General features: G+C 72.3%; 54 protein-coding genes (1 of these 54 only partly in view). 26 read left to right on the top strand and 28 right to left on the bottom strand.

All coding sequences use genetic code 11. From position 1 onward, the window contains the following. The 6 genes in view from IE136_RS21360 to IE136_RS21335 are tightly spaced (at most 38 nt apart) and all read right to left on the bottom strand, a layout consistent with a single transcriptional unit that may run on beyond the window. Positions 1 to 520: the 5' portion of a glycosyltransferase gene (locus IE136_RS21360; RefSeq protein ID WP_158984888.1), read on the bottom strand. It extends 446 nt beyond the left edge of the window; 520 of the gene's 966 nt are visible here — the first part of the coding sequence; the start codon lies at positions 518 to 520; its stop codon lies beyond the left edge, outside the window. Then, positions 517 to 1593: a glycosyltransferase family 9 protein gene (locus IE136_RS21355; RefSeq protein ID WP_189601134.1), complete on the bottom strand. Its 1077-nt coding sequence runs from the start codon at positions 1591 to 1593 to the stop codon at positions 517 to 519. Before IE136_RS21355 ends, IE136_RS21360 begins: the two co-directional genes overlap by 4 nt. Beyond that, complete coding sequence (locus tag IE136_RS21350) at positions 1590 to 2276, bottom strand: D-glycero-alpha-D-manno-heptose-1,7-bisphosphate 7-phosphatase (protein WP_158984884.1); 687 nt, start codon at positions 2274 to 2276, stop codon at positions 1590 to 1592. Before IE136_RS21350 ends, IE136_RS21355 begins: the two co-directional genes overlap by 4 nt. Further along, entirely contained in the window at positions 2273 to 3349 is a 1077-nt protein-coding gene (locus IE136_RS21345) for a glycosyltransferase family 2 protein (protein WP_158984882.1), read from the bottom strand. The genes IE136_RS21350 and IE136_RS21345 overlap by 4 nt, the downstream gene beginning before the upstream one ends. Continuing rightward, positions 3337 to 5001 carry a carbamoyltransferase family protein gene (locus tag IE136_RS21340; RefSeq protein ID WP_158984880.1) on the bottom strand — a complete coding sequence of 555 codons (1665 nt, stop codon included), beginning with the start codon at positions 4999 to 5001 and terminating at the stop codon, positions 3337 to 3339. Before IE136_RS21340 ends, IE136_RS21345 begins: the two co-directional genes overlap by 13 nt. Before the next feature lie 38 nt (positions 5002 to 5039). Then, positions 5040 to 6029 carry an NAD-dependent epimerase/dehydratase family protein gene (locus IE136_RS21335; RefSeq protein ID WP_158984878.1) on the bottom strand — a complete coding sequence of 330 codons (990 nt, stop codon included), beginning with the start codon at positions 6027 to 6029 and terminating at the stop codon, positions 5040 to 5042. Positions 6030 to 6665: 636 nt separating this feature from the next. Between IE136_RS21335 and IE136_RS21330 the strand changes: the two genes are divergently transcribed. From IE136_RS21330 to IE136_RS21320, 3 genes are all read left to right on the top strand, one after another. Then, positions 6666 to 7808 carry a hypothetical protein gene (locus tag IE136_RS21330; RefSeq protein WP_229819007.1) on the top strand — a complete coding sequence of 381 codons (1143 nt, stop codon included), beginning with the start codon at positions 6666 to 6668 and terminating at the stop codon, positions 7806 to 7808. Positions 7809 to 7875: 67 nt separating this feature from the next. Further along, positions 7876 to 8352, top strand: a complete 477-nt coding sequence (locus tag IE136_RS21325; RefSeq protein ID WP_189601133.1) for a hypothetical protein — start codon at positions 7876 to 7878, stop codon at positions 8350 to 8352. 376 nt (positions 8353 to 8728) lie between these two features. Further along, entirely contained in the window at positions 8729 to 10504 is a 1776-nt protein-coding gene (locus IE136_RS21320; protein WP_189601132.1) for an endonuclease/exonuclease/phosphatase family protein, read from the top strand. 302 nt (positions 10505 to 10806) lie between these two features. Here IE136_RS21320 and IE136_RS21315 read toward each other — a convergent pair whose 3' ends face one another. Next, complete coding sequence (locus tag IE136_RS21315) at positions 10807 to 11892, bottom strand: WD40/YVTN/BNR-like repeat-containing protein (protein ID WP_189601131.1); 1086 nt, start codon at positions 11890 to 11892, stop codon at positions 10807 to 10809. 193 nt (positions 11893 to 12085) lie between these two features. Further along, positions 12086 to 13171: an NADH:flavin oxidoreductase/NADH oxidase gene (locus IE136_RS21310; protein WP_158984870.1), complete on the bottom strand. Its 1086-nt coding sequence runs from the start codon at positions 13169 to 13171 to the stop codon at positions 12086 to 12088. A 125-nt stretch (positions 13172 to 13296) separates the two neighbouring features. Here IE136_RS21310 and IE136_RS21305 point away from each other — a divergent pair, with 125 nt between their 5' ends. After that, positions 13297 to 13656: an ArsR/SmtB family transcription factor gene (locus IE136_RS21305; RefSeq protein ID WP_158984867.1), complete on the top strand. Its 360-nt coding sequence runs from the start codon at positions 13297 to 13299 to the stop codon at positions 13654 to 13656. A 117-nt stretch (positions 13657 to 13773) separates the two neighbouring features. Here the strand turns inward: IE136_RS21305 and IE136_RS21300 are convergent, their stop codons facing one another. Next, positions 13774 to 15183, bottom strand: a complete 1410-nt coding sequence (locus tag IE136_RS21300; RefSeq protein ID WP_189601130.1) for an FAD-dependent oxidoreductase — start codon at positions 15181 to 15183, stop codon at positions 13774 to 13776. Positions 15184 to 15271: 88 nt separating this feature from the next. Beyond that, positions 15272 to 15931 carry a DUF305 domain-containing protein gene (locus tag IE136_RS21295; RefSeq protein ID WP_373309103.1) on the bottom strand — a complete coding sequence of 220 codons (660 nt, stop codon included), beginning with the start codon at positions 15929 to 15931 and terminating at the stop codon, positions 15272 to 15274. Between the two features lie 99 nt (positions 15932 to 16030). Between IE136_RS21295 and IE136_RS21290 the strand changes: the two genes are divergently transcribed. Beyond that, complete coding sequence (locus IE136_RS21290) at positions 16031 to 17581, top strand: LVIVD repeat-containing protein (protein ID WP_189601129.1); 1551 nt, start codon at positions 16031 to 16033, stop codon at positions 17579 to 17581. Here the strand turns inward: IE136_RS21290 and IE136_RS21285 are convergent. The 4 genes from IE136_RS21285 to IE136_RS21270 all read right to left on the bottom strand — a co-directional run bounded on the left by IE136_RS21285 (position 17560) and on the right by IE136_RS21270 (position 20775). After that, a complete protein-coding gene (locus IE136_RS21285) occupies positions 17560 to 18258 on the bottom strand; it encodes a TetR/AcrR family transcriptional regulator (protein WP_158984861.1) in 699 nt (232 codons plus the stop codon). The two genes, IE136_RS21290 and IE136_RS21285, sit on opposite strands and share 22 nt — an antisense overlap. 177 nt (positions 18259 to 18435) lie before the next feature. Continuing rightward, on the bottom strand, positions 18436 to 19098 hold the full coding sequence (locus IE136_RS21280; RefSeq protein WP_158984859.1) for a phosphatase PAP2 family protein: 663 nt from the start codon (positions 19096 to 19098) through the stop codon (positions 18436 to 18438). Between the two features lie 56 nt (positions 19099 to 19154). Next, positions 19155 to 20090: a M56 family metallopeptidase gene (locus IE136_RS21275; RefSeq protein ID WP_158984857.1), complete on the bottom strand. Its 936-nt coding sequence runs from the start codon at positions 20088 to 20090 to the stop codon at positions 19155 to 19157. A gap of 109 nt (positions 20091 to 20199) precedes the next feature. Continuing rightward, positions 20200 to 20775, bottom strand: coding sequence for a DUF5134 domain-containing protein (locus IE136_RS21270; RefSeq protein WP_189601128.1), 576 nt, complete (start codon positions 20773 to 20775; stop codon positions 20200 to 20202). Positions 20776 to 20930: 155 nt separating this feature from the next. Here IE136_RS21270 and IE136_RS21265 point away from each other — a divergent pair, with 155 nt between their 5' ends. After that, positions 20931 to 21482: a GNAT family N-acetyltransferase gene (locus IE136_RS21265; RefSeq protein ID WP_158984852.1), complete on the top strand. Its 552-nt coding sequence runs from the start codon at positions 20931 to 20933 to the stop codon at positions 21480 to 21482. Positions 21483 to 21491: 9 nt separating this feature from the next. Here the strand turns inward: IE136_RS21265 and IE136_RS21260 are convergent, their stop codons facing one another. Further along, entirely contained in the window at positions 21492 to 22175 is a 684-nt protein-coding gene (locus IE136_RS21260) for a glycerophosphodiester phosphodiesterase (RefSeq protein ID WP_189601127.1), read from the bottom strand. A gap of 560 nt (positions 22176 to 22735) precedes the next feature. Here IE136_RS21260 and IE136_RS21255 point away from each other — a divergent pair. From IE136_RS21255 to IE136_RS21230, 6 genes are all read left to right on the top strand, one after another. Further along, entirely contained in the window at positions 22736 to 22903 is a 168-nt protein-coding gene (locus IE136_RS21255) for an alpha/beta hydrolase fold domain-containing protein (RefSeq protein WP_229819006.1), read from the top strand. 419 nt (positions 22904 to 23322) lie between these two features. Beyond that, positions 23323 to 24729, top strand: coding sequence for a DUF6421 family protein (locus tag IE136_RS21250; protein ID WP_158984846.1), 1407 nt, complete (start codon positions 23323 to 23325; stop codon positions 24727 to 24729). 26 nt (positions 24730 to 24755) lie between these two features. Beyond that, the gene (locus tag IE136_RS21245; RefSeq protein ID WP_189601126.1) at positions 24756 to 25514 is read left to right on the top strand and encodes an SDR family NAD(P)-dependent oxidoreductase; all 759 of its coding nucleotides are present in this window, start codon (positions 24756 to 24758) and stop codon (positions 25512 to 25514) included. Further along, positions 25511 to 26590: a threonine aldolase family protein gene (locus tag IE136_RS21240; protein ID WP_189601213.1), complete on the top strand. Its 1080-nt coding sequence runs from the start codon at positions 25511 to 25513 to the stop codon at positions 26588 to 26590. The genes IE136_RS21245 and IE136_RS21240 overlap by 4 nt, the downstream gene beginning before the upstream one ends. 74 nt (positions 26591 to 26664) lie before the next feature. After that, a complete protein-coding gene (locus IE136_RS21235) occupies positions 26665 to 27264 on the top strand; it encodes a transglutaminase-like domain-containing protein (RefSeq protein WP_189601125.1) in 600 nt (199 codons plus the stop codon). A gap of 13 nt (positions 27265 to 27277) precedes the next feature. Next, positions 27278 to 27970 (top strand): B3/B4 domain-containing protein, encoded by a 693-nt coding sequence (locus IE136_RS21230; RefSeq protein WP_189601124.1) that lies wholly within the window; start codon positions 27278 to 27280, stop codon positions 27968 to 27970. Positions 27971 to 28012: 42 nt separating this feature from the next. On the opposite strand, the gene IE136_RS21225 is transcribed toward IE136_RS21230, so the two are convergent. Continuing rightward, positions 28013 to 28735: a lysophospholipid acyltransferase family protein gene (locus IE136_RS21225; RefSeq protein ID WP_158984840.1), complete on the bottom strand. Its 723-nt coding sequence runs from the start codon at positions 28733 to 28735 to the stop codon at positions 28013 to 28015. Between the two features lie 232 nt (positions 28736 to 28967). On the opposite strand from IE136_RS21225, the gene IE136_RS21220 reads away from it, so the two are divergent. The 6 genes from IE136_RS21220 (at position 28968) to IE136_RS21195 (ending at position 35448) form a co-directional block, all read left to right on the top strand. Next, positions 28968 to 29285 carry a TlpA family protein disulfide reductase gene (locus IE136_RS21220; RefSeq protein WP_189601123.1) on the top strand — a complete coding sequence of 106 codons (318 nt, stop codon included), beginning with the start codon at positions 28968 to 28970 and terminating at the stop codon, positions 29283 to 29285. Positions 29286 to 29482: 197 nt separating this feature from the next. Continuing rightward, the gene (locus tag IE136_RS21215; protein ID WP_158984836.1) at positions 29483 to 29998 is read left to right on the top strand and encodes a flavin reductase family protein; all 516 of its coding nucleotides are present in this window, start codon (positions 29483 to 29485) and stop codon (positions 29996 to 29998) included. Positions 29999 to 30188: 190 nt separating this feature from the next. After that, complete coding sequence (locus tag IE136_RS21210; protein WP_189601122.1) at positions 30189 to 30974, top strand: electron transfer flavoprotein subunit beta/FixA family protein; 786 nt, start codon at positions 30189 to 30191, stop codon at positions 30972 to 30974. Positions 30975 to 31033: 59 nt separating this feature from the next. Next, a complete protein-coding gene (locus IE136_RS21205) occupies positions 31034 to 31996 on the top strand; it encodes an electron transfer flavoprotein subunit alpha/FixB family protein (RefSeq protein ID WP_158984832.1) in 963 nt (320 codons plus the stop codon). 156 nt (positions 31997 to 32152) lie between these two features. Beyond that, entirely contained in the window at positions 32153 to 33442 is a 1290-nt protein-coding gene (locus tag IE136_RS21200) for a DUF6986 family protein (protein WP_158984829.1), read from the top strand. Positions 33443 to 33525: 83 nt separating this feature from the next. After that, a complete protein-coding gene (locus tag IE136_RS21195; RefSeq protein ID WP_189601121.1) occupies positions 33526 to 35448 on the top strand; it encodes a serine/threonine-protein kinase in 1923 nt (640 codons plus the stop codon). 73 nt (positions 35449 to 35521) lie between these two features. Here IE136_RS21195 and IE136_RS21190 read toward each other — a convergent pair whose 3' ends face one another. Then, a complete protein-coding gene (locus IE136_RS21190; protein ID WP_158984825.1) occupies positions 35522 to 36559 on the bottom strand; it encodes a LacI family DNA-binding transcriptional regulator in 1038 nt (345 codons plus the stop codon). Positions 36560 to 36718: 159 nt separating this feature from the next. Here IE136_RS21190 and IE136_RS21185 point away from each other — a divergent pair, with 159 nt between their 5' ends. Continuing rightward, a complete protein-coding gene (locus IE136_RS21185) occupies positions 36719 to 37690 on the top strand; it encodes an ROK family protein (RefSeq protein ID WP_189601119.1) in 972 nt (323 codons plus the stop codon). Positions 37691 to 38302: 612 nt separating this feature from the next. Here IE136_RS21185 and IE136_RS21180 read toward each other — a convergent pair. Beyond that, entirely contained in the window at positions 38303 to 38482 is a 180-nt protein-coding gene (locus IE136_RS21180) for a DUF8839 family protein (protein WP_158984821.1), read from the bottom strand. A 202-nt stretch (positions 38483 to 38684) separates the two neighbouring features. Here IE136_RS21180 and IE136_RS21175 point away from each other — a divergent pair, with 202 nt between their 5' ends. After that, positions 38685 to 39728 (top strand): NUDIX hydrolase, encoded by a 1044-nt coding sequence (locus IE136_RS21175; protein ID WP_189601212.1) that lies wholly within the window; start codon positions 38685 to 38687, stop codon positions 39726 to 39728. Between the two features lie 25 nt (positions 39729 to 39753). On the opposite strand, the gene IE136_RS21170 is transcribed toward IE136_RS21175, so the two are convergent. Together IE136_RS21170 and IE136_RS21165 are read right to left on the bottom strand one after the other, a co-directional pair. Next, on the bottom strand, positions 39754 to 40431 hold the full coding sequence (locus tag IE136_RS21170) for an MBL fold metallo-hydrolase (protein WP_189601118.1): 678 nt from the start codon (positions 40429 to 40431) through the stop codon (positions 39754 to 39756). A gap of 69 nt (positions 40432 to 40500) precedes the next feature. After that, positions 40501 to 41865, bottom strand: coding sequence for a dipeptidase (locus IE136_RS21165; protein ID WP_158984817.1), 1365 nt, complete (start codon positions 41863 to 41865; stop codon positions 40501 to 40503). A 168-nt stretch (positions 41866 to 42033) separates the two neighbouring features. On the opposite strand from IE136_RS21165, the gene IE136_RS21160 reads away from it, so the two are divergent. After that, positions 42034 to 43419, top strand: a complete 1386-nt coding sequence (locus IE136_RS21160; RefSeq protein ID WP_373309102.1) for a geranylgeranyl reductase family protein — start codon at positions 42034 to 42036, stop codon at positions 43417 to 43419. A gap of 130 nt (positions 43420 to 43549) precedes the next feature. Here the strand turns inward: IE136_RS21160 and IE136_RS21155 are convergent, their stop codons facing one another. Further along, positions 43550 to 44002, bottom strand: a complete 453-nt coding sequence (locus tag IE136_RS21155) for a nitroreductase family deazaflavin-dependent oxidoreductase (protein WP_158984815.1) — start codon at positions 44000 to 44002, stop codon at positions 43550 to 43552. A 140-nt stretch (positions 44003 to 44142) separates the two neighbouring features. Here IE136_RS21155 and IE136_RS21150 point away from each other — a divergent pair, with 140 nt between their 5' ends. Then, positions 44143 to 44847 carry a TetR/AcrR family transcriptional regulator gene (locus IE136_RS21150; protein WP_158984813.1) on the top strand — a complete coding sequence of 235 codons (705 nt, stop codon included), beginning with the start codon at positions 44143 to 44145 and terminating at the stop codon, positions 44845 to 44847. A gap of 267 nt (positions 44848 to 45114) precedes the next feature. Here IE136_RS21150 and IE136_RS21145 read toward each other — a convergent pair whose 3' ends face one another. Both IE136_RS21145 and IE136_RS21140 read right to left on the bottom strand, forming a co-directional pair. Continuing rightward, positions 45115 to 46338 carry an MFS transporter gene (locus IE136_RS21145; protein ID WP_189601117.1) on the bottom strand — a complete coding sequence of 408 codons (1224 nt, stop codon included), beginning with the start codon at positions 46336 to 46338 and terminating at the stop codon, positions 45115 to 45117. Positions 46339 to 46608: 270 nt separating this feature from the next. Further along, a complete protein-coding gene (locus IE136_RS21140; protein WP_158984811.1) occupies positions 46609 to 47301 on the bottom strand; it encodes an HhH-GDP family DNA glycosylase in 693 nt (230 codons plus the stop codon). 108 nt (positions 47302 to 47409) lie between these two features. Between IE136_RS21140 and IE136_RS21135 the strand changes: the two genes are divergently transcribed. Further along, positions 47410 to 48636, top strand: coding sequence for an ROK family protein (locus IE136_RS21135; RefSeq protein WP_158984809.1), 1227 nt, complete (start codon positions 47410 to 47412; stop codon positions 48634 to 48636). Between the two features lie 74 nt (positions 48637 to 48710). Continuing rightward, a complete protein-coding gene (locus IE136_RS21130) occupies positions 48711 to 49481 on the top strand; it encodes an SAM-dependent methyltransferase (RefSeq protein WP_158984807.1) in 771 nt (256 codons plus the stop codon). A 174-nt stretch (positions 49482 to 49655) separates the two neighbouring features. Here IE136_RS21130 and IE136_RS21125 read toward each other — a convergent pair whose 3' ends face one another. Together IE136_RS21125 and IE136_RS21120 are read right to left on the bottom strand one after the other, a co-directional pair. Further along, positions 49656 to 50258: an ATP-binding protein gene (locus tag IE136_RS21125; RefSeq protein WP_158984805.1), complete on the bottom strand. Its 603-nt coding sequence runs from the start codon at positions 50256 to 50258 to the stop codon at positions 49656 to 49658. Between the two features lie 194 nt (positions 50259 to 50452). After that, positions 50453 to 50758 (bottom strand): hypothetical protein, encoded by a 306-nt coding sequence (locus IE136_RS21120; RefSeq protein WP_158984803.1) that lies wholly within the window; start codon positions 50756 to 50758, stop codon positions 50453 to 50455. A 183-nt stretch (positions 50759 to 50941) separates the two neighbouring features. On the opposite strand from IE136_RS21120, the gene cds1 reads away from it, so the two are divergent. After that, on the top strand, positions 50942 to 52084 hold the full coding sequence (gene cds1, locus IE136_RS21115; protein ID WP_189601116.1) for an L-cysteine desulfhydrase Cds1: 1143 nt from the start codon (positions 50942 to 50944) through the stop codon (positions 52082 to 52084). On the opposite strand, the gene IE136_RS21110 is transcribed toward cds1, so the two are convergent. The 3 genes from IE136_RS21110 to IE136_RS21100 all read right to left on the bottom strand — a co-directional run bounded on the left by IE136_RS21110 (position 52044) and on the right by IE136_RS21100 (position 53957). Further along, positions 52044 to 52580 (bottom strand): SRPBCC family protein, encoded by a 537-nt coding sequence (locus tag IE136_RS21110; protein WP_189601115.1) that lies wholly within the window; start codon positions 52578 to 52580, stop codon positions 52044 to 52046. The two genes, cds1 and IE136_RS21110, sit on opposite strands and share 41 nt — an antisense overlap. Positions 52581 to 52677: 97 nt before the next feature. Then, the gene (locus tag IE136_RS21105; protein ID WP_189601211.1) at positions 52678 to 53118 is read right to left on the bottom strand and encodes an SRPBCC family protein; all 441 of its coding nucleotides are present in this window, start codon (positions 53116 to 53118) and stop codon (positions 52678 to 52680) included. An 8-nt stretch (positions 53119 to 53126) separates the two neighbouring features. Next, entirely contained in the window at positions 53127 to 53957 is an 831-nt protein-coding gene (locus tag IE136_RS21100; protein ID WP_158984795.1) for a DeoR/GlpR family DNA-binding transcription regulator, read from the bottom strand. Positions 53958 to 54092: 135 nt separating this feature from the next. Between IE136_RS21100 and IE136_RS21095 the strand changes: the two genes are divergently transcribed. After that, on the top strand, positions 54093 to 56502 hold a 2410-nt coding region (locus IE136_RS21095; RefSeq protein ID WP_189601114.1), incomplete at its 3' end, for a hypothetical protein.

Below are 56502 nucleotides of genomic sequence, written 5' to 3'. Positions count from 1 at the left end.
GGTCCGTACCGACGAACCGGCGCCGTCTGACAGGCTCGTTGACCACCACGGCGGCCCTCGGGAGGCGGCCGGTGTAGAGATGGCCCGGGTCGACGATGCCGTGCTCGATCACCGCGGTGCGGGTGGCGCCGTTGTCCCAGAACAGCCGGTTGAAGTGGGTGACGTGGACGAGCGTCAGGTCCGTGCGGTCGGCCGTCGGGTGCCGGGTGTCGGGAACGTCGCCGCGTGGCGTGTTGTGCTCCACGTAGACGGCGGGGACGTCCTTGCCGGGACGCCGGCCGCCGAGCCAGCGGGTGGCGAGCTCCTCCTCGTGCGGGCGTTGCAGGACGACCAGATCCACCGGTGCCTCGGCCAGCCCGGCGGGGGAGATCTCGCGTACCGACGACGGCCAGGTGAAGGTGTCGGCCCGTCCCCGCCCGTCGGCTCCCCGGTCCGGCGTCACCGGAACCAGATACGTGTGGGGTCCCTGGACGAACGCGGTCGTCCAGGAACCGTGCACATGCCACAGGAGGATGTTCATACGGTCGCTCCTTCCGTCCCGTACGCGTCCTCCGGGTGTGCCGGAGCAGCGCCGGGAGCTTCCCGGCCGAGGAGCGCGGACACCGCCGCGACGACCTCGGCATCGCTCACCCCGTCGAGGCAGGGATGACCCTCGACCGGGCAGATCCGTGCCCGGCTCAGGGCGCACGGGGCGTCCTGGTCGCCGAGCAGCACATGGGCGACGCCGTGGGGCCGCCACCGCTCGGCGGGCACCACCGGCGCGAAGAGAGAGACCACGGGGGTGCCCACGGCGGCGGCCAGGTGCGCGGGCCCGCTGTTCCCGGCCACGACGACCCGGGCGCGGGCCAGGACTCCGGCGAGCGCCGCCAGACCGGCGGTCGCCCCGCCGAGATCGAGGCCGTGCCGGCCGGCGACGCGCGCCGTCAGAGGCTTCTCCGCCGGGCCACCCGTCACGACCACCCGGTGGCCGGCCCGGTGCAGGGCGGCCGCCGCCCGCTCCGCCCGCGCGGGGCTCCAGGCGCGGGCCGGCACCGCCGCACCCGGGTGCAGCACGACGTACGGCTCCGGGCCGGTCAGCGCGGTGGTGTCCGGCGGCTCGCAGACCCGCAGCGCCCCGTCGTCCCCCGGCGGCAGCCCGAAACCACCGGCGCGCGCCAGGTCCAGCGCGGCCTCGGCCTCGTGCCGGCCCGGCAGGCGGCGGTGCCGCAGGTCGAGCAGCGCCCCGGGATAGTCCTCGCTGTCGGCGGCGATCCACGGCACGCCGGCGAGCCGCAGCAGAAGCGCCGCGGGCAGCGGACTCTGGTGGTACGAGACGAGGACGAGGGCCCGGTCGAAGTGGTGGGCGGCGACGGCGTCGATCAGCCTCGCGCAGTCGCGCGGCGAGACCGGCGGCGGTTCCAGGCCGACCCAGGGCGCCTCGTGCACGAGGACGTCGTCCACGCCGGGCAGCAGTTCTGCGGCGGGGGCGCCGAGCGGCCCGCACAGCATGACGGTCCTGGAGGAGTCCGCCGCGACGGCTCGTACGGCCGGGCCCGCGAGCAGCACGTCCCCGGCGCTGTCCAGGCGGACGACGAGCGTGCGGGGCGCGGTCATCGCGCACCGCCCCGGGGCACCGGGCCGCCGTGGGCGCCGGCGCCCATCAGGATCATGCGGACCATGGCCGGCAGGTCGGGCGCGGTCTCGGGCGCCGCGTCGACCTCGGCCGGCAGCGTCGCACGGGTCGGTACGAGGACACCCCGGGCACCCGCAGCACGGGCCGCCTCGACGTCGGAGCCGATGTCGCCGACGACCACCGTGCGCGAGGGCCGCACCCCGAGCCGCGCACACGCGGCGAGGACCAGGCCGGGCGCCGGCTTGCGGCACGGGCAGCCGTCCCCCGCTCCGTGCGGGCACACCGCCCACACCGAGAAGGGGCCGACGAGTTCGTCCACGCGCCGCCGCATCGCTTCGACGTTCCGGCGGCTGATCAGGCCACGGGCGACACCGGACTGGTTGCTCACCACCCCCACGGGTATCCCGAGGCTGCGCAGGGCCGCGACGGCGGCGGCCGCGCCCGGCATGGGGACCACCAGGCGGGGGTCGCCGTTGTAGGGCACATCGGCTATGAGCGTGTCGTCCCGGTCGAAGAGGACCGCCTCCGGCAGCCGGGCGTACGGGCCCCGCGCCCATGCCGGTCTCGGCGGGAGCGGAGCGGTGGGGTTCTCACCGTCCAGCAGCCAGGGCCCGCCGGCGCGGACGCCGACGGGACGGAGCCGGGCGGGGGAAGGGCCCCTCATGACGCCGCCTCCGCGCGGCGTGGGACGTCCGCCGGGGCCGGGCCCGCGGCCGGCGAACGGGCCGGTCCACGCGGCAGGGCGTTGCGGTGGACGATCTGCCCGCGCAGCCGGTGCCAGACGGCGGCGGTGGGGATGACGGCACTCGTCAGGACCATGCGGGTGATCTCCTCCCGTGTGCGCGGGCCCGGAGCGACGCGGGCGAGGGCGAACTCGGCCGTCCCCGCGAGCCAGAGCGCGGCGCACCCCGCCGCGGCCCGGGGGAGCCCGGCGGCCGCACAGCCGAGGGAGCCCACTCCGGCGGCCACGACGGCCAGATGACGGGCGAAGCGGCCGCGAGGGGCGCCGGCCCGGTCCCGCCAGTCCGGCCCGTGCAGCCGCGCCATCAGCACGTCGTCGGCGTTGCCGGCCTGCTGACGGACGGAGACCCAGGGGTCGGCGGGCCGTACGGGGTGGGTGGTCCTGCGGGTGCCCGCCGCGAGCGTCCAGCCCCCGCCCAGCAGCCGCAGGGCCAGGTCGGCGTCCTCCCGGTACGCGCGCCGGAAACGTTCGTCGAAGCCGCCGGAGGCGTCGAGCGCCGCCCGGCGGAAGGCCATGTCGGCGGTGATCCAGCGGGCCGTGGCCAGGCCGGCCGTGCAGCGCTCCCAGTCGGTGGGGCGACGGTCCTGTGGCAGCGGTACGTCGATGCGCGCGGTCACCGCCGCGGTGTCCTCCGACGCCGAGGCCAGGTCCCGGGCGAGGTCCTCGGCCCAGGTGTCCGACGGCACCACGTCGTCGTCCAGGAAGACGATCCACCGCGCCGGTCCGGCCAGCCGTGCTCCTGCGTTGCGGGCCGCGGCCGGGCCGCGCGCCCGGCCGGGCACCACGGTGGTGTACGGCCGGAGGGCCTCCGGGACGGAGAGGTGCGGCACCGTACCGTCCTCGCCGGGCCGGTCGTGCACGATGACCACCCGCGTCGGCCTCGGCCCGCCGGACGCGGCCAGCGCGTCCAGGCAGGCGCGAAGGCTCGGGCGGCCGAGGGTCGGCACCACCACCGCGTACGACGGCGCCCCGCCGGTGCCCGTCACCGGGACCATCCGTTGGCGCCGGGGCGGAACGCCTCGCCGCGCCGGATCGCGTACGGGCCGATGGCCAGCAGATCGACCGGTGACGATCCGAAGCACTCCAGCGCGTCGCGCGGGTCGTCCACCATCGGCCGTCCCGCCGTGTTCAGGCTGGTGTTGACGACGACGGGGAGGCCGGTGCGGCGCTCGAACTCGTCGAGCATCCGGGCCACGAGCGGTTCCTCCGCCCGGTCCACGGTCTGGATCCGCGCCGTGCCGTCGACGTGCACGACGGCCGGGATCCGCTCGCGCCACTCGGCCGCGACCTCGTGCACGAAGAGCATGTACGGGCTGGGCAGCGGGCCGTCGAACATCTCGGCCGCCCGGTCGGCCAGCACCATCGGTGCCACCGGCCGGAACTGCTCGCGGCCCTTGACGTCGTTCAGCCGCTCCAGGTTTCCCGCGTGGCCGGGATGGGCGAGCAGCGAGCGGTGCCCCAGCGCGCGCGGGCCGTACTCCGAACGTCCTTGGAACCAGGCGACGATGGCGTTGTCGGCCAGCGCCTCGGCGACGGTGGCGGCGATGTCGGGCGGCCGCTCGAACGGGACCGCCGCGGTCTTGAGCCAGCCCCCGAGCTCCGCGTCCGACCACTCCCGGCCCAGGTCCGCGCCCCGCATCGGCTCCGGCTCGTCGCCCGCGCCCGCCGACAGGAGCAGGGCCGCGCCGAGCGCGGTCCCCGCGTCACCGGCCGCAGGCTGGACCCACACCCGGGCGAAGGGGCCTTCACGCGCGATCCGCGAGTTGGCCACGCAGTTGAGCGCCACGCCCCCGGCGAGTGTCAGCACCCGGTCGTGGGTGCGCCCGTGCAGCCAGCGCACCAGGTCCAGCATCGTCTCCTCCAGAACGGCCTGCGCGCTGGCCGCGACATCGGCGTGGTCCTGGGTCCACTGCTCGTCGGGGGCGCGTGGCGGACAGAGCTCGTGCCACGGCACACCGCACGCCTGGAAGCCGCCCTCGCCGGTCGGGTGCACGTACCGGCGCAGCTCTCCCAGCATGCGCGGGGTGCCGTGCGAGGCGAGTGCCATCACCTTGAACTCGTCGGAGGAGCGCAGGAACCCGAGATGCTCGGTCAGCTCCTCGTAGACCAGGCCGAGGGAATGCGGCAGGTCCTGCGCGTACAGCGGCTCGATGCGGTCGCCGGTCCGCCGCGCGGCCAGGTGCGAGCCGCGCTCCCCGCGCCCGTCGAGGACGAGGACCGAGGACGTCTCGGCGTCGTGCGCGGCGAACGCGCTCGACGCGGCGTGCGCCATGTGGTGGCCCACGAAACGGACGATGCCGGGGTCGAGCCCCGGGAGCGCCGTCCTCAGGAATCCGGGGGCCTCGCGGGCGTAGGTCTGGCGCAGGTGGTCCCACGGATCGTGCAGCCCCATGGCCTCGGCCGGCAGCGCCTGCGCCGGGTCGTAGGAGTACGCGACGGCGTCGAGGTCCTGCGGCTGCAGCCCGGCGCGCTCCAGGCACCAGCGGGCCGCCTGCTCCGGCAGCTCCCAGGCCGAGAACGGCACCGGACGCTTGCCGTGCTTGCGCCGTGAGAAGCGTTCCTCCTCCGCGGCGGCGACGGTCCTGCCGTCGACGACGAGGGCGGCGGCGGGGTCGTGGAACAGCGCGTTGATTCCGAGAACTCGCATGATGGCGGGGGCCTTTCCGCTGTCGTGCCACAAACGGCTCAACTGGCGAGACGGGGGGCGGGGGACTCGGCGGCGCCGTGCTCGCGGAACCACGCGATGGTGCGGCGCAGCCCCTCCTCGGCCTGGACCACCGGTTCCCACTGGAGCTTGTCGCGCGCCAGGGTGATGTCCGGGCAGCGGACGGCCGGATCGTCGGTGGGCCGCTCGATGAAGCGGATCTCCGAGCGGGAACCGGTGAGTTCGACGATCCAGCGCGCGAGGTCGAGCATGGTGATCTCGGTCGGGTTGCCGAGGTTGACCGGGCCGCGCATCGTATGGGCGGCGGTCGCGAGGATGCCCCGGACCGTGTCGTCCACGTAGCACAGGGACCGCGTCTGCAGCCCGTCACCGGTCACCGTCAGCGGTTCGCCGGCCAGCGCCTGCCGGATGAAGGTCGGCACCGCACGCCCGTCGTACCCCCGCATCCGCGGCCCGTACGTGTTGAAGAGCCGCACGATCGCGGTGTCGGTGCCGTGCGCCGAGGCCTCGGCCGTGGTGAGAGCCTCCCCGAAGCGTTTCGCCTCGTCGTAGACGCTGCGCGGCCCCACCGGATTGACGTTGCCCCAGTACCGCTCGTTCTGCGGATGCTCCTGAGGATCGCCGTACACCTCGGACGTGGAGGCGAGCACGAAACGCGCTCCCGAGCCGTGCGCGACCCCCAGGGCGTTCCGCGTTCCCAGACTGCCGACCTCCAGGGTGTGCAGGGGGAGGCGCAGATAGTCCGCCGGGGAGGCGGGCGACGCGAAGTGGAGGACGAGGTCGGGCCGCCGGTCGACGCGGAAGGGCTCGGAGACGTTGGCCTCCAGCAGGGCGAAATCCGGGCGGCCGAGCAAGGCGGAGACGTTCTCGCGCCGGCCCGTGCTGAAGTCGTCCACACAGGTCACGGCCACGCCCTCGTCGAGCAGCGCGGCGCACAGATGGGAACCGACGAAACCGGCGCCACCGGTGACGACGGCGTGCTCCCAGCGGGGCCCGGATGAAGTTGCCATGGTGAGTTCCTCCAGCGGAGAGGGAGGGGAGAGGAACCGCGGCCTCGAAGACGGCTGGAAAGCGGACAACGCCCCCGCGCGCCGGGTGGATGGCGCCGACCGGGGGTGCTCATGCGTCCCGTTCATCGTCCGCCGGAAGGGCATGGCTCGCCACGCGACTGCTCTGTCCGGGTGATCCGGCGGCACGCCGTTTGCGGACGGAACCGCAGCTCAGCACGCGGAGCGGGACGAAGGAGACGGTCGTGGGCGGTCCGCAGGCACTGGGACGGTGGTCTTGACACCGCGTCTGCGCAGGTATCAGCGGTTTCCGCGGATGCCGTAAGCCGCGCGCCGCGGCCCCTGCATCGTGATGCCACGCGTTCCGGCTCGGTGGCCACCCCTGCTGCGACCTGTGCTTTCGCTTCATGTGATGATCCACCGGACGTGGGTCCGCAGGTGGATCCACGGGGGGAGAGCAACATGACGAACACGGACGCGAACGGCATCGACCTGGCCGGAGTGACCGGCAGGCTGATCCAAACGGTCAACCTCGTGTAGAACCCGGCGCCGCAGGCCATCGCTACCGACGCGGTCAACGGGCATATCTGCGTCCTGCAGCTGGAGTCCCAGTCGACCGCGGAGCGGGACTCCGGCAACTTGATCGTCAACCGTATCGACCGGCGGACCGGCGCCCACACGGGCACGATGCAGCTCGTCGGCTTCGGTCACGGTCTGTCCCTGGGCGCCGTGCCGGTCGGCACGGACACCTACCTCTGGACCGAGTGCGGCCCGCTGCAGGTCTCCGTACCGCCGGCGAAGCCCATCGCGTTCGGCAAGGCCGTCACGCGCTTCAAGTTCGACCTGGACATGCCCGTACTCAAGGCCGACGACGCCCGTCTGCGGAAGTTCATGCCGCCAGGCAGCGAGGGCACCGGCCCGTCGTACGACCCGACGACCGACATGCTGACCCTCATGCACGTCAAGGGCGACATGCGGTACTTCACCCGCTACGACGCGACCCGGGCCGCCGAGGGCGACTGGACGCCGGTCGGGGCGACCCTCAGCATGCCCAAAAAGCTGGACACCCCGCCTGTCGTCCCGCCGCCGAAGTCGCCGCTGAACGAGAAGCTCACCTTCCAGGGTTTTCAGACCCTGGGCGACATCCTGTACGTGTACGAGTGGGCTCCTTACGCCGTAGTGGACCACGAGTACCCGGGCTACACGTTCCTGACCTCGTACACCTGGTCGACCGGCGTGCGAGCCGAACCGGTGGTGGTCACCAGCGCCCCTGGCCTGCAGCACCGCGAACCGGAGGGTCTCGCGGTCGAGATCGACCCCGCGACGCAGGAGCCTCGCCTGCTGTTCGGCTTCAGCAACACGGTCCCCGGCACGACGAGCGAACGCGACGTCACCATCTGCTGGTACCCGACCGAGCCTGCCGTCGACGGTGTCAAGGTCCTCGCCGACTGGGAGGAACTCGACCTCGCTCCCGGGCTCACCGCCGGTGCCGAGCGTCCGCGCGGCCGCCTCATCGCCCTCGCCGGCACCACGTACCTCCAGCTCCGCGGCACCCTCAGCTCCATGCGTGGACTGAGCGCGGACAGCCAGATCGCGACGCTGCCGCACCGGCTGCGTCCGACGGTGCAGGTCCGCCACAACGTGCCGCGCAACAACAACGCGGGGCGCTACATCTGCCGCGTCGAGGCGAACATCCGTGGCGAGCTGTGGGTGTTCGGCGCGTATCCCGACAACGCCATCACCTGGATCGACCTCGACAGTTTCTCCGCCGTCTGGCGATGACGGACCCCGGTCCGCAGCACTCGGTCCCCGAGGCTGTTCACTTCTTCCCGATCCCGGAGGATCGCGCATGACCCAGCACTCGACCAGCCGCCGTTCCCTGCTCACCGCGGCGCTCGCCGTCCCCGTCGCCGCTGTCGGCGTCCCGCTTGTCACCGCAGCCCCCGCCGGGGCCGTGGACCCCGTCGACGGCTGTCAGACAGTCGTCCCCTGGACCGCCATCGTCCCGATCCCGGACAGCGGTGTCACCCCCGACCCCAGCTCCCCGCTCCAGGCCCGCGTCATACGGCTCGCGGGTACCGAGTTCCTCCAGCTGCGTGGCCTGCTGACCTGTACCTTCACCGGCGAGAGCCCGATCGGTACGCTGCCGGGCACGATCCGCCCGCCCAAGCTGACCCGTGGCACCGCCACCCGGAACAACAACCAGGGCATCAATGCCATTCGCGTCGAGGCGAACACGGCCGGCCTCATCAAGGTCCACGGCCCGCAGCCGTCCAACCCCGTGACCTGGGTCCAGCTGGACTCCTTCTCGGCCGTCATGCGCTGACCGTGTGACGACAGCGGAACCGCCGGGCCATGACGAGCTGTATGTTCCGCGGCCGCGCCACAGCATTCGTGTGCGCGGCCTTCGCCACCCGTTCCTGTGCGCGATCGTCGACCTCGCCATCACCGGCCCAGTCCCGGTGTGAGCATCCCGACGGCCCCGGCTCAGGACAGGCCCCCGTTTCGCCTGCTCCAACTCCCAGCACGGGACTCGGAGGTTGAAGCGGGAGCGCTGGGGCCGCCGTCGCGGACGGCAGGCGTGCCGTACGGACCCGATTGCGCGTGAAATCCGGTACTTTGTGGATCTTTCACTCACAATCCATGGGGCTTCTATGCAAAGATTCAGATGTTTGCGGACCTTGACGGCCTCCCTTGCCGTCGTGCTGACCGCGTTGATGCTGACGGCCCCTCAGGCGCAGGCGGACGTGGTGGGTCCCTCCGCAGCCCCGCAGGTCAGAGTCGTGACGTACAACCTGTGCGGCAGCGGGGGAACCTACGGCTGCGACCCGTCCGAAGAAGCCAACGACGTGCGATACCAGAAGATCATGGACGAGACTTCGGTCACGGGCTGGGGCGCCGATTACGTTTCTCTCGTCGAGGTCTGCAAGTACCAGTTCGACCAGCTGCAAGCGCGGCTCGGGTCGACCTTTGCCGGGCACTACGTGTCCACGGCGCAGACCAAGACGGGTCTGTGTACAGACCCGACGAATGCCGGCAACCCCGCCAACAGGGATTACGGCATGGCCGTCTTCGTCCGAGGCGCTGAGTCCGAACGCACCGTCATCGAGCTGGACACTGCCGAGGCGATCAACGCACAGCTGGGCATCACCGACCCGGCAAAGTTGGTGACCGAGGACATCCGGGTCCCGTGCTTGAAGACCCTCACCAGCAGTGGATCCACATGGGCGTGCTCCGTCCATCTCTACTGGGGAACACCTGGGAGCCTGGGCAAGTACGTGATGGACGAAGAAGCCGCCCTGCTCGCCCGGCAGGCCAGGCTGTGGGAGGACGAGGGGACGCCCGTGATCCTCGCCGGCGACTTCAACACCTCGCCCTGGACGACGGTGATGAGCCACCTGTACGAGCCGGCCCTCGGCGAGAACGCGGCAGGTGGGTTCATCGAGGCCGACGAGACCGACGCCGACTACTTCAACGGCCACCTGCCCGGCGCCGGCGACTGCCCGTCCAGCACCCTGCGCTGCCGGCGAGGAGAGATCACGTTCCTCGCCAAGGGGAAGCCCGCGTCCGAGCAGAAGAAGATCGACTACGTCTTCTTCAGCTCGAAGTTCTTCCGCAATGCCGTCGGTGACGCACTCCCCGACGTTCCGAACCCCCATGCCGGCAAGTGGGTGTCTGACCACGTGCCCGTCCGGGGAGCGGCCGAGTGGATCTGCGGGCCCTCGGACGTGACCGACAGCTCGGTGCTGCGACGAGGCGCCAAGGGTGTCTTGTTCAGCCACGCGCTCCAGTCCGCCGAGGCCCCCGGAACCACGGACTTCACCCTCGGCAAGGAGTGCAGAGTGGGTGTCGGCTGGAACGGGATCCAGCTCGTCGCACGCCAGGGTTCGAATCTCATGGCCATCGACACCGAGGGAGCCCTTTGGCGCTACCGGCGCGCGGTGGACGGGACGTATTCCGGAGGCAACCGTGATGATCTCGGCAAGGGTTTCACCGGCCTCAACCTTCTACTCGCCCCGGGCAACTTCGACGGCGACGCAAACTCCACGCCGGATCTGATCGGGCGCGACAACAACGGCGTTCTCTGGCTCTACAAGGGGGTCGGTACCGACTATCCTTCGCGTGAACAAATCGGTACCAACTGGGACATCTACAGCATCCTCATCGCTCCCGGCGACTTCACCGGTGACAACAAGCCCGACCTTCTCGGCATCGATGCCACAGGCAACCTGTTCCTCTACAGGGGTACCGGAACCCCCGGCTACTACATCCAGCGCGCCGACATCGGCGACAAGTGGAACGTCTACAACACGCTTACCGCCCCCGGCGACATCAACGGCGATGACAAGCCTGACGTCGTCGGACGCGACACCGCAGGCGCGCTGTGGTTCTACGCCGGGACCGGCACCAGCCCCTATTACGCCCCGCGCAGACCGATCGCCGATGGCAACCTCCCCACGGGACAGCTTCTTCTGTAGCTCCACCTCCCCAAGCATGCGGCGGTGCCGCGAGCACTTCGAAGGCGCTGTTCCCGATCGCGAGGGCGACGTGGGGTGGCTTGAGGCCGGACAGCGCTCCGCGGGCCGGCTGGGCGCCCTGTGGCGACGGCTGTGGAGTTCGTGCATGCCGGCGCGGGCGGCTGGTCGTACCGCTCGATCAGCCGCGGCTTCGGCGCCGAACCGCGGGGCCTCCGCCGCGATGTTTGGCTCCGCACCGTCCTGAACGAGCACCCTGCACGCCAAAGGGGCGCCGGCCGCGGGTCGGCGCCCTGCAACAGGCCCTAGTCGATCACCGCCGCGCGGACGCAGAGGACGTCCGGCAGGTGCTGGGCGAGGAGCTGCCAGCTGTCGCCGTCGTCCGCGCTCGCGTACACCTCACCGTTGCGGTTGCCGAAGTAGACGCCCGTCGGGTCGGAGCCGTCCACGCACATCGCGTCCCGGAGCACCGTGCCGTAGTGGTCGCCCTCCGGCAGCCCGGCCGTGAGCGGCTCCCAGCTCTCCCCGGCGTCGGTCGTGCGGTAGACACGGCAGCGCCTCTCCGCGGGCACCCGGTCGGTGTCGGCGTTGATGGGGAAGACGTAGGCCACGTCGGCCCGATGGGGATGGGCGACGACGGCGAAGCCGAAGTCGGACGGGAGCCCGGACCCGATGTCGGTCCACTTCGCCCCCGCGTCGTCGCTGCGGAACACCCCCCAGTGGTTCTGCAGATACAGCCGGTCCAGGTCGCCGGCGTCCTGCGCGATCTTGTGCACGCACTGGCCGAACTCAGGGTCCGGGTCGGGCAGGAAGACCGCGGACACGCCCCGGTTGGACGGGGCCCAGCTCTGCCCGCCGTCCTTGGTGCGGAACACACCGGCCGCCGACACCGCCACCGTCACCGCGTCCGGATCACGCCGGTCGGTCACGATCGTGTGCACGGCCTCGCCGCCGCCGCCCGGCTCCCACCGGGAGCGGGTCGGGTGCTCCCACAGCGGCCGCACCAGCTCGAAGGAGACGCCGCCGTCCTCGGATCTGAACAGAGCGGCGGGCTCCGTTCCCGCGTAGACGACGTCGGGGGAGTGCGCGGGCGCCGGGTGCAGCTGCCAGACCCGCTCCAGCGAAGCGCCGGTGCCCTGCGGGAATCTGACCGCGGGTTTCGGCGGCTCGGTCCAGCTCGTGCCGAGGTCGTCGGAGTGGAACACCGAGGGCCCCCAGTGCTCGCTGACCCCACCCACGAGGAGCCGCGGGGTGGCGCGGCGGGTGTCGATGCCGATCGAATAGACGGCCTGCGCGTTGAAGTGGGGCTCGCCGAACTCCCACCGGCCGTTGCGCCTGCGGCCGATGAACAGACCCTTGCGGGTGCCTACGGTCAGTACTACGTCGGGCATGGCCGACACCTCCAGGACGCCGTTGTCGCGGATACGGGCCAGTCTGCACCCGACCACTGACAATGGCCCCCAGAACATGCCTCTCCCCAGGTCGGAGGCGTGTTCGGCATCCGGCCCGGGGAGCGGCGGAGGGGCGATGGAGGCGAGCGGTGGAAGGGCGACGAAGGCGAGCGGTGGAGGAAGGGGCGAGCGGTCAGATCGCCCAGGCGTACGGGCTCGGGGCGTGGGGCGCCTCGGCACCCAGCTCGCGCGCGGCCCGACGGGCCCAGGAGGCGTCCCGGAGGAGCTCCCGCCCGAGCAGGACGGCGTCCGCCTCCCCGTTGGCGAGGATCTTCTCCGCCTGCTGGCTCTCCGTGATCAGCCCGAGGGCCGCGACCGGCAGGCCGGTCTCGGCCTTCACCCGGGCCGCGAAGGGCACCTGGTAGCCGGGGCCGACCGGAATCTCGGCCGGGCCTCCGTTGCCGCCGCTGGACACGTCGAGAAGGTCGACCCCGTGCTCCCGCAGCAGGGCGGCGAAGCGGACGGTCTCGTCCGGGGTCCAGCCCTGATCGCCCAGCCAGTCGGTGGCCGAGATCTTGAAGAAGACGGGCAGGTCCTCCGGCCACACCGCCCGCACGGCGTCCACGACTTCGAGGGCCAGGCGGGTGCGGTTCTCGAAGGAACCGCCGTACGCGTCGGCGCGGTGGTTGGCGTGCGGGGAGAGGAACGAGCTGATGAGGTAGCCGTGGGCGCCGTGCACCTCGATCACCTCGAAGCCGGCCGCGAGGGCGCGGCGCGCGGCGTCGGCGAACTGCCCGACGATCTCCTGGATCGCCTCGGTCGTCAGCTCGGTCGGGACGGGGTGGCCCTCGGCGAACGGGACGGGGCTCGGCCCGACCGGCTGCCAGCCCTGATGGTCGGCCGTGACCGGACCTCGGCCCTCCCAGGGGCGCTTGGTGGAGGCCTTGCGGCCGGCGTGACCGATCTGGATGCCGGGCACGGTGCCGTGCTCCTTCAGGAACGCGGCGATGCGGCGGAGTGACTCCACCTGGGTGTCGTTCCAGATGCCGAGGTCGGCCGGGCTGATCCGGCCGTCGGCGGAGACGGCGGTCGCCTCGACGAGGATGAGGCCGGTTCCGCCGGTGGCGCGGGAGGCGTAGTGGGCGAAGTGCCAGTCGTTGGCGGCGCCCGCGTTCGGGCCGGACACCTCTGCCGAGTACTGGTCCATGGGTGCCATCCACACACGGTTCGGGATGGTCAGCGACCGCAGGGTGTAGGGCTCGAACAGGGCGACGCTCATGACGGACTCCGTTTCGGGATGCCTCGGTGGACGCTCGTACGATACTCATCGTAGTACGCCATCTGTCAAACTACGAGATCTCTCGTACAATGGGCGGATACCCCGGATGAAGTGGAGCCGCCGCTGTGACGACCGCGACCAACCCTCGGGTCCTGGACCACCCGGCGCGGGAGGAGATCCGCCTGGAAGGGGTGCTGCACGCGCTGTCGGACGCGGTCCGACTGCGGATCGTGAGCGAGATGGCCCGCGCGGACACCGAGCTGAGCTGCTCCTTCTTCGACCTTCCGGTGACCAAGTCGACGACGACGCACCACTTCCGGGTGCTGCGCGAGAGCGGCGTCATCCAGCAGATCTACCGGGGCACGGCCAAACTGAACGCCTTGCGCCGGGAGGACCTGGACGTCCTGTTCCCGGGCCTCCTCGACAGCGTCCTCGACGCGGCAACCGCCCAGGCGCGCCGCCTGGGGAACCCGGACACGCTCTGACGCACTGCTTCATGGGCACCTGGGTCACGCCTTGAGCCGTACGCCCCGTTTCGTGCAGGCCGTTTCGTGCATGCCGTTTCCGCGCTCCCGGAAGCGCCCCGGCCTCCGCCGCGCCCCCTACGCCCCCTGCGCCCCGCCGTCCCTCGATGCCGCCCGCAGCCCCGCCCAGTCCGGGATCTTCACCGGGCCCCGCCCCAGCGAACGGCCCAGCGCGGCCTCCGCGCGCTCGATGGAGAGCCAGCCGGGCCAGGCGACCGGCTCCAGGCCGAGGTCGCGCAGCGCGGCCTGCGGGTCGGCCGCGACCGTACGCCCGGCCAGTTCCGCCGCGTCGGAGAGCAGGGAGGTCACCGTCTCCTTGGCGCACGGCCGGTTCGTCCCGATGACGCCCGTGGGCCCGCGCTTGATCCAGCCGGCGACGTACTCGCCCAAGGCCGGAGCGCCGTCCCGCAGGACGCGGCCCGCCGCGTTGGGGACCGTCCCGGTCGCCTCGTCGAAGGGCAGCCCGGGCAGCGCAACCCCCTTGTAGCCGACCGCCCGCAGGACGAGTTGGGCCTCGATCTCCTCGTACCGTCCCGTCCCCCGCACGCCCCCCGCACCGTCCGGCTCCGTCCGCTCGAAGCGGACCGCGGCGACCCGGCCGTCCTCGCCGAGGATCTCCGCCGGACGCAGGAAGAACCGCAGCCGGATGCTGCGCGCCGCCTCGGACCCGTTCAGGCCGTCTGCGTCGTCCGCGTCGCCTGAGAGGTCTGCGTCGCCGTCCGCCGCCCAGGCCCGCACGACCTCCAGGTTCCGCCGGTTCACGGCCGGAAGCCCCGAAGGGTCGGCGAACGCCGGGTCGAGGGCCAGATCGGCCGGCTCCACCCGCACCCGGGCGCCCGGCAGCCCGCCCAGCTCCCGCAGCTCCTTCGTCGTGAACTTGGCCTGGCCCGGGCCGCGCCGCCCCACCATGTGCACCGTGCGGATCCGGCTGGACTCCAGCGCCGTGAGAGCCGGGTGCGGCACGTCCGTCGGCCGCAGTTCGTCCGCGCCCCTGGCCAGGATCCGGGTGACGTCCACCGCCACGTTGCCGACCCCGATCACGACCGCCGAGCGGCCGCCGAGGCCGACGCCGAAGCCGTTGCCCGCGGCGTCGGGGTGCGCGCTGTACCAGGAGACGAAGTCGGTCGCCGAGAAGCTGCCGGCGAGATCCTCGCCCGGCACCCCGAGCCGGCGGTCCCGCGCGGCACCCACGCAGTACACGACGGCGTGGTAGAGCTCCAGGAGGCGGGCCGGGGTCAAGCCCCCCGCACCGACCTCGACGTTGCCGATGAAGCCGATGCGCTCGTCCTCCAGGACCGCCCGCAGATTCTGCTGCAGCGACTTGATCTTCTCGTGGTCCGGGGCGACCCCGTAACGGACCAGTCCGTACGGGCACGGCAGCCGGTCCAGGACGTCGACCCGCACCCCGGGCACGAGCGACTGCTGGACCAGCGACTGGGCGGTGTAGACCCCGCTGGGCCCGGAACCGACGACAGCGACACGAAGCACGGCCGTACTCCTTCCCGCCGCGGGGCGTTCCCCGCCGGGCTTCCAGCATGGCACCGGAAGCCCGCCCACGGGAGGCGCGCCACCCCCGCTACATCGACCGCATCCGGTTGATCTCCGCCGTCTGCTGCGCGATCACGTCGTTCGCCATCTCTTCCACCAGCACGTTGTTGCCCTGCCCCAGGACCTCGGCCGCCATGGTCACCGCCCCCTCGTGGTGCGCGATCATCAGCTTCAGGAACAGCGTGTCGAACGCCCGGCCCTTCGCCTTCCCCAGCGCGGCCAGCTGCTCCTCGCTCGCCATCCCCGGCATCGGGTGGTGGTCGTGACCGCTCTGCTCGCGCGGGCCGCCGTTGCTCTTCAGCCACCCCTCCATCGCGTCGATCTCCGGCTGCTGCGCCGCGGCGATCCGCTCCGCCAGCTTCTTCACCTGCGCCGAACCGGCCCCTTGCGGGACGAGCGCGGCCATGGTCAGGGCCTGCTCGTGGTGCACGATCATCATCTGGGCGTAGGTGAAGTCCGCCGCGTTGGGCCTGTCGTCGGGCAGCAGCCCGGACGCCTCCGCGGGGGAGATCCTCCGCGCGGGTTCGCCGGGCTTGCCCGGCGCGACCACCGCGGGCCCCGTGGAACTTCGGCTCTGCGGCGTGTCCTCGTCCGGCCCCGGGTCGCAGGCGGCCAGCGCCCCTACGGCGGTGGCGGCCAGCGCCAGTGCGACAGCTCCACGGATACGGCGGTTCAACCAGTTCGACAAAGCGACCTCCAGGGGTACTTCGATGACGTCCCGTCGCCCTCTGTTGAGATGTACACGCAAAGGACGATACTGCCGGAGTCCATCAACCGTTCACCACGAATGGACACAAGGGAGGACGGAGTGACTTCGTCGAGAACCACTCGTACCCCGCGCGCACGGATCAGAGGTCTCGGTGTGGCTACCGCCGCCGCCGGACTGCTGGTCGGTCTGCTCGCGGCAGGCCCCGCGGCCGCCGTACCCGATCCGGGCGACACCCCCGCCCACGGCAGCGTCTCCGCGCAAGAGGCGGCCGACGCCCGGGCCGCCGTCCGGAGCGGCGCGATACCCGGCGTGGACGAGATCGTCCACAGCGACAACATCAAGCACCTGGCGAACATCCCCAAGGATGCGCTCCGGGGCACCAATTCCGACCTGGCCTTCCAGGGGCGGTACGCCTTCGCGGGCAACTACGACGGCTTCCGGATCTTCGACATCGGCGATCCGACGGCCCCGAAGACCGTCGCCCAGGTGCTCTGCCCCGGATCCCAGAACGACATCTCCGTCTCCGGCAACCTGCTCTTCCTCTCCACCGACTCCTCCCGCAGCGACAACTCCTGTGCGAGCGTCAGCCAGCCGGCCACGGAGAAGTCCTCCTGGGAGGGCATGAAGATCTTCGACATCAGCGACATCACCAACCCGAAGTACGTCGCCGCCGTCGAGACCGCGTGCGGCTCCCACACCCACACGCTGGTGCCGGAGCGCCGGGACGTCTACGTCTACGTCTCCTGGTACTCGCCCAACGCCGCGTTCCCCGACTGCCGGCCCCCGCACGACGGCATCTCGGTCATCAAGGTGCCCCGCAAGGCGCCGGAGAAGGCCGCGATCGTCAGCTTCCCCGTCCTCTTCCCGGGCGAGGGCCCGGACGGCGGCGGCAACCCGGGCAGCCCCACCAATCCGGGTGTCTCCAAGACCACCGGCTGCCACGACATCACCGTGCTGCCCGCCAAGGACCTCGCCGCCGGCGCCTGCATGGGCGACGGCATCATCTTCGACATCGAGGACCCGGCGAACCCGAAGGTCATCGACCGCGTCCAGGACAACGTGAACTTCGCGTTCTGGCACTCGGCGACCTTCAACCAGAAGGCGAACAAGGTCGTCTTCACCGACGAGCTCGGCGGCGGTTCCGCCGCGACCTGCAACGAGGCCATCGGTCCCCATCGCGGCGCCGACGGCGTCTACGACATCGTCGGCAAGGGCGACCACCGCAAGCTGGTCTTCCGCAGCTACTTCAAGATCCCCCGCCACCAGGCGAAGACCGAGAACTGCGTGGCCCACAACGGCTCACTGATCCCCGTCAAGGGCAAGGACCTGATGGTCCAGGGCTGGTACCAGGGCGGCGTGTCGGTCTGGGACTTCACGGACTCGAGCAAGCCGCGGGAGATCGCGTACTTCGAGCGCGGTCCGATCTCCACCGAACGCCTCACCTCGGGCGGTTCCTGGTCCGCGTACTACTACAACGGCCACATCTACTCCAACGACATGGCCAAGGGCTTCGACGTGCTGAAGCTCGACGACCGCCGTACCGACCCCGCGGAGCGGATCCGGATGGACGCGCTCAACGTCCAGACCCAGCCGGACTACTTCGAGGACTACGAGGACGTCGACGACTGACGCGGCACCCGGTCCCCCGCCGCGGAGACCGCGGCCGGCGCCGGTAACACGGAAGCGGTGAACGGCATGCCGCCGGGCGGACCCCCGCTCGGCGGCACGCCCTGCTCCCAGCCGAGTCCGTACCGGTGGAACAGCTCCGCACGGAGCCGGGCCATCGGCATCGGAGCCCCTGGGAGCAACACCGCCACCACCGCCCCCATGAGCAGTGCCCGCAGCAGCGGATAGTCCGCGTCCACGTTGTCGGAGCCGTACCGCGTCACCGTGTCCCGCAACAGGAACGCGAGCCGCTGCTGCTCGGGACACTGCACGAACCCCTCCGCCTGCAGAATCCCGGCCATATGGGTCCGCATCAGCACCGGCCGGTCCACGGCGAGGCCCAGGATCGCGTCGATCGCCCGCGCCATCCGCTCCCGCCCGTCCCCCGTCCGCGGTTCGCGCTCCAGCGCTTCCTCCAGCGTGAGGTGCATCAGCCGGTGCACGGCCGACTGCAGCAGCTGCCGCTTCCCCGGGAAGTAGTACGAGATCAGACCACGTGCCGAGCCCGCCCGCTCGGCGATGTCGCCCAGCGTCGTCGCCTCGTAACCACGCTCCGAGACGAGCTCGACGGTCGCCTCCAGGAGCCGCTCGCGCGAGCGTCGTCGAAGCTCTTCATTGACCGATGCGCTACGCGGGGACATGCTGGACTCCTGCGTTGACTGGCTCGCAGCCAATATACTCAGCGCATCCTGCTGTCGCGCCTTCGTGGCTGGTCAGCGGGTTCACCGTCTGTTCTGGGCGACGCGGGGGATCGTCCAGAACAGGCGGTTTCCGTGCGTTTCCCCCATTCTCCTCCGGCCTGATCCACACGAAACCCCCTACCCTCCTCCGGCCGGGGGCCGAGCGTCCCTCCGGTCCGGGTTCCGCCCGTACTTCCGGTACGTGATGATCGCCACAGCGGCGCCGCACCAGCCCAGCAGCCAGCCGGCGACCACGTCCGAGGGCCAGTGCACCCCCAGATAGACCCGGGTCCACCCCACGCCCAGGACCGACACCACGGCCGTCACCGCGAGGACGCTCCAGCCCCGCCAGGTCTCCCGCCAGTGCAGGGCGAGCACCCACAACAGCAGCGCGCAGGTCAGCGCCGCGGTCAGGGCGTGCCCGGAGGGGAAGGCCGCGTAGTGCGCCGAGTCGACCGGATCGGCCCAGGCGGGCCGGTCCCGGTCGACGGCCGCCTTCATTCCCTGCTGCACGGCCGCCGCCGCCAGGCTCGCCCCGACGAGCCACAGCGCGAGCCACCGCTCGCGGCGCCACCACAGCATCACCACCGCGACCGTGATCAGTGCCCGCATGGTCCATGGGTCCCACACCCAATCGCTGAGGACCTGGCTGAGCCGGGTGAGGCCCGGCTCGGCGACGGCGCTGCGGTGCAGCGACTCGGCGACCGAGCGGTCCAGGGAGAGCAGCGGCTGACAGTCCACGACCACGAGGACGAGCAGCAGTACGGCCAGGGCACCGGAGACGACGGCGGAGGAGCGCATGCCTCGATCTTCCCCGATCTTCCCCGGGGTTCGGGCCGGCGCTGAGCCGCCCGCGGTTATCCGAGCACCCGCAGCGCGGGGACGAACGCCACCAGAACCGGTACCACCGGCACCAGCGCCGCCGCCGCCGTCAGCCGCAGCCGGCGGCCCGCCGTCAGGCGCGGGGCGGCCGCGAGGAGCCGGTTGACCCGCTGCGGAAGGTCCGCGTCCGGCGCCTGGCCGGGGCCGAACACCCCGCGCTCCTCGTTGAGTTCCACCAGGGCGAGCGCGATCGTCAGCCGCCCGAAGCGGCGCGAGGCCACATCGTCGGCGGCCAGTTCCACCAGCCGGTGCATCTCCCCGCGGAAGGCCGCGAAGACCGGAATGCCCGGGAAGCCGCCCGCCAGCGCCCCCGAGCAGTGCAGCAACCAGTCGTGGCGCGCCCGGGCGTGTCCCTGCTCATGTGCGAGCAGGGCGTCGAGTTGGCGCCCCTTCAGACGGCGCAGAGCGGCCGTCGTGACCACCAGCCGCGGCGCGGTCCCCGGCAGCCACCACGCGTCGGGGCGTTCGGCCTCGAGAACGACGAGCCCCTCCCCGTCCGGCTTCTCACCGGGCAACAGCGGGGAACGGGCGAGCAGTTCGCCGCGGCGCTTCCGACGGCGCGCCCGCGCCCTGCGGATCTCCCGGGTGAGCATGGCCGCTGTCCACAGCCCGCCACAGGCCAGCACGACGGCCAGCGCCGCCGACCACGGGCGGTGGGCGCCCAGTTCGTACGCCTCGATCACTCCGCGCGGTGCGGGTGCGAAGATCTGTCCCCGTACCACCTGCCAGGCGGCCGCCGCGCTGAACGTCATCGACAGCGCGAAGCTCAGCAGGACCGCGGCCACCACGCACTGCCACATCCAGAGCGCCACCACAGGCTCGCGTTCCGCCCAGTCGGACCGCGACAGCAGTCGCGGGGCCACGACGGCGGTCAGGACGCCGAGCGCGAGCAGCGCGAGGGAGACCAACATGGGGCCACCCTACGAGCGGCGGCTACCGGGGGGTATGGTCGCGCGAGCCAAGTGACGTACGCCACGGTTTCGCGACCGCGCCGCCCCGGCCCCCACGAGCGTCACAGCCTCACATCGTCACGAGCATCGTCAGCATCGCGAGCGCCATCGACAGCCGGCACACGAGGGCGAACTCCGGCCGCGAGGCCCACGTGGACAGCGGCCCGCCGACCGGCGTCGCCACCGGGACCAGCCGGGCCCCCGACCGCAGCACGTACACCGTGTAGTACGCCAGCAGCGCGCCCGTCACGAGCGGCGCGCCCCCAGCGACCCCGGACGCGACCCCGGACGCGGCTCCGTGGCCCGCGTGCCCTCCGTGCGCCGGGAGGGCCATGGCCACCGCCATGTAGACCATGGCCAAGGAGCCCACCATGTGGTGCAGATGATGCCCGCCGCGCCGGGCCGCGAGCAGCGCGCGCAGCGCCGCCACGCCGAACACCGCCGCGTACACCGCCCAGCTCCAGTCCGGCGGGGTGAGCACGGCCGCGGGGAGCGCCATCGCCGCCATGCCGAAGCCCATCACGGCCTCGCTCCCCGCCGCCCTGCGCTCCTCGCCGGCGCAGCGTCGCATCCGCAGCAGGCAGTACGCCCCGCTCGCCCCGCACAGCGCCACCAACAGCCACGCCGACAACGCCGGTCCGTGCACGGCACACCTCCCCGTCGTCCCTCTCGGCGTCGATGCCCGGGCGGGGCCGGGCGTACGCGAGCGCACAGGAGTACACGGGGGCACGCGACGGGGGCGTTACGCTCGGGGGGATCGCCTCCACCGATCGTCAGTGCCCGAGGGGAGAACCGAACGCCATGGACACCGCCACGTCCCAGGAGACCGGCCGGATCAGCTACCGCGACGCGGTCGAGGAAGACGTCCCGGTGCTCGTTCGGCTCATCGAGTCGGCCTACCGGGGCGACTCCAGCCGGGCCGGCTGGACCACCGAGGCGGACATCCTCCAAGGACAGCGCACCGACGCCGAGGGTGTGCGCGCGGTCGTCACCACCCCGGGCAGCCGGCTGCTCGTCGTCGAGCGCGACGGCGAGCTCGTCGCCTGCTGCCAGCTCGAACGCCGAGGCACCGCCGCGTACTTCGGCATGTTCGCGGTCCGTCCCGAGCACCAGGGAGGGGGCCTCGGCCGCCGGATCATCGCCGAGGCCGAGCGCCGCGTGCGCGATCTCTGGGACGTACGGGAGATGCACATGACGGTGATCTCCGTGCGCGAGGAGCTCATCGCCTGGTACGAGCGGCGCGGCTACCGCCGTACGGGGGAGATGACCCCGTTCCCGTACGGCGACGAGCGCTTCGGCGTCCCGCAGCGGGACGACCTGCAGTTCGAGCTCCTGGTGAAACCGCTGGTGTGAGCGGGGCCCTCAGGCCGTGAAGCGGCCGGTGCGGCGGATCTCCGGATAGTCGGTCGTCGCGCCGTCCAGCTCCAGGGCCCGGGCGAGCCGCAGGTGCTCCTGGGTGTTGACCACCCAGCCGATCACCCGCAGGCCTTCACGGTGGGCGTGCTCGACCGTCTCCAGCGTGAGGTGCTGGATGTTCAGGACGAGGGCGCCCGCCCCGACCGCCTTGGCCCGGTCCACGACGTCCGCGTACCGCTCTTCGGCCACGAGCGCGGTGCGGACGTCCGGGACGTGCCGGGCGATCTCGGCGAGGGCCTCGTCGTGGAAGGAGAGCACCTCCACCCGCTCGGTCAGGTCGCGCCGGTTCATCACCTCGGCGAGTGTCCGGGCGGCCGCCACGTCCTTGATCTCGGCCTGGACCGGGGACCGGACGGCGTCCAGGACCTCCTCGAAGAGGGGGACGCGCTCCCCGTCGCCCGCGTCCAGTTCGCGCAGCTCGGCGAGGGTCAGCTCGGCGATCGGCCCGCTGCCGTCGGTGGTCCGGTCGACCTCGGCGTCGTGCATGACGACGAGGGCGCCGTCCTTGCTCAGGTGGAGATCCAGCTCGATGGCGTCCATGCCGGCCTCCTCGGCGCGGACGAAGGAGCGCAGGGTGTTCTCGGGCTCGACGCCCATGACTCCGCGATGACCGATGGTGAGGAAACTCAAGATCTTCTCGCTTCCGTCGATGTCCGGGCACGGGTCCCTGGGTGGCGCAGCCTAATGGCTCCGTCGCGAGAGGGAAGCGCACGCGCGGCCCTTGTCGGAACGTGCCCTTCCCCGTCGCCCCGAACTCCGAACCAGAGGTACTCCGGACCTCGGGGCCGCACGTCGCCGACGGGCCGCCCGCCCCTGGCTCCCGGCGGCCAGTCCCCATCCGTGGCCGGAGCTTCTTCGCCCAGTCGATCGGCCACGGTAAGAAGGAGCCCGCGTCCATGAGTGATCGGGCCCTGCCGGGCGGCGACCGGCTCGCCGCCGCCCGCCCTTCGCCGATCCGCTGACCGCCGTCTTCCCCGACAGAGGAGGCGCCGTCAACGATCCGTGGAGGCCCGCCGCGACCTCGCCGCCGCCACGGCCGCGCCCGCCGTCGGCGCGGTGGAGGACCGGACGGTCGCGGGCCCCGAGGGCGCGCCCCCCGATCCCCGTCCGCGTCTACCACCCACCGGGTGAGCCGGCCCGGCCGCCAGGCGAGGCATCCACCACCGGCCGGGCGGGCCCGCCCGGCTGCCGTGTCCGACCGTCGTCTTCTGTCACGGCGGCGGCTGGGTCCTCTGCGCCTGGACACCCACGACCGCACGTGCCGCGCGCTGTGCCGGGAGTCCGGCGCCGTCCTGGTCCGCGTGGACTGCCGGCTCGCCCCGGAGGCCCGCTTCCCCGCCGCCGTCGAGGACGCCTGAGCGGCCCTGCTCTCGGCCGCGGCGTACGTTGGGCGGTTCCTCCCCGGCCGGAGCTGGTCGGCCTGCCGCCCGCGCACGTCGTCTCGGCCGGCTGTGACGGTGTGCGCGAGGGGCGGGCGTTCGCCGCCGCCTCGCCGAGGCGGGCGTCGCGGTCCCGGAGGACCACCACCCGCGTCGCGGTCCCCGAGGGCCACCACCCGGGGGTGTTCCACGGCTTCCTGGCCCTGGTGCAGTACCTCGACGCCGCGGCCCGCGCCTTGAGCGGTGCTGCGGATGCGATCGCCTCGCCCCTGTCCGACAGGAAAAACAGCGGTGACCATGGGGGTCTCGCAGGATAATTTCTTCTGCTCCCACTTGTGGGGAGGAACGGGGAATGGATACGGTGTCTTGACGCGAGGTTCTCCTGTGGAGGAAGACGAATGACGGAAATTCTTGTGCAGGACGTGACCGGTGGGGGGATATCCACCGCAGCTCCGGTGATCCAGCACCCTGCCTGGCCCGAGCTCAAGAATGCCGTGGAGGAGATCCGTCCCTGGCAGAGCAAGGACGGCTCCATCGACCTGGAGGCGGAGGGAGCCCCCTCCCGAGCCCTGGTCGAGCTCACGGTCGACCGGATCGTGGCCGCGGTGGAGCAGCTTTCCCCGCTGCTCCCGCACGACGCCGCGTACCACCGCGCCCTCGTCGCCGACCTGCGCAAGTGGGTGGAGAGCGGCTTCGCGGTCCCGGACTTCCTGGACTCCCTGCTGGCCTTCCAGCCGGCCGCCGACCGCGTGGACGGGCTCCAGCACCTGGCGCTCTTCCCGATGTACACGCAGAACGGGAACCCGGACCGCAACCTGGAAGCCGTCGTGCTGCGCATGGTCTGGCCGGAGTGGCTCTCCGAGCTGGAGCGCACCCGCTACGACAACCCGCTGTTCTGCGGCATCACCTTCGAGGACTTCACCGCCGGTTACGACACCAACTCGGCCGTCCTCTTCCCCGAGACCATCGCCGTGCGCGAGGCCCCCGAGCGCTTCAGCTGGGGCGGTATCTTCTGCGACCGCGAGGCCGCCCGCTTCCGCAAGGTCACCGAGGCCGCCGTCGACATCCTCGGCATCGAGCTGCCCGAGGACATCGCCGCCATGGTCCAGGACCAGAAGCGCTGCGAGGCCGCCTTCGTGCTCTGGGACATGGTCCACGACCGCACCCACAGCCACGGCGACCTGCCGTTCGACCCCTTCATGATCAAGCAGCGCCAGCCGTTCTGGATGTACGGCCTGGAGGAGCTGCGCTGCGACCTCACCGCCTTCAAGGAGGCCGTGAAGCTGGAGGCCGAGGGCCACGTCCACGGCCGGGACGTGCAGTACGCCGTCCTCTTCGACCGGATGTTCCGCTTCCCGGTCACCGGCGACCGCGACCGCAACTACGACGGTCTGGGCGGCCAGCTCCTCTTCGCGTACCTCCACAAGCACGACGTGGTGCGCTGGACGGACAACACGCTCAAGATCGACTGGCAGCGTGCCCCCGAGGTCACCAACCAGCTCTGCGGCGAGATCGAGAAGCTGTACCGCGACGGCATCGACCGGCCCAAGCTCGTCCACTGGTTCAAGGCGTACGAGCTCGTCTCCACCTACCTCGCACCGCACCCCGGCTCGCGCTGGGCCAAGGGCCCCGACGCCCTCGACCTGACGCAGCCGCCGCGCAAGCTCGTCGACGACGTGCTTCCGGACGAGTTTCCGCTCAGCATGTTCTATGAGGCCCTGTCCAAGAAGCTCAAGGGCGTGATCGCCGCGACCAAGGGCATCACCGCCGCCAACGCTTCCCGGACCGAGCAGGCTGCCGCGTGAACTCAGTTTCCAAGGAGGCGACGCCCATGAACGGCAACGGGAACGGCGGTGGGCTGGAAGGTGCCGTCATCGCGGTCGCGGGAGCGGCCGGGCCGGCGGGCCGGGCGGCGCTGATGCGCCTCGCCGAGGCCGGCGCGGTCGTCGTCGCCTCCGACGCCGACCCCGCGCGCCTGGCCGAGGCGGTCGACGCCGCCCGGTACGCGCACGGCGGGGCCACGGTCGTCGGTGACACGGTCGACCTCTTCGACCTCGGGGCCGCCCGCGAGTGGGCGGACAAGACGGAGAAGGAGTTCGGCCGGATCGACGGGCTCGTCCATCTCGTCGGCGGCTGGCGCGGCAGTGCCTCCTTCGCCGAGACCGAGCTCGCCGACTGGGCCTTCCTGGAGAAGGTGCTGATCCGTACGGTCCAGTCCACCTCGCTCGCCTTCCACGAGCCGCTCATGCGCAGCGACCGCGGGCGCTACGTCCTGATCAGCGCCGCGGGCGCCTCCAAGCCCACCGCCGGCAACGCGGCCTATGCCGCGGCCAAGGCGGCGGCCGAGGCATGGACCCTCGCGATGGGTGACGACTTCCGCAAACTGGGGGGCGAGGACGGCCCCAAGGCCGCGGCTGCCATCCTGGTGATCAAGGCACTGGTGCACGACGCCATGCGCGCCGAGCGCCCGAATGCGAAGTTCGCGGGCTTCACCGACGTCAAGGATCTGGCCGACGCCATCGCCGGCGTCTGGGACCGGCCCGCACAGGAAGTGAATGGACAGCGTCTGTGGCTGACCCCCAAGCCGTGACCCCGGCACTGCCCTCCAGGACCGACGCGCGTCGTCACCACGACCCGTCGGTCCGGGGCTTCGCCAGCGACAACTACGCCGGCGCCCACCCGGAGGTGCTCGCCGCGATCGCCCTCGCCAACGACGGTCATCAGATCGCCTACGGCGAGGACGACTACACCGATCACCTCCAGCGCGTCATGCACAGCCACTTCGGCCCGAGCGCCGAGGCCTTCCCGGTGTTCAACGGCACGGGCGCGAACGTCACCGCCCTCCAGGCGCTGACGGACCGCTGGGGCGCGGTGATCTGCGCCGAGTCCGCGCACATCAACGTGGACGAGGGCGGAGCGCCGGAGCGCATGGGCGGTCTCAAGCTGCTCACCGTGCCGACGCCGGACGGCAAGCTCACGCCCGAGCTCATCGACCGGCAGGCGTGGGGCTGGGAGGACGAGCACCGGGCCATGCCGCAGGTGGTCTCGATCACCCAGAACACCGAGCTGGGCACGGTCTACACCGTGGACGAGGTCCGGGCGATCGTCGAACACGCCCACTCCAAGGGCATGAAGGTCCATCTCGACGGGGCCCGGATAGCCAACGCGGCCGCTTCGCTGGACGTCCCGATGCGGGCGTTCACGAACGCGGTGGGTGTCGACGTCATCTCCTACGGTGGCACCAAGAACGGCATGCTGTTCGGTGAGGCCGTGGTCGTCCTCAACCCGGACGCCGTCAGCCACATGAAGCACCTGCGCAAGATGTCCATGCAGCTCGCTTCCAAGATGCGGTTCGTGTCGGTGCAGCTGGAGGCGCTGCTCGCCAAGGACCTGTGGCTCCGCAACGCCCGGCACGCCAACGCGATGGCCCAGCGCCTCGCGGCCGGGGTGCGCTCGGTGGACGGGGTGGAGATCCTCTACCCCGTACAGGCAAACGCGGTCTTCGCGCGGCTGCCGCACGAGGTCAGCTCGCGCCTGCAGAAGCGTTTCCGCTTCTACTTCTGGGACGAGGCCGCCGGGGACGTGCGCTGGATGTGCTCCTTCGACACCACGGAGGACGACGTCGACGCCTTCCTCCAAGCACTCAAGGAAGAGATGGCGCGCTAGTTCCGTCTGCATAGGTATGCGGCCGATCGGAAAGAGATTGACTCCGGTCGGCCGCATTTCTATGCTCTGGGCGCATGGAGCTGATCCAGCAGGAACCCGAACTCGCTTCTTACCTCGCGGCCGACGGGGTCATCGATCATGAGCATCCGCTGGTGCGGCAGACGGCGGCGCACCTGCGCGCCGACCACCCGGACGCATACTCATACGCCGAGGCCGCCTTCGAGTTCGTACGGGACGCCATTTCGCACTCCTTCGACTCCGGCGACATGCGGGTCACCTGGCGGGCCTCCGACGTCCTCGCGCAGGGCACCGGCATCTGTTACGCCAAGTCGCACGCGCTGGCGGCCCTGTTGCGCGCCGAGGGCGTTCCGACCGCTCTCTGCTACCAGCGGCTCGGCGCCGACGACGGGTCGGACCCGGTCGTCCATGGGCTGATCGCCCTCAGGCTCCCCGGTGAATCCGGATGGGCGCGGCAGGACCCCCGGGGCAACAAGCCCGGCGTCGACGCCCGGTTCTCGCTGGAGGGAGAGCGGCTGGCGTGGCCTGTGCGACCCGAGTGCAATGAAGTGGACTATCCAGTATTGTATGCTGCACCGCATCCGAAGGTGCTGAAAGCCCTGTGGTCGGCGCGAGACCGGCCGGAGCTCTCACGGACCCTCCCGACCGCACTCTGACGCAAGGACCGCGATGCCCCTCACCCTGACCGTGTCCGACCAGGTACGTGCCCTCGTGCCCGGCTTCACCCACCTCGCCGTCGAGGCGCACGGGCTGGTCAACGGGCCCAGCGACGAGGCCAGTTCGGCCCTGCTCGACGACGCGACCCGACGCCTCGCGGAGCGGCTCGACGGACAGGCGCCGGACAAGGACCCGCACATCGCCGCCTGGCGTGCCGCGTACACGGCGTTCGGCGCCAAGCCGTCGCGTACCCGCAACTCCGCCGAGGCGCTCGCCAGGCGAGCCCGCGCGGACGGCGGACTGCCCCGCATCAACCGGATAGTCGACGCCTACAACGCGATCAGCGTCGCCCATCTGATCCCGGCCGGCGGCGAGGATCTCGACCGAGTCCAGGGCGCGATGAGCCTCGTCCGGGCCACCGGCGACGAGCCGTTCGTGACCATGGCCGGCGGCGAGGAGACCGTGGAGCACCCCGAGCCGGGCGAGATCGTCTGGCGCGACGACGCGGGCGTCACGTGCCGCCGCTGGAACTGGCGCCAGGGCCCGCGCACCCGGATCGACGATGACACCGTCAACGCGATCTTCCTGCTGGAGTCGCTGGCCCCCATGACCCGGGAGGAACTCATGGCGGCGGGCACCGAACTCGCCGAGTCGCTCGAGAAGCTCAGCCCCGGGGTGCGGATCACCGTCGGCACCCCCGCGTGACGTCCCGCCGCGGCCGGACTTCCCGGAACCGCGGCGCGTCGCTCAGCCGGCTTCTTTGACCTGGGCCGGAGTCGGAGCCGTACCCCCGAGGTGTGCGGGCACCCACCAGGTGTCGCTCGCGTCCTTGGGGCGTACGGGATAGGCGCGCTGCGCGGCCTCGAGAAGCTCCTGCACGCGCTCGCGCACGCGCCGGGTGATGGCCCCCGCGTACTGGTCGGCCGGAGCCTCCATCGGCTCCCCGACGCGGATGGTCACCGGGATGTGACTGCGCTTGAAGTTCCGCGGCCGGCCCTTGGTCCAGATGCGCTGCGTGCCCCAGAGCGCCATCGGGATCAGTGGAACCCCGGCTTCCTGGGCGAGCCGTGCCGCACCCGACTTGAAGCTCTTGAGCGTGAACGACTGCGAGATCGTCGCCTCGGGGAACACCCCGATGATCTCCCCGGCCTTCAGCGACTCCAGCGCGTGCTCGTACGCGTGCTCGCCCTGGGCGCGGTCCACCGGAATGTGCTTCATGCCGCGCATCAGCGGGCCGGAGACCTTGTGCCGGAACACCGAGTCCTTGGCCATGAAGCGCACGAGGCGCTTCTGCGGCAGAGCGGCCAGGCCCGTGAAGATGAAGTCCAGATAGCTGATGTGATTGCTGACGAGCACAGCACCGCCGGTACGCGGGATGTGCTCCGAACCCTGGGTGTCGATCTTCAGGTCGAGCGCCTTGAACAGGGTCAGTGCGGCGCCGATGACCGGCCGATAGACGAGTTCTGCCATCTGAGAGGAATCCTTCTTCTGTGCCTGGGGAGGGGTTCTCCCGGCGGAAGTTACGCAGCCGTAGGTTTTAGGCTTTGGGCAGATCGTGCCCCATGCGGGCCCTTGTGACCAGTCCTGACGGCCTCGTAAGGGGAGATTCTCGTCACGCCCCCGGCCGTGGCGGGAATCGAACGGTGCGGTGGCACGCTGCACGGGAGGGGCCGGGAGCAGAAGGAAGCAGAAAGAAGGGGACATGACGCGACAGGCGGAGACGCTCGGCGCCGAGAGCGGGGTCCAGCTGGGGGAGCGGGCCACCCTGGTGCAGTTCTCCACTGCCTTCTGCCAGCCCTGCCGCGCCACCCGCCGCACGCTGGCCGAGGTCGCCGCGATGATCGAGGGCGTGGGGCATGTGGAGATCGACGCCGAGGAGCGCCTCGATCTCGTACGCCGGCTCGGCATCGTCCGCACCCCCACCGTCCTGGTCCTCGACCGCACCGGACGGGTCGTGGTCCGCGCGGCCGGACAGCCCCGCCGGGCGGACGTCATCGCAGCCCTGGGCCGCGCCGTCTGACGCGGTGACACATCTCCCACATCCCGGGACGCGCTTGACTGCACAGGCCAACGATCGTCAGGCTGGCCGGGTGCCCCAAGAACTCCTTCTCCACGGGCGGGCCCACGTGGATCTGGCCCGCAACGCGAGCGCGCGCTGTCCGGGTGTCTGAGAACCCACGGACTCCTCTCACGACGCCCTCGCAGAAGGACAGTTCCATGACGGTTTCGCCCGAGCTCCGCACCATCGGCGCCCCTCGGCAGGCCTCTCCCGACCTCCTCCGTTCCGTCTTCCGGCAGCACGCGGCCGGTGTCGCGGTCATCACCGCCCATGGGGACCGCCCCGTCGGCTTCACCGCCACCTCCCTCAGCTCCGTCGCCGCCGACCCTCCCCTCATCTCCTTCGGTGTGGGCACCACCTCCTCCAGCTGGCCCGTGATCGCCGAGGCCGAGCACATAGGCGTCCACATACTCGGCGAGCACCAGCGGGAGCTGGCCGGCACGTTCGCCCGCAGCGGCGCGGACCGGTTCGGCGAGCCGACCCGGTGGAGTGTCGGACCCGAGGGCGTGCCGGTGCTCGACGGGGTGCTCGCGTGGCTGGTCTGCCGGGTGGTGGCCCGGGTCCCGGCCGGGGATCATCGGATCGTGATCGCCGAGGTCGTCGCGGGGGATCCGGCCGGCGTGGGCCGGCCGCTCCTCTATCACCAGGGTCGTTTCACCGCACTGCGAGACTGAGCCCGACCCGCCCGCTCGCGTTGGCAAGGTCACACACCTGAGCGCTTGCTTACCGGTAACGACTTGGGTGTACTGACGAGTAATATCTTGGTGGGGGCGCCCGGCGCCCCGACCGGAAACCCGCCCTTCAGGCGCCTATGCTGCGAGCAACAAGGCAGCCCAGTAATGACGATGCAGTAGGAGAGCCGGCGTGAGCTTGAGGATCGTTGTCTGTGTGAAGTACGTGCCCGACGCCACCGGCGACCGGCACTTCGCCGATGACCTGACCGTCGACCGGGACGACGTCGACGGACTCCTTTCGGAGCTCGACGAGTACGCCGTCGAGCAGGCCCTGCAGATCGCCGAAGAGGCGGACGAGGCCGAGGTCACCGTCATCACGGTCGGCCCCGAGGACGCCAAGGACGCGCTGCGCAAGGCGCTGTCCATGGGCGCCGACAAGGCCGTCCACGTCGAGGACGAGGACCTGCACGGCTCCGACGTCATGGGCACCTCGCTGGTGCTCGCCAAGGCGATCGAGAAGACCGGCTACGACGTCGTCATCGCGGGCATGGCCTCCACCGACGGCACCATGGGCGTCCTGCCGGCCATCCTCGCCGAGCGCCTGGGCGTCCCCCAGGTCACGCTGCTCTCCGAGGTGAAGATCGAGGACGGCAAGGTGATCGGCCGTCGTGACGGCGACACCGCCTCCGAGCAGCTGGAGGCCTCGCTTCCGGCCGTCGTGTCGGTGACGGACCAGTCGGGCGAGGCCCGCTACCCGTCCTTCAAGGGCATCATGGCCGCCAAGAAGAAGCCGGTGGAGTCCCTGGAGCTCTCCGACCTCGACATCGAGGCCGACGAGGTCGGCCTGGAGGCCGCCTGGACCGCGGTCGACTCCGCCACCGAGCGCCCGGCGCGCACCGCGGGCACGATCGTCAAGGACGAGGGTGAGGGCGGCAAGCAGCTGGCCGAGTTCCTCGCGAGCCAGAAGTTCATCTAAGGCTCGCGCGAGCCGACCCATCGCCCCCAGATTCTTCGTTCGCAGGAGATTGAAGTCCCATGGCTGAGATTCTCGTCTACGTCGACCACGTCGACGGAGCCGTCCGCAAGCCCACCCTGGAGCTGCTGACGCTCGCCCGCCGCCTCGGCGAGCCCGTCGCCGTCGCGCTCGGCAACGGCGCCGCCGACACCGCGGCGTCCCTCGCCGAGCACGGTGCCACCCGCGTGCTGACCGCCGACGCCCCCGAGTTCGCCGAGTACCTCGTCGTACCGAAGGTGGACGCGCTCCAGGCCGCGTACGAGGCCGTCTCCCCGGCCGCCGTGCTCGTCCCGTCCTCCGCCGAGGGCAAGGAGATCGCGGCCCGCCTCGCCGTCCGTATCGGCTCCGGCATCATCACCGACGCCGTCGACCTCGAGGCCGGCGACGAGGGCCCGGTCGCGACGCAGTCCGCGTTCGCCGCCTCCTTCACCACCAAGTCCCGTGTCTCCAAGGGCACCCCGGTCATCACGGTCAAGCCGAACTCGGCTCCCGTCGAGGCCGCCCCGGCCGCCGGCGCGGTCGAGACGCTCGCCGTCACCTTCTCGGCCCAGGCCACCGGTACGAAGGTCACCGCGCGCACCCCGCGCGAGTCGACCGGCCGCCCGGAGCTGACCGAGGCCGCGATCGTCGTCTCCGGCGGCCGTGGCGTCAACGGCGCCGAGAACTTCGGAATCATCGAGGCGCTCGCCGACTCGCTCGGCGCGGCCGTCGGCGCCTCGCGCGCCGCCGTCGACGCCGGCTGGTACCCGCACTCCAACCAGGTCGGCCAGACCGGCAAGTCGGTCTCGCCGCAGCTGTACATCGCCTCCGGCATCTCCGGTGCGATCCAGCACCGCGCGGGTATGCAGACCTCGAAGACCATCGTCGCCATCAACAAGGACGCCGAGGCCCCGATCTTCGACCTCGTCGACTACGGCGTGGTCGGCGACCTCTTCGACGTCGTCCCGCAGCTGACCGAAGAGGTCAGGACCCGCAAGTCCTGACTGACCTGCGGTTCTCTCGCGGCCGGGGCCGCACGGTGATCCCTCACCGTGCGGCCCCCGGCCGTTTCGGACAACCATTGACGCGGGTCCCGGCGGACTACTAACTTCGCTATACGGATTGTTGATTCCGTGAAGCGGAAAACAGGAGGATGTGGGATGGGTCAGCAGGAGAAGGTGTCGACGAGCCTCGCAGGAGCGGTCAGCGCGGGCATCAGCGCCTCCCTCGCAGCGGTGGACGCCGAGCTCGACCGGCGCTACCCCGGAGACCCGGGCACCCGCCAGCCCGTCCACACCGTCTACGTCCCCGGCAACGTCTTCGGCGCCGGGACCATCCGCTCCTGGGGTGACCAGGCCCTCGCCGCCCTCGACGAGCACGCCGGCGACGCGGACGCCTTCGCCGCCGTCCTCGGCCTCTCCGACGACCTGGCCGAGGACGTCTACCGCCGTGTCCGCGCCAAGCTGGAGCGCGAGCCCGTCGAGGATCTCCGCGTCGACTTCGAGGACGGTTACGCGGGCCGGGACGAGGACCACGACGCCGCCCGCGCCGCCCGCCTGATCTCGGAGGCGTACAAGAGCGGCACGGCCGCCCCGTACATGGGCATCCGGATGAAGTGCATGGAGGCCGCCGTACGCGACCGCGGTATCCGCACCACCGACATCTTCCTGACCGGCCTCGTCGAGAACGGCGGCCTGCCCGACGGCCTCGTCCTCACCCTCCCCAAGGTCACCTACCCCGAGCAGGTCTCCGCCTTCGTCCGCCTCCTGGAGGCCTTCGAGAAGGCCCACGGCCTGGACGCCGGCCGCCTCGGCTTCGAGATCCAGATCGAGACCAGCCAGTCCATCCTCGCCGCCGACGGCACCGCCGCCGTCGCCCGCATGATCGACGCGGCCGAGGGCCGCGCCACCGGACTGCACTACGGCACCTTCGACTACAGCGCCTGCCTCGGCGTCTCCGCCGCCTACCAGGCCAGCGACCACCCGGCCGCCGACCACGCCAAGGCGATCATGCAGGTCGCCGCCGCCGGAACCGGCGTACGGGTCTCCGACGGCTCCACCAACGTCCTGCCGGTCGGCTCCACCGAGCACGTCCACGAGGCATGGCGGCTGCACTACGGCCTCACCCGCCGCGCCCTCGCCCGGGCCTACTACCAGGGCTGGGACATGCACCCTGGCCACATCCCCACCCGGTACGCCGCCGTCTTCGCCTTCTACCGCGAGGGCTTCGAGACCGCCGCGAAGCGCCTCTCCGCCTACGCCAACCACGCGGGCGGCGACGTGATGGACGAGCCCGCCACCGCCAAGGCGCTCAGTTCCTACCTGCTGCGCGGCATCGACTGCGGCGCCCTCGACACCGCCGAGGTCGACGCCCTCACCGGCCTGACCCGCGCCGACCTCGACCACTTCTCGGCCCCGCGCCGCGGCGACCTCACCGCCACGGCCCAGTAACAAGCGGAAGCACCCGCGCCGAACGCGCGACCGGGCCCCGTACTCTGTACGCGTTCACGCAGCCGACAGGGAACGGGGCAGCGGTGTCTTCGGGGGAGAACGAGCGGCTCGCCGGCCGCTATCGGGTCGTGCGCCAACTGGGCCGCGGCGGCATGGGCGTCGTCTGGCGGGCCGTCGACGAGGTCCTCGGCCGCGAGGTGGCCGTCAAGGAACTGCGGACGTACAACGACTCGTCCGGACCGGAACTGGCCGATCTGCGCGTACGGATGCAGCGCGAGGCACGGGCGGCCGCCCGGGTACGGCACCCGGGGGTCATCGCCGTCCACGACGTGACCGAACATCAGGGCCGCCCCGTCATCGTCATGGAGCTCGTCGACGGGCCCTCGCTCGACGACGTCCTCGGGGACCGCGGCGTCCTGGACCCGCGGGAGGCCGCGCGCGTCGGCGCCGCCGTCCTGGAGGCGCTGGCCGCCGCGCACGACGCCGGCGTGCTCCACCGCGACGTGAAGCCCGGCAACGTCCTCCTCGACAAGGGAGGGCGGGTCGTTCTCACCGACTTCGGCATCGCCGCCATGGACGACCCGGGTGACGGCTCGACCACTCACCTGACCCGCAGTGGTGAGATCGTCGGATCGCTGGACTATCTGGCACCGGAGCGCGCCCAGGGGCAGCAGCCCGGACCCGCGTCCGACGTCTGGGCGCTCGGCGCGACGCTGTACGCGGCCGTGGAAGGCGCCTCTCCGTTCCGTCGCACGTCGACGTGGTCCACGTTGAACGCCATCGTCGTGGAACCCCTGCCCGAGCCGCGCCGCGCAGGCCCCCTCACGCCCGTACTCCAGCTCCTGATGCTCAAGGACCCGGGCCTGCGCCCCGACGCCCGCGCGGCGGCCCGCCTCCTCACGGCCGTGGCCCAGGGCGAGAGCGGCGCACCGGCCCCCCGGGCCCCGCTCTCCGGCACCCCGGCACCACCACCGGTGCCGACCGAGCGCAACGCCGCCCCGCAGCACCGCCCCGAGGGCTTCGGCCCGGCCCACCCGGCCGGCGGCTTCACACCCTCGCCCGCGCCCCCGGACGCCTTCGGCTCCGGTGCCCCGCACCCGGCGGGGGGCTTCGTCCCGGCGCCGCACGGCGCCGAGGGATTCGGGCCCGGCGTACCGCCGGTCGGGCCCGCCTACGCGTCGGGCGGCGGATTCCCGTCCGCCGGGTACGCGTCCGCCGGCCCGGCGACCTCTCCGGGCCCCCAGCCGGCCGCCGCGCCGACCGCCGCACCGCAGGAGTCCGGGCGGAAGCGGTCGATGGCGCTGGTCGCCGGGGCCGTCGCCGCCGTGCTGCTGGCAGGCGGCGGAGTGACGTACACCCTGGTCGGACAGGACGACGGTACGAAGCAGGAGCGGCTGGCCGGGGACCGGGCGCCGGACAGCCCCGGCCGGGTCCTCGACTCGGGCACCGCGGGCCCGGCTTCCGCGTCCGCCACCCCCTCCGAGGCGGGCGCCCCGAAGTCCGCCACGCCGACTCCGACGGGGGCGTCGAAGGCGCCCCTGCCCGGCTCCGGCGGCGGCGCGGACGCAGGCGGGTCCACCACCGGCGGAAGCGCCTCCGGCGGCGGCGCCACCGGAGGCACCAGCACCACCGGCACGACCGGCGGCGGCTCCACGAGCGGCGGAAGCGCCACGACGGGTGTCGCGACCACCACGGGCGGCGGCGCACCGGCTCCGCAGCCCGCGCCCGTCTGCCACGCCCGAGGCGGCGGGAAGTACGACTGCCAGGTGTGGCGCACGGGGAGGACGTACAGCCACGCGGGCGGCGAGATGGGCGTCCTCAACGCCGGCACCAACTACTTCTACTGCCAGGCGAACCTCGGTCGGCGGGAGACGTACGGCGATTGGACGAACGTCTGGTGGGCCAGGACCGACGACGACAGCGGCAACACCGACGTGTACTTCAGCCTCGTCTACGTCAAGGGCGGCGACAACGACCAGCCGTTGCCGGGCCTGCCCGTCTGCTGAGCCGGCTTCCCAGGTCGGGTCCGGAAAGCAGCGCCGTCTGCCCGCGGGGCAGGCGGGACTTCACGGACACGGCCTAGGCGGACGGCGGGGGCGGGATCTCGCCGGAGCCGCGTGGGATCAGGGTGGTCTTCAGGACGACCTGGGCCGGCGGCTCCTCGATGCCGTCCAGGCGGCGGAAGAGCCGTTCCGCCGCCGTGCGGCCCAGCGCGGCGGCGTCCTGGGCGATGACGGTGATGCCGAGCAGGTCGGCGAGCTCGATGTCGTCGAAACCGACCAGGGCCACGGGGTGTTCGCGCCCGGCCAGCGCCCGTACCGCCGTGACCGTGACCCGGTTGTTGCCCGCGAAGAGGGCGGTGACCGGCTCCGGCCCCGACACCATCGCCGTGACCGCCTCCCGTACCCGCTCCGGGTCGGTGGGGCCCAGCGAGACCCAGGAGTCCTCGACGTCCAGGCGCGCCTCCTCCATCGCCGCCCGGTAGCCGCGCAGGCGCTCGGTCGCGGTGTGGATGCGGGGCTGGTCGCCGATGAAGCCGATCCTGCGGTGGCCGTGGGCGATGAGATGGGCCACCCCGGCACGGGAGCCGCCGAAGCTGTCCGAGAGGACGGCGTCGGCGTCGATCCGCCCCGCGGGCCGGTCCACGAAGACGGTGGCGACACCCGCCTTCATCTCCGGTTCCAGATAGCGGTGGTCGTGGCCGGCCGGAATCACGATGAGCCCGTCGACCCGGCGGGCGCAGAGCGCGAGCGCCAACTCCTGCTCCCGCTCCGGATCCTCGGCGCTGGAACCGTTGATGAGGAGCGCGCCGTGGGCCCGGGCGACCTCCTCTACGGCGCGGCTGAGCGGGCCGTAGAACGGGTCGGCGAGATCCTCGAGGACCAGGCCGACCGAGGCGGTGCGGCCTTTGCGCAGGACCCGGGCGCTGTCGTTGCGCCGGAAGCCGAGCGATTCGATGGCTTCCTGCACCCGGCGTTCGGTGTCGGGGGTGACGCCCGCTTCGCCGTTGACGACACGGGAGACCGTCTTGAGACCGACGCCCGCCCGGGCGGCGACATCCTTCATCGTGGGCCGATTGCCGTAACGGTGCTCGGGGCGGCGGGCGGTCTCGGCCACAGTGCGCAGATCCTCTGTCTTCCGGGACGGGCGGGTCGGTGCCGTCGTGGGGTTCGTGATGTTGTCGAGCATAGGCCCTGGACAACGTTGTCAGAGGGGGAGAGACTGGAGGTCACACCGATCACCGCCTTCGGCTGCCCATCTGGAGATACCGCACCCATGCATACCGACCTCGTCGCCGGCCTCGTCGTCGCCCTGGACATCGGCGGGACCAAGATCGCCGGTGCGCTGGTGGACGGCGACGGTCGCCTGCTCGTACGGGCCCAACGGCCCACCCCGGCGCGGGAGGACGGCGAGACGGTGATGCGGGCGGTCGAGGAGGTGCTGGCGGAGCTGGCGGTCTCGCCGCTGTGGGCCGGGGCGCAGGCGGTGGGCATCGGCAGCGCGGGTCCCGTGGACGCGGTCGAGGGCACCGTCAGTCCCGTCAACGTGCCGGGCTGGCGCGGCTTTCCGCTGGTCGAGCGGGTCGCCCGGGTGGTGGGTGGCCGACCGGTGACGCTGGTCGGCGACGGCGTCGCCATGACGGCGGCCGAGCACTGGCAGGGCGCCGCCCGTGGGTACGACAACGCGCTGTGTCTGGTCGTCTCGACGGGGGTGGGCGGCGGTCTCGTGCTCGGAGGTCAGGTGCACCCGGGCCCCACGGGCAACGCGGGCCACATCGGTCACGTCAGTGTGGACCTGGACGGCGATCCGTGCGCGTGCGGTGGGCGTGGCTGTGTCGAACGGATCGCCAGCGGGCCCCACATCGCCCGTCGCGCCCTGGAGAACGGCTGGCTGCCCGGCCCCGACGGAGACACCTCGGCCGCCGCGGTCGCCGCATCGGCCCGGGCCGGGGACCCCATCGCGGTCGCCTCCTTCGAGCGCGCCGCGCAGGCCCTGGCGGCCGGCATCGCGGCCACCGCGGCCCTGGTCGAGATCGACATCGCGGTCGTGGGCGGGGGAGTGGCGGGGGCGGGCGACATCCTCTTCGTCCCCCTCCGCCGCAGTCTGGCCACCTACGCGACCCTCTCCTTCGTCCGCCACCTCAAGGTCACCCCCGCCCTCACCGCCACCAACGCCGGCCTCCTCGGCGCAGCAGCCGCCGCCTTCCCTCACCCGCCCCACAAGGAAGCCTCTTACGGGGTGGCCTGACCCGGTGCCCGCCCCGCACCGCCGGGGGCGACCGAGCCCCGCCCTGTCCGTGGCAGCCGGCTCACCCACCTCGCTGCCGACGTCCGGCGCGCCGCGAGACGGAGGTGCTGCCCCGGCGCTCACGGGCCGGGTCTGCCGTCAACAGTGCTGTCGGCAAGACACTGCCCCGGCGCTCACGGGCGGCGGTGTGCCGTCGGCAGTACTGCCGACGCGTCGCGAGGTCCCAGCACTGCCGGTGGCGGGTGCTCCACTCTCATCGGTGGCGGTCGGTCGTCCGCGCGCTGTAGGCGGACGACCGACCGGCGCCGCGCGCGGTGCGAGACCCCTCACCTCGCGCTGTCCGGGCGGGGTACGTCCGGGGCCGCAGGTGACGGCCGCCGCCCGTCCCGTCCGGGTCGACCAACCCGCGCCGCGCCTGAAGCCGGACGGCCATCGAGGCCCAGCACTGCCCCGCTGACGGACGGCGGTGCGCCCCAGTCCGTGGTGCCCGGCCGCGCGAGCGTCCGGCGCCGCGCGAACCGTTGGGCCGCGGTGCGCAGGCCCGCTGCTTCCGGACGGGTGGCCGCCCGTCGGCGAGGCCGGTTGTCCGCCGGGGCCGTGTCCGAAGGGACGTCAGGCGTTCGCCGGCTCCGGGGTTCGTGGGGGGATGATCACCAGGAACGCGTCGGACTCCAGGTCCATCACCACCTCCGCCGGAAGCCCCTCGTCCCGGCGTGCGCTGGCGAACTCCTCGGCCGGCCAGCTGCCCCGGGGCCCTCCCGCGGGAAATTGCTCCAATACCGTACGGTTCATCTCCGCACCCCCTTGCCTTGAGGTCCGACGGCAGCCGGACCCGAAGTGTTACGCACCGTCACGCACGGGCGTTCGTGCCGTGAGGCGTTTCGCATACCCCGTTCGTCCTGACCGACGCCCGTCCGGATCCCTCCGGTTCCCCCCGGGGGTTTCCATGGCAGGGTGGTGCGGGCAAGCCACTGGGGGCTACCGAAGAGGGGGAATCGTGATCGTCTGGATCAACGGTGCGTTCGGCGCGGGAAAGTCCAGCACCGCGCGCGAGCTGGTCGATCTGATCCCGAACAGCACCCTGTACGACCCCGAGCTCATCGGCGGCGCGATGAGCTGGCTGCTGCCGCAGAAGCGGCTCGCCGAGGTCAACGACTTCCAGGACCTGCCGATATGGCGCCGCATGGTCGTGGACACCGCCGCCGCCCTGCTCGCCGAGGTCGGCGGGGTCCTCGTCGTCCCCATGACCCTGCTCCGCCAGGAGTACCGCGACGAGATCTTCGGCGGCCTCGCCGCCCGTCGTATCCAGGTGCGGCACGTCCTGCTCGCCCCGGACGAAACGATCCTGCGCGAGCGAATACACGGCCGCACCCCCGACCACTCCGGCCCGGCGGAACTCACCCGCGTGCGCCAGTGGTCCTACGACCACATCGAGCCTTACCGCACCGCCGTCCACGACTGGCTGGGCGCCGACGCCTACGTCGTCGACAGCACCGCACTCACCACCGCCGAGACCGCCCGCGCCGTCGCCGAAGCCGTCGCCGCCGGTACGGCCGCCCCTTGCGGCATCGTCCAGACCCCCGAACCCACCGGCGAGACCCTGGCGGCCGGAGTCCTGCTCTTCGACGAGCACGACCGCTTCCTGCTCGTCGACCCCACCTACAAGCCCGGCTGGGAGTTCCCCGGCGGCGTCGTCGAACCCGGCGAGCCGCCCGCCCGCGCCGGCATGCGCGAGGTCGCCGAGGAGATCGGGCTCGAACTCGACGCCGTGCCCACCCTGTTGCTCGTGGACTGGGAACGGCCCCAGCCTCCCGGCTACGGAGGCCTCCGGCTCCTCTTCGACGGTGGCCGACTGCCCGCCGCCGACGCCGAACGGCTCCTCCTGCCCGGCGCCGAACTGCGCGACTGGCGCTTCGTCACCGAGGAGGAGGCCGCCGACCTGCTCCCGCCCGTCCGCTACCGCCGCCTCCACTGGGCCCTGCGCGCCCGGGAACGGGGTACCGTCCTGAACCTGGAGGCCGGCGTCCCCGTCGGCTGACCCCGCCCGGCACTCCTTGGCGCCCCTACGACGCCGCGGCGAGCCGCTCCGCGGCGTCCTCCGTCACCGGCGCGCCGTGACCGCAGCAGATCACCGAGGGCTTCAGCCCGGGCATCCGCCGCATCGAGGCCGTCGCACGCTCGCGGTCCACATGGAAGACGCCGAGGGTCACCCCCTGTACGGCGGCGACCGTGTCCCCCGTGAACAGCACGCCGTGGCGCGGCAGATGCACGGCGATCGACCCCTCCGTGTGCCCGGGGGTGTGCACCACCACGGCCCCGTCCCCGAAGTCCAGCACGTCGCCGTCCGCCAGTTCCCGGTCGACGCGCGTGGGCGGCGCCTCGGGGACGGTGAGGCCGTGCTCGTACAGCGGAATCTCCCAGTCGAGCAACACCGGCTCGGGAACCGGGACTTCGCCTCTGATCACCGGGGCGTCGAGGCGGTGGGCCAGGATCTCCGCGCCGTGCCGGTCCGCCAACTCCTGGGCGGAGCCCACGTGGTCGCGGTGGCAGTGGGTGAGTACGATCCGGCGCAGCCGGGCGGGATCCAGGCCCGCTCCTCGTAGCGCCGTCTCGATCTCCGACGCCGCGCCCGCCCAGCCGGCGTCGATCATGGTCAACTCCCCCTCGTCCCGCCAGAGGTAGGCCTGGCCGATGGAGAAGTCGAGCATGTGCAGCCGCGGAGCGATCGCGATGAGGTCCATGCGGCGAACGTACGTCGACACGCACGTCCGCCGCATCGCTCTACGCTTTCGGCGAGCTTCGCCGAACGCTCAACCCTGCTTCGAGCGGGCGTAGTTCACCAGGAAGTGGGCCTCCGCAACCGACAGGCGCTCCAGCTCCTCCGGCGACACCGACTCGTTCACGGCGTGGATCTGCGCCTCCGGGTCGCTCAGGCCGATCAGCAGGATCTCCGCCTTCGGGTAGAGCGCCGCGAGCGTGTTGCACAGCGGGATCGACCCGCCCATGCCCGAGGCCTGCATCTCCTCACCCGGGTACGCGATCCGCATCGCCTCGGCCATCGAGGTGTACGCCGGGCTCGTGACGTCCGCGCTGAACGCCTGGCCCTGGCCCACCTGCTCGAAGCTCACCCGCGCGTTCCACGGCACCCGCTTCCGGATGTGCGCGTAGAGCAGCTGCGTCGCCTCGGCGGCGTCCTGGCCCGGCGGCACCCGCAGGCTGATCTGCGCGCGGGCCGTCGACGGGATCGACGGGGTCGCCCCGGCCACCGGGTGGCAGTCGATGCCGATCACCGTGACGGCGGGACGGGCCCAGATGCGGTCCGCGACCGTACCGTGGCCCGCGAGACCCACACCGTCGAGGACCTTGGCGTCCCTGCGGAAGTCCTCCTCCGGGTACTGCAGGCCCTCCCACACCGCGTCCGCCGGCAGACCGTCGATGACCGTCGAACCGTCCTCGGCCCGCAGCGTGTCCAGTACGCGGATCAGCGCGGCCAGCGCGTCGGGCGCCGCGCCACCGAACTGGCCCGAGTGCAGGTTGCCTTCGAGGGTGTCGATCCGGACCCGGATCATCGTCATCCCGCGCAGGGTCGCCGTCACCGTCGGCAGACCGACCCGGAAGTTGCCCGTGTCACCGATCACGATCGCGTCGGCGGTCAGCAGCTCGGGGTGCGCCTCGGCGTACCGCTCCAGGCCGCCCGTGCCCTGCTCCTCCGAGCCCTCCACGATCACCTTGATCGTGACGGGCACCCCGCCGTTCGCCTTGAGGGCGCGCAGCGCCAGCAGGTGCATGATGAAGCCGCCCTTGCAGTCGGCCGCGCCACGCCCGTACCAGCGGCCGTTCCGTTCGGTGAGCTCGAACGGCGGAGTGATCCAGGCCGACTCGTCCAGCTTCGGCTGCACGTCGTAGTGGGCGTAGAGCAGGACCGTCGGGGCGCCGACCGGGCCGGGCAGCACGCCGTACACGGACTGCGAACCGTCCGGGGTGTCGAGCAGCGCCACGTCCTGGAAGTCCTCCGCGCGCAGCGCGTCCGCCACCCAGTTGGCGGCCGCCTCGCACTCGCTGCGCGGCGCCACCGCCTCGTCCGCCACCGACTCGAAGGCCACCAGTTCCGTGAGCTCCGCCTTGGCTCGGGGCATCAGCGCGGCGACGGTCTCGGCGATCGGATGGGCGGTCATGGGCACGCTCCTGGTGGGTGCGACGTTGTGACGTTGTGAGGGCGACTCGCCGTATGTCGGTGGTACGGCGAACGCACGGCCGATCCTACGGCTCCGGTCCACGGGGGCCGCGCCGTAGGATGCCGCAAGAGCTTGGACCATCGGTCGGATCAGGAGCAGAAGCACATCGTGAGCAGCGAGAACGCAGACGCCGAAGAGGTACGCGCGGGACTGTCGGAGAACGCCGCGACCGTCTGGGACGTGGTCGTGGTCGGGGCCGGACCGGCGGGCGCGTCGGCGGCCTACGCGGCGGCGGTCGCCGGCCGCCGGGTCCTGCTCCTGGAGAAGTCCGAGCTGCCCCGCTACAAGACGTGTGGCGGTGGCATCATCGGGCCCTCGCGGGACGCGCTGCCGCCCGGCTTCGAACTGCCGCTCCAGGACCGGGTGCACGCCGTCACCTTCTCCATGAACGGCCGCTTCGCCCGCACCCGCCGCTCGCGCCGGATGCTCTTCGGGCTCGTCAACCGGCCCGAGTTCGACGCCGGTCTCGTCGAACAGGCGCAGAAGGCGGGAGCCGAGCTGCGGACGGGCGTGACGGTCGCCCGGGTGGAGCAGCACGGACCGGCGGTGCCGGACCGCCGGACGGCCGCCGTCGTGCTCGCCGACGGCGAGACGGTGCTGGCGCGGGCGGTCGTCGGCGCCGACGGCAGCGCGGGCCGGATAGGAGCGCACGTCGGGGTCAAGCTCGACCAGGTGGACCTCGGCCTGGAGGCGGAGATCCCGGTCCCGCCGCCGGTGGCCGAGGACTGGAAGGGGCGCGTCCTCATCGACTGGGGGCCGTTGCCCGGCAGTTACGGCTGGGTCTTCCCGAAGGGCGACACGCTCACGGTCGGCGTGATCTCGGCGCGCGGGGAGGGCGCGGCCACCAAGCGGTATCTGGAGGACTTCATCGCCCGGCTCGGCCTCGCGGGTTTCGAGCCGGCGATCTCGTCCGGACATCTGACGCGCTGCCGGAGCGACGACTCGCCGTTGTCGCGGGGCCGGGTGCTCGTCTGCGGTGACGCCGCCGGTCTGCTGGAGCCGTGGACCCGTGAGGGCATCTCCTTCGCGCTGCGTTCGGGGCGGCTCGCGGGGGAGTGGGCGGTACGTATCGCCGAGGCGAACGACGCCGTCGACGCGCGCCGCCAGGCGCTGAACTACGCCTTCGCCATCAAGGCGGGGCTCGGTGTGGAGATGGCGGTCGGGCGACGGATGCTCGCGCTGTTCGAGCGCCGGCCGGGGCTGTTGCACGCGACGATCACCGGTCTGCGTCCGGCCTGGAACGCGTTCACGGACATCACCCGCGGCTCGACCTCGCTCGCCGGACTGGTCCGGTCGAACGGGGTGGCGCGCCGGGCACTGGACCTTCTGGACCGCCGGATGGAGTCGACGGGCGGTGCGGGCGTCCGGGGTGTGAAGGAGCGGCCGGAGGGCGGCGAGGACTCGGACGCCGGTACCGAGCCGGGTACGGAGGCAGGTTCGGCGACGGGTCGGGAATCCGGGTCCGGGCGCGGTTCCGAGCGGGCGGCCGACTGAGCCGAGAACCACGGCCGAAAACCGGGGTCGAGAACGGGGGCCGAAAACCGGGGTCGGGCCCGGGACCGGGCTGTGGGATCCCCGGATCGACGAGCCCCGGGACCGGGCTCCGGCCGGTCTGCCCGGGGTCTCACGAGGTCGTCGTGATGCGGAAGACGGGGTGGTCGGGGGCGGCCGCCAGGATCTCCTCGTCGGAGGAGCCGGCGGTCACGCCCTGGAAGTACTGGTCGACCTCCCAGCCCCAGCGCTCCAGGTAGGTGCGCAGCACCCGCGGCTTCTCCTCGTCGGGAAGCTCCTGGGCGGTGAACGTACGGACCTTCTGGCCGACGCGCAGCTCCCCGCCGCCCGCGGCGCGCATGTTGCGGACCCACTGGGAGTGGCCGCGGGCCGAGACGAGGTAGCGCACGCCGTCCAGCTCGTGCGGATTCACCGGGATGCGCTGCATCCGGCCGCTCTTGCGTCCCCGTACGGAGAGCTCGGCGGAGCCGAGGAGGCTGATGCCGTGGCGGGCGAGCCAGCCGACGACGCTGTTGAAGCGGACGTTGAGGGAGCTGCCCTTGAGGTAGTACGGCGCGGACGACATCGGGACTCCTGGTGAGTTGTGAGCGTCGCTCTCGTTTGTGAGCGCTGCTCTCACTAAACAGTGTGCATGGATCGGCCGCCCGTATCAAGAGCACTGCTCTCATTTTAGTGCGGTGCTCCGAGAGGTGGCACACTGCTCTCATGACCAGCGTTCAAGGAGCCCGCGCTCGCGCCCGGATCGAGATCACCGCGGCGATCAAGGACGAGGCGCGCAGACAGCTCGCGGCGGAGGGCGCCGCCAAGCTCTCCCTGCGAGCTGTCGCCCGCGAGCTCGGCATGGTGTCCTCCGCGCTCTACCGGTACTTCCCCAGCCGGGACGACCTCCTCACCGCGCTCATCGTCGACGCGTACGACGCCGCCGGCGCCGCCGCCGAGGAGGCGGACGCCCGAGCAGCCGGCGCCGACCCGCGCGACCGGCTCGCCCGCTGGGTCGCCGTCTGCCGCGCCGTGCGCTCCTGGGCCGTCGCCCACCCTCACGAGTACGCCCTGATCTACGGTTCCCCCGTCCCCGGCTACTCCGCCCCCCAGGACACCGTCGGTCCCGCCTCCCGCGTCGGCCTCGTCCTGATCTCCATCGCCCACGACGCCTTCACCGGCGACGGGATCGCCCCGCCGCCGCTCCCCGCGGACCTGCGTCCCGAGGCCGAACGGCTCGCCGCCGACCTCACACCCGACCTGCCACCGGCGCTCTCGGTCGCGCTGGTCGCCGCCTGGTCGCAGCTCTTCGGGCTCGTCTCGTTCGAGGTGTTCGGCCAGTTCAACCGCATCGTCGAGGACCGGGAGGCCTTCTTCACCGCCGCCGTCACCCGCCTCGGCCGCGACATCGGCCTGCTTCCCCGCACCTGACGCTCGGCGCCGACAGGGCGTACTCACGGGGGCCGCGTGTGGTCACCTCGCCCGGCCGACACCCGCCCCGCCCCTGCCCGTGCCGATCCAGCGGGCGGTGCTGCCCCGGATGCCGGAGGAGACCCTTCCTGAGGCCCCGCCGGGGAACTCCGCTGCCAGGTGATGGCCGACGTAGGCCACCCGAGGCGGGCGGGCGGGTGGGCGACGCGTCGCCCGCCACGGAGACCGCGCCGTCGCGCGTCGGGGCGGGCGCCCTCCTGCGTGCGACTACTCGACCGGTACCGGTACCCGGGCGTTCCGGGCCGCGTAGCCGATGACGGCCGCGCCGGCCGCGAGAACGGCCACCGTGGTCAGGGCCAGGGGCAGCGAGAACCAGTCGGCGAGGAAGCCGATCGAGGGCGGGCCGAGGAGCATGCCGCCGTAGCCGAGGGTGGAGGCGGCGGCGACACCGCTGGGACCGGCGAGCGCTCCGGCGCGGGCCACGGCGACCGGGAAGATGTTGGCGAGGCCGAGACCGGTCACCGCGAAGCCGAGCAGTGCGAGCCAGATGCTCGGCGCGAGCGCGCCGAGCAGCATGCCGCCGGCGGCCGTCGTCCCGCCCGCGACGAGGGTGCGGGTCTGGCCGAGCCGTTCGAGCAGCGCGGTGCCGGAGAGCCGGCCGACGGTCATCGTCAGCGCGAAGAGCGAGTAGCCGGCGGCGGCGACGCCGGGGTGCGCGTGCAGGTCCTGCTCCAGGTGGAGCGCGCCCCAGTCGGCCAGGGCACCTTCGCCGTACGCGGTGCAGAGCGCGATCACCCCGAAGACCACGACGAGACCGCGTGAACCCGCAGCACCCTGGGGCCGGTCGGAGGAGGCGGAGATCTGCTCCGGCGGGGCGGGGGAGGGCTGCCGGAGCAGTACGGGACCGGCCGCGGCGGTCAGGAGCAGACCGGCGACGGTCAGGCCGAGGAGGTGGGCCGCGGGGGAGACGCTGCCCGCGACGAGTCCGCCGATGCCCGCGCCGAGCATGCCTCCGAGGCTGAAGGCGGCGTGGAAGCTGGGCATCACGGGCCGGCGCAGCGCGGCGACGAGGTCGACGGCGGCGCTGTTCATGGCGACGTTGATGCCGCCGTACGCGGCACCGAAGAGGAGCAGCACGAGACCGAGGGCGAGGGGGGAGTGGGTGAGGGCGGGCAGGGCGATGGAGAGTGAGAGCAGGACGGCGGTGGCGACCGTGACCGCGTGGCTGCCGAAGCGCCGGCAGAGGCGGCCGGTCAGCGTCATGGTCACCACGGCACCGGCGGACACGCCGAGGAGCGCGAGCCCGAGGTCGCCGGCCGAGGCCCCGGTCTGCTGCTTGATGGCAGGGATCCGGACCACCCAGCCGGCGAAGAGGAAGCCGTCGAGGGCGAAGAAGAGAGTGAGGGCGAAGCGGAGGCGGGACAGGGAGGCGGCGGTGTCTCCGCCTGGGCCCCCCGGAACGGCCGTCCGTACTTTGTTTAGTAGCGGCACAAACTCAGGATAGGGGCGCGGAGGGGTGGTTTTCAAGCGGGCCTCGCCGAGCGCGGTCGCGCGGGCCGGGTGCCAGCGCGCGCTCGCTGTCCGGCCTGATCGACAACACCCCTGGGCCGTGTCCGTGAAGTCCCGCCTGGCCCGCGGCGCCTGGCACGCACTCTCGCCGCGTTGTCGTGATCACCCGAGTACGCCCGGTACGAGGGCGACCCTCCGCCTTGCGATCGCACGCACCGGACGCCGCGGGCCCCGCCCTGCGGGCAGACGGCGCTACCTTCCGGACACGAGCTGAGTGGCGGCCTCGCCCTTGCCGTGACGGGCGGAGGATGGGGTCTTCCGTTCCAGGGACGCCCGCACCAGCGCCGCCGCCAGGTGGGGGAGTTCCTCGCGGGAGACCAGCTCGGCCAGGGCGGCGGCGTCGGAGGGGAGGTGGGCGCGGCGTGCACCCTCGAGGGCGCGGGCGTCCAGGTAGGGGGCCACTTCCGGCCAGATTCCCTGCACCTCGCGCAGGAAGATGTCCGCGCCCGCCGGGCCGACGCCCGGCATCTCCTGGAGCGCCGACCGCAGGGCCTCCACGTCCCCGTCCGCCGCCTTCCGCATGCGCCGCAGGTCCCCGCCGTACTTCTCGAGCACCAGCTCGGCCTCCTCGCCCAGCTGCGTCGCCGTCCGCTCGTCGTAACGCCGGTAACCACCTTCGCCCAGCGCGTCCACTCGTTGCCGCCGGCTCGCCTCCCGCATGGCCCGCGGGCTACGCATCCCCGCGTCGAACAGTGCGGCGGCCGCGGCGATGGCCGTCGAGGCGCGGATCCGCGCGCTCAGCAGATGGGCCAGGACGAGCAGCTGGTACAGCGGCTGCGGAGTGTCCTTGAGCCGGACACCGGCCTCCTCGGCGTACGTCTCGCGCCCCTGCTCCGCCAAGAGGTCCCGTACGCGCGCCGCTGCCGCCGTCTCGGAGCGTGCCATGCCGCCTCCCATGACGCCTGTGGTGACTCCGCCGGTTTCCGCGGCGCCGCTACCCGCCCGTCCGCCCGGCAAACCGTTCCGCCCTCCGATCATGGGAGACTCGCCTGCATGAACGGCAAGGCGACGACGACCAGGACACGGCTGGACAGGGGGCGCGGCGCGCTGGGGCCCGCGCTGGAACTGGTGCACACGGGCCGCGCCCCGACCCGCGCCGTGCTCACCGCCGAACTCGGCGTCACCCGCGCCACCGCAGGCGCCGTCGCCGCCGAACTCGAGGCCCTCGGCCTCATCCGGGTCGACTCCAACCCCGGCGCCGCCGCCGGGTCCCAGGGGCGCCCCTCGCACCGCCTCGCCGTCGACGAGAAGGGCCCCGTCGCCCTCGCCGCACAGGTCCATGCCGACGGCTTCCGCGCCGCGCTCGTCGGCCTCGGCGGCACCATCGTGGCGACCGCGCCCGGCTGCGTCACCGTCTCCGCCGACCCCGCCCAGGTCCTCGGCGCCGTCGTCGAGGCGGGCGCCGACCTGCTCCGCGAGAGCGGGCGCCGCTGCGTCGGAGCCGGGCTCGCCGCGCCGTCGGCCGTCGCCGAGCCCGAGGGAACCGCCCTCAACCCGCTCCACCTCGCCTGGCCCGCGGGTGCGCCGGTGCGGGAGATCTTCGCCGAACGTGTCCGCGCCGCGGGCATCGAGGGCCCCGCCTTCACCGGCAACGACGTCAACCTCGCCGCGCTCGCCGAGCACCGGCACGGCGCCGGCCGTGGCGCCCGGGATCTCCTGTGCGTCGCCACCGGCCACCGCGGCGTCGGTGGCGCCCTGGTCCTCGACGGCCGCCTGCACACCGGCAGTTCCGGTCTCGCGCTCGAGGTCGGGCACCTCACGGTCAACCCCGAGGGCCGCCCCTGCCACTGCGGCAGCCGCGGTTGCCTCGACGTCGAGACCGACCCGCTCGCCTTCCTCACCGTGGCCGGACGCGACCCCGGGCCCGAGGTCTCGCTGCTCCAGCAGGCGCGTGACCTGCTCCGTACCAGCCCCGACGACCCGGGCGTGCGGGCCGCGACCGAGGAGCTCATCGACCGTCTGGGCCTCGGCCTGGCGGGTCTTGTGAACATCCTCAACCCGGACCGGATCATCCTCGGCGGCCTGCACCGCGAGCTGCTCGACGCCGACCCCGACCGGCTGCGCGCGGTCGTCGCGGACCGCAGCCTGTGGGGCCGCAGCGGCGGAGTGCCGATCCTCGCCTGCACCCTCGACCACAACAGCCTCGTCGGAGCCGCCGAGTTGGCCTGGCAGCCGGTGCTGGACGATCCGCTGGCCGCGCTCGGGAGACCGGAGGCCTGACGAGGAGCCCATCTCGGCCAGGCCGTTGCCGAAATCGCTGGTCAGCCGGGCCTGGACGAACTAGCGTCCGGATCATGACCGACACCTACGAAAATCACCCCCCGCGCCTCGGCAGCCTCACCTTCCACGGGCCGCTCTCCGAGGCCCGCGCCACCCGCATGATCGAGCGGCTCGCAGCGAACGCCCCCGCCACCGTGCTCGACATCGGCAGCGGCTGGGGGGAGTTGCTGCTGCGCGTTCTCGAGGCAGCACCCGGATCCACCGGCGTCGGTATCGACATCAACGCCGAGGACCTTGCCCGGGGCCGGGTCCTCGCCAAGGAGCGCGGGCTCGCCGACCGCGTCGAGTTCGTGGAGGAGTCGGCGCTCGGCACCACCCGCGGGCCGGTCGACGCGATCCTCTGTCTCGGCTCCAGCCAGGCCCTGTGCGACCCCGAGCAGCCGCACGACCCGGCCGTCGCACTGCGTGAGCTGCGGCGTCTGGTCAAGCCCGGCGGCCGGGTCGTCCTCGGTGAGGGATTCTGGCAACGGAAGCCCACGCCGGAGGAGTTCGCCGGGATGTGGCCCGGCGCGCACGAGGGCGACCATCTCCTGCTGGGTCCGCTCGTGGACCTCGCGATCGAGGCGGGCTTCCGGCCCGCGTGGATCGAGACCGCGAGCGCCGAGGAGTGGGAGGAGTTCGAGTCGGGCTACCGCCACGACACCGAGACGTGGCTGGCCGCCCACGCCGACCACCCGCTGGCGGCCGAGACACGCGAACGCGTCGACCGCCAGCGCTCCACCTGGCTGAACGGCTACCGGAACGTCCTCGGCATGGCGTACCTGACCCTGGTCCCGGTCGGCTGACGGTCCGCGAGCCGGTCGCGTACGGCGGACCATGAGGGCGCGGCTCGGCTCTGCCGGGCCGCCCCTCACATCGGCCCTTTCCCGGATCCGGCCCGCCCCGCACCCCGGCCGTGCTTCCCATGGTGTACAGCCGCCGGCCGCTTCACCGCCACCACGGCCTCTCCGAGGCGGGCGTCAGCCCGCGAGGGCCGAGCGGGCGGCGGCGGGGGTCAGGACCGGTGCCGCGGGGGTGCCGAACGGGATGCCTTCGAGGCTGGTGCCGTGTGTGCCGTGGAAGGGGCTGTGACCGGCGAAGGGGCCGTCGGTGGTCGCGCCGTACACCGCGTGCGAACGGGAGGGGACCGCCACGGCGGGCGTCGGAGCCGACAGGGTGAACCAGATGACCTTCCCGGTCTCGCCGTGCGGGCGGATGCCCCAGCTCTCGCTGACCGCCTCGATGATGGCCAGGCCGCGCCCCGACGTGGCGAACTCGTCGACCTCACCGTGGTTCTCGCACCTCGGCCCGGCGCTGATGTCCGGCATCCGCGGGTCGTGGTCGTGGACGGAGACCGTGAGGCGGTCGAGCAGCAGCTCGATCTTCACGGTGCACCTCTTGTCCGGCTGTGCGTGCCGGTGAACGTTGGTCAGGAGCTCGGTGACACCGAGCGCCGCATGGTCGATCAACGCATCGAGATGCCAGTAGCGCAGATGCGCCGATACGATTCTGCGGACCTGACCGATCCGCGACGGCAGGGCCTGGAGCTCCACCGTGCAGTGCCTGCTTGGCTCGCTGATCACGGCTGCGACTCCCCGAAGTAGGTCCGGAAGAAGACGAAGGTTCGGATCTGAACTTGCGCTGCGCACGGCGGCGGGCTGGATCACAGCGTCACCGCCGGTAAACCCTCGGTGAGGTGGTTCCAGCGTGAACCAGTGGTGACCGCCCCGCAACTCGCCGCGACCCACCGCTGGTCAGGCCGCTGTCTTCGTACCGCTCAGTCGTCCTTCGTCGCCCTCTTCAGCGCTTCGAGGAACCGTCCGGGGCCCGACGCGCGGTCCCGGCGCCCCTCCATGGTCAGGCGGTAGCGCGTCCCGTTCACCGTCGCCACCGTCTCGTCCGCCTTCGCGAACCACGGCCGCCCGGCCCGTACGGAGGCCACCGGCGCGCTGTCGATCTCGCTGCCGTAGCTGGTCAGCAGCGACAGCCGCCCGTCCTCGATACGGACCTCGCCCGCCCGCGTCAGCGAGCGGGGCCAGCGCTCGATCCGTACCCCCGTCGCCGTGAACTCCGGCTCCGTCATGTCACTCCGCCCCTTCGCACCGGTTGCTCCGACCAGTGTGCCCGGGCACCGGGCAAGTACGCCAGAGGCCCCCTCCCGGCGCTCCTGCAAGGGACTCCTATGGACTCCCAAAGTGAACGTTTGCGCAGGTGAGGGAGATATCGTCACCAGTAGGGACCGTTGTGGGACCGAGGAGAGGGACGCATGAGCACCACGGAGAACAACACGGCTGCCGAGAGCACCGCGCCGGCGGGGACCGTCGACGTCGACCGCAGCGACCCGGCCTACCGCGCCTGGCTGAAGGAAGCCGTCCGCAAGGTCCAGGCCGACGCCAACCGCTCCGCCGACACCCACCTCCTGCGCTTCCCGCTGCCGGAGAAGTGGGGCATCGACCTCTACCTCAAGGACGAGTCGACCCATCCCACCGGCAGCCTCAAGCACCGCCTCGCCCGCTCCCTCTTCCTCTACGGCCTGTGCAACGGCTGGATCCGGCCCGGCAAGCCCGTCATCGAGGCGTCCAGCGGCTCGACGGCCGTCTCCGAGGCGTACTTCGCCAAGCTGATCGGCGTGCCCTTCATCGCGGTGATGCCCCGCACCACCAGCCCGGAGAAGTGCAGGCTGATCGAGTTCCACGGCGGCCGCTGCCACTTCGTCGACGACTCCCGCAGGATGTACCAGGAGTCCGCCGCCCTCGCCGAGCGGACCGGCGGCCACTACATGGACCAGTTCACCTACGCCGAGCGGGCCACCGACTGGCGGGGCAACAACAACATCGCCGAGTCGATGTACCAGCAGTTGAAGCTGGAGCGCTATCCCGAGCCCGCGTGGATCGTCGCCACCGCGGGTACCGGCGGCACCTCCGCCACCATCGCCCGGTACGTGCACTACATGCAGCACGACACCCGTATCTGCGTCGCCGACCCCGAGAACTCCTGTTTCTTCGACGGCTGGACCCACGACGACCTCCAGGCGACCGCCGACTGCGGCTCCCGCATCGAAGGCATCGGCCGCCCCCGCATGGAGCCCAGCTTCGTCCCCGGCGCGATCGACCGGATGATGAAGGTCCCGGACGCCGCCAGCGTCGCCGCCGTCCGCGCCCTGGAGACCGCGATCGGCCGCAAGGCGGGCGGTTCCACCGGCACCGGACTCTGGAGCGCGCTGAAGATCGTCGCCGAGATGGTCGAGCACGGCCGCACGGGCAGCGTCGTGACCCTGATCTGCGACCCGGGCGACCGCTACCTCGACAAGTACTACTCCGACGCCTGGCTCGCCGGACAGGGCCTCGACATCGCGCCGTACGCCGCCACTATCGACCAGTTCCTGAAGACGGGTGTCTGGCCGGAATGAGACGCCGGTCCAGCCGTCGCATCGCGTCACGGAAGGACATGCCGACACCCGGGCGCGCCAGGCGCATCACCGTGAGGAAGGCGGACGGGCCGTCGGCGGCCATCGTCCAGCGGACCCGTGTGCCGGAGCCGACGGGGGAGAGCACCCACTCCTCCAGCATGGCTCGCACGGCCGGGGCGTTGGTCTCGTCGACCCGGTAGGCGTACCGCGTGTCCGGCTCATGGGCCATGATCGTCTCCTGGAAGAAGACACCGCCCCGCAGCCGGACCGCCCGCCCGGCGCCGCCCCCGGTCGGCATGGCCGAGACGACGGCCCGGAACCAGGAGGGCCAGCTGCCCACCTCCTCGGCCAGCGAGCGGTGGACGGCCGAGGGCGGCGCCGCCAACGCGGCCGTGAAAACCAGGCGTACGGGCGCGGACGAGACGAACTCGAGCTCCACGGGATCGAGTCGGCGTCCGGAGCGGAGCGCGGAGCGGTGGGGCGGTCGACGTGCCATGGTCCGTACCTCCGGGGATGAACGGCGGTGAACGGCGGTGCGAGGGCCGCCCCACTCTAGATGTCGGACCGTCAGATGTGCTTCCGGCCCGTGCAGTTCACCGCCGGGACCCCAGCAGACCGTCCATGACCCGGCCGAACATCAGCCGCCCCGCGAGCGCCAGTACGGGATCGAGGACCCGAGGAACCCCCCGTACGGCGAGCTCCTCGGTCCACACCACCCGCGCGCCCTCCGGCGTCCCGTACACCTCGATGCCGGCCCTGCCGCGGACGACCCGCCCGCGCTTCTCCAGCAGGCAGACGCCCGCCCGCCCCGGCGCCGGCGGCTCCCAACGTACGACCTCCATCACGTCGTCGAAGGCCAGAGGCCCGACGCCGGTACGGGCCGCGAACCTGGTCCTCACCCCCGTGGGCCCCGTGGTGAGCACCCGGGTCCGGGTCAGCGGTACCCGCGCGCCGTGCGCGGGCCAGTCGGTGAGCCGTCGCCACGCCTCCTCGACCGGCAGGGCCGTGGAACGCTCGATCCGGAAGGGCCGCACCGTTCCCCTCACTCCTCGTCCTCGCCCGCCACCACAAGGCCCGGCAGATGCTCCACCATCTCCTCCCGCGTCTGCGGCGAGAGCCCCGGGTCCGTCACCAGCGTGTCCACCTCGTCGAGCCGGGCGAACGAACTCAGCCCCACCGTGCCCCACTTGGTGTGATCCGCGACCACCACCACCCGGCGGGCCGAGCGCATCAGATGCCGGTTCGTCTCCGCCTCCGCCAGATTCGGGGTCGACAGACCGGCCTCCACGGAGACCCCGTGCACCCCGAGGAACAGCACGTCGAAGTGGAGCGACCGGATCGCCTGGTCGGCCACCGGTCCCACCAGCGCGTCCGACGGCGTCCGCACGCCACCCGTGAGCACGACGGTCGCCGCACCGGGCTTGGACTCGGCCGCGGCGCCCTGGCTGCGCTGCGCCGTGTGGAAGACATCGGCGACCCGCACCGAATTGGTGACCACCGTCAGATCCGGCACGTCCAGCAGATGCCCCGCCAGCGCGAACGTCGTCGTACCACCCGACAGCGCGATCGCCGAACCCGGCGCGACCATCCGCGCCGCCGTCCGGGCGATCTCGTCCTTGGCGCTGAGTTCGAGCGCCGACTTGGCCTCGAACCCGGGTTCGTGCGAACTCGTCTCGACCACCGGTACCGCGCCGCCGTGCACCTTCTCCACGACACCCTGGCGCGCCAGCGCGTCCAGGTCCCTGCGGACCGTCATGTCGGAGACATTGAGCCGCCGTGTCAGCTCATTGACCCGTACACCGCCGCGCCGCCGTACCTCGTCCAGAATGAGGGCGCGCCGCTGCTCCGCGAGGAGATTCTGATGGTCGCTCACCACCGGGGCCGGTCCTTCCGAAGGGGACTAGGGGATTGGCGTCGGATTCCGTGAGAGGCGGTGCGCACGCGCATGCCCTTCCGCGATCCTGTTGCCTGACGACGAATCCTCCCACCCAGAGAGCGAGACACCGAAGTGTCCCCTGCCACACCTGCCCCGAGGATCGGGGAAGCGGCGCTCGAGCTCCTCGTCCACGGTGTCGGAGGAGCAACGCCGCAGGCCATGCTCGACGACCCGCGTACGGTACGGGTCACCGGCGACACGACCGCCGCCATGCACCGCCGCGCCGACGACCTCGACGCGGAGGAGCACCCCGAGCGTTACGCCGAACGCCCGGTCCCTGAGGCGTACTGCTGGTCCAACCTCACCTCCGGCAACGGCACCCGCGCCCTCTGGCTGCTGCTTCTGCCGTTCATGGTCGTCAACCTCGCCCACTGGATGCGGCCGCCGACCCAGGACCGTCCGCGTCTCGTCCGGCTCTACGGCGTGCTGGTCCGTCTGGTCGCGCTCACCCTCACCGTGCTCCTCACCGCCGCCGCCTGCGAGGTCGCGCTCGATCTGACGGCCTGGCAGTGCGCGGGGGCGGCCGCCTGCGCGGAGGAGCGCTCCTGGCTGGGCTTCCTCTCGGCCGAGCGGGGCGGCTGGTGGTCCCAGCCGGGCCGCCGGCTCGCGCTCGCCGCCGTGGTCCCGGCAGCGCTGGTGGGGCTGCTCTGGTACCTGTCGAACCGCACGTGGAGCGCGTACGAGGCCCAGCGCCCGCCGATGGGGTACGACGACGCTCCAGCCGCCCCCCTCGCTCCCGCACCGGGCGCCTCGACGGGTGAGCCCCTCGACGGCCCAGACACCGCCGAGGGTCCGGACGCCCCGGAAGCCCCCGACGTCTCCGACCCCCTGTCTCCGGCCGCGCAGCGGCCCGCCCTCGGCCGCCCCGGGTTCTGGTACGGTCGCCGGCTCGTCGCACGGCTGCGCGCCGCCCACACCGCCGCCGGCTTCCTGACCGTCGCCGCCGCCCTCACCGGAGCCGCCGCCCGCCACGACCGCGCCGCGCCCGACTCCCTGCGGGAAATCTTCGGCTGGGCGCTGCAGTCGGCCTTCGTCGTCCTAGGGGCAGTCGTCCTCTGGGTCGTCTGCCGTCGGGGCCGCAGCGAGAAGCGCCTGGACCTGCGGCTCGAGCGGACCCTGGTGTCCTGGCTGCCCGGCGCCTCCCTCGCGCTGCTCACCCTCGCCGTCCTCCACGCCGGCTGGTCCCGTCCCCGCTGGCGCTCCGGCGGGACGCTCCCCGGAGACGTCACCTTCGGTGTGCTGACGCTGGCCCAGGGCGGCCTCGTCGTGGCCCTGGGCGTCGTCGCCCTCCTTCTGCACCGCCCGCACCGTGACCCCCGTACCGCCCTGTACGGGCTCGGCGGCCCGGCCGTCGCCATGCTCGCCTGTGCGCTGGGCGGGGTGATGTCCGGCGGCGTGGCCCAGCGTGTCGCCGACTGGCTGGACGGCGCCGGAACACCCGGCATGGGCCACGGCTCGCTCGTCGGCCCGCCCGTGCTGCTGAGCTGGCAGGCGTCCGTCATCCCCGTGCTGCTCCTGATGCTCCTCGCGCCGAGCGTGTTCCTCGTCGTGCGGACCGCGCGCGCCGCCCGCCGCCTCGGACCCGTCGTCGAGGCCGAGTACGGCACCGAGGACCCCGACCCGGTCCGTACCGCACGAATCGCCGCGACCCGCGCCCGCGCCTCGCTCACCGACTCCGCGCCCGTCCTCGTCGGCATCGTCTCCGGCGCCACGCTGCTGCTCGGCGCCGGGTCCGTCGCCGGGGCGTGGGCCAGCGGGAACGTCCCCGGCCGCGCCTTCGACGGTGCCCACCCCGCCGTTGCCGCCGCCGCGGACACCGCGCAGTCCCTCGGCTCCTGGATGATCGGCTTCGGCTTCATACTGTTCGTCACCTGGGGCCGCCGCGCCTACAAGGACCCCTCCGCCCGCCGCACCATCGGCATCCTCTGGGACGTCGGCACGTTCTGGCCACGCGCCGCCCACCCCTTCGCCCCGCCCTGCTACGCCGAACGAGCCGTCCCCGACCTCACCTGGCGCATGAGCGCCTGGACCCGGCACACAGGCGGCCGGCTCGTGATCTCGGGGCACTCCCAGGGCAGCGTGCTCGCCGCGGCCGCGGTCTGGCAGCTGCCGCCCGCGACCCGCCGCAGAGTCGCCCTGCTGACCTACGGCTCCCCGCTGGAGCGGCTCTACGGACGCTGGTTCCCCGCCTACTTCGGCCCCGGACCGCTGCGGGCCCTGCACCGCACCGTCCACTGCTGGCGCAACCTCTACCGGGCCACCGACCCGATCGGCGGCCCGGTCCGGGTGCCCGCCGAGGGGCCGAAGCCGGCCGTCGACCGTGACGTCCTGCCCGACCCGGTCGTCTACGGCCGCACCCACGCGCATCCGTTGCCGGAACCGGTCCTGGGCCACTCCGACTACCAGGCCGACCCGGCCTTCGCGGACGAACGGTCCGGGCTCCTGGACCGTTTGCTGCCCGCCATGCCCCGCCAGCGCCCCC

The sequence above is a fragment of the Streptomyces lateritius genome, from assembly GCF_014649715.1.
GTDB lineage: Bacteria > Actinomycetota > Actinomycetes > Streptomycetales > Streptomycetaceae > Streptomyces > Streptomyces lateritius.
This window is presented reverse-complemented; position numbering and strand designations above follow the sequence as displayed.

Bases quoted from the DNA above. Each gene is read 5' to 3' on its own strand.
- IE136_RS21150 (WP_158984813.1), top strand. From the start codon at position 44,143: ATGACCAGCGTTCAAGGAGCCCGCGCTCGCGCCCGGATCGAGATCACC.
- IE136_RS21335 (WP_158984878.1), bottom strand. From the start codon at position 6,029: ATGGCAACTTCATCCGGGCCCCGCTGGGAGCACGCCGTCGTCACCGGT.
- IE136_RS21165 (WP_158984817.1), bottom strand. From the start codon at position 41,865: ATGACCGCCCATCCGATCGCCGAGACCGTCGCCGCGCTGATGCCCCGA.
- IE136_RS21250 (WP_158984846.1), top strand. From the start codon at position 23,323: ATGACGGAAATTCTTGTGCAGGACGTGACCGGTGGGGGGATATCCACC.
- IE136_RS21185 (WP_189601119.1), top strand. From the start codon at position 36,719: ATGCATACCGACCTCGTCGCCGGCCTCGTCGTCGCCCTGGACATCGGC.
- IE136_RS21130 (WP_158984807.1), top strand. From the start codon at position 48,711: ATGACCGACACCTACGAAAATCACCCCCCGCGCCTCGGCAGCCTCACC.
- IE136_RS21120 (WP_158984803.1), bottom strand. From the start codon at position 50,758: ATGACGGAGCCGGAGTTCACGGCGACGGGGGTACGGATCGAGCGCTGG.
- IE136_RS21280 (WP_158984859.1), bottom strand. From the start codon at position 19,098: ATGCGCTCCTCCGCCGTCGTCTCCGGTGCCCTGGCCGTACTGCTGCTC.
- cds1 (WP_189601116.1), top strand. From the start codon at position 50,942: ATGAGCACCACGGAGAACAACACGGCTGCCGAGAGCACCGCGCCGGCG.
- IE136_RS21235 (WP_189601125.1), top strand. From the start codon at position 26,665: ATGGAGCTGATCCAGCAGGAACCCGAACTCGCTTCTTACCTCGCGGCC.
- IE136_RS21110 (WP_189601115.1), bottom strand. From the start codon at position 52,580: ATGGCACGTCGACCGCCCCACCGCTCCGCGCTCCGCTCCGGACGCCGA.
- IE136_RS21215 (WP_158984836.1), top strand. From the start codon at position 29,483: ATGACGGTTTCGCCCGAGCTCCGCACCATCGGCGCCCCTCGGCAGGCC.
- IE136_RS21200 (WP_158984829.1), top strand. From the start codon at position 32,153: ATGGGTCAGCAGGAGAAGGTGTCGACGAGCCTCGCAGGAGCGGTCAGC.
- IE136_RS21230 (WP_189601124.1), top strand. From the start codon at position 27,278: ATGCCCCTCACCCTGACCGTGTCCGACCAGGTACGTGCCCTCGTGCCC.
- IE136_RS21245 (WP_189601126.1), top strand. From the start codon at position 24,756: ATGAACGGCAACGGGAACGGCGGTGGGCTGGAAGGTGCCGTCATCGCG.
- IE136_RS21315 (WP_189601131.1), bottom strand. From the start codon at position 11,892: ATGCCCGACGTAGTACTGACCGTAGGCACCCGCAAGGGTCTGTTCATC.
- IE136_RS21340 (WP_158984880.1), bottom strand. From the start codon at position 5,001: ATGCGAGTTCTCGGAATCAACGCGCTGTTCCACGACCCCGCCGCCGCC.
- IE136_RS21285 (WP_158984861.1), bottom strand. From the start codon at position 18,258: ATGTCCCCGCGTAGCGCATCGGTCAATGAAGAGCTTCGACGACGCTCG.
- IE136_RS21205 (WP_158984832.1), top strand. From the start codon at position 31,034: ATGGCTGAGATTCTCGTCTACGTCGACCACGTCGACGGAGCCGTCCGC.
- IE136_RS21290 (WP_189601129.1), top strand. From the start codon at position 16,031: ATGGACACAAGGGAGGACGGAGTGACTTCGTCGAGAACCACTCGTACC.
- IE136_RS21345 (WP_158984882.1), bottom strand. From the start codon at position 3,349: ATGGTCCCGGTGACGGGCACCGGCGGGGCGCCGTCGTACGCGGTGGTG.
- IE136_RS21180 (WP_158984821.1), bottom strand. From the start codon at position 38,482: ATGAACCGTACGGTATTGGAGCAATTTCCCGCGGGAGGGCCCCGGGGC.
- IE136_RS21155 (WP_158984815.1), bottom strand. From the start codon at position 44,002: ATGTCGTCCGCGCCGTACTACCTCAAGGGCAGCTCCCTCAACGTCCGC.
- IE136_RS21225 (WP_158984840.1), bottom strand. From the start codon at position 28,735: ATGGCAGAACTCGTCTATCGGCCGGTCATCGGCGCCGCACTGACCCTG.
- IE136_RS21135 (WP_158984809.1), top strand. From the start codon at position 47,410: ATGAACGGCAAGGCGACGACGACCAGGACACGGCTGGACAGGGGGCGC.
- IE136_RS21220 (WP_189601123.1), top strand. From the start codon at position 28,968: ATGACGCGACAGGCGGAGACGCTCGGCGCCGAGAGCGGGGTCCAGCTG.
- IE136_RS21350 (WP_158984884.1), bottom strand. From the start codon at position 2,276: ATGAGGGGCCCTTCCCCCGCCCGGCTCCGTCCCGTCGGCGTCCGCGCC.
- IE136_RS21170 (WP_189601118.1), bottom strand. From the start codon at position 40,431: ATGGACCTCATCGCGATCGCTCCGCGGCTGCACATGCTCGACTTCTCC.
- IE136_RS21325 (WP_189601133.1), top strand. From the start codon at position 7,876: ATGACCCAGCACTCGACCAGCCGCCGTTCCCTGCTCACCGCGGCGCTC.
- IE136_RS21265 (WP_158984852.1), top strand. From the start codon at position 20,931: ATGGACACCGCCACGTCCCAGGAGACCGGCCGGATCAGCTACCGCGAC.
- IE136_RS21275 (WP_158984857.1), bottom strand. From the start codon at position 20,090: ATGTTGGTCTCCCTCGCGCTGCTCGCGCTCGGCGTCCTGACCGCCGTC.
- IE136_RS21310 (WP_158984870.1), bottom strand. From the start codon at position 13,171: ATGAGCGTCGCCCTGTTCGAGCCCTACACCCTGCGGTCGCTGACCATC.
- IE136_RS21355 (WP_189601134.1), bottom strand. From the start codon at position 1,593: ATGACCGCGCCCCGCACGCTCGTCGTCCGCCTGGACAGCGCCGGGGAC.
- IE136_RS21140 (WP_158984811.1), bottom strand. From the start codon at position 47,301: ATGGCACGCTCCGAGACGGCGGCAGCGGCGCGCGTACGGGACCTCTTG.